59 protein-coding genes, 1 other RNA gene and 1 riboswitch (2 of these 61 only partly in view) are annotated in these 56078 nt (G+C 59.2%); of the genes, 22 read left to right on the top strand and 38 right to left on the bottom strand.

Features of this window, described 5'->3' with window-relative positions; all coding sequences use genetic code 11:
* The 12 genes from murG to rsmI form a co-directional block, all read right to left on the bottom strand.
* Positions 1-988 carry the 5' portion of an undecaprenyldiphospho-muramoylpentapeptide beta-N-acetylglucosaminyltransferase gene (gene murG, locus BW43_RS16485; RefSeq protein WP_032886322.1) on the bottom strand. 83 nt of this gene lie to the left of the window's left edge, so the window shows 988 of its 1071 coding nt (coding positions 1-988); the start codon lies at positions 986-988; its stop codon lies beyond the left edge, outside the window.
* A complete protein-coding gene (ftsW, locus tag BW43_RS16490) occupies positions 978-2201 on the bottom strand; it encodes a putative lipid II flippase FtsW (RefSeq protein WP_032886321.1) in 1224 nt (407 codons plus the stop codon). Before ftsW ends, murG begins: the two co-directional genes overlap by 11 nt.
* Positions 2198-3544 carry a UDP-N-acetylmuramoyl-L-alanine--D-glutamate ligase gene (murD, locus tag BW43_RS16495; RefSeq protein WP_032886320.1) on the bottom strand — a complete coding sequence of 449 codons (1347 nt, stop codon included), beginning with the start codon at positions 3542-3544 and terminating at the stop codon, positions 2198-2200. The genes ftsW and murD overlap by 4 nt, the downstream gene beginning before the upstream one ends.
* 6 nt (positions 3545-3550) lie before the next feature.
* Positions 3551-4633, bottom strand: a complete 1083-nt coding sequence (mraY, locus tag BW43_RS16500; protein ID WP_032886319.1) for a phospho-N-acetylmuramoyl-pentapeptide-transferase — start codon at positions 4631-4633, stop codon at positions 3551-3553.
* Complete coding sequence (murF, locus tag BW43_RS16505) at positions 4633-6003, bottom strand: UDP-N-acetylmuramoyl-tripeptide--D-alanyl-D-alanine ligase (RefSeq protein WP_032886318.1); 1371 nt, start codon at positions 6001-6003, stop codon at positions 4633-4635. The genes mraY and murF overlap by 1 nt, the downstream gene beginning before the upstream one ends.
* The gene (gene murE / locus BW43_RS16510) at positions 5996-7459 is read right to left on the bottom strand and encodes a UDP-N-acetylmuramoyl-L-alanyl-D-glutamate--2,6-diaminopimelate ligase (RefSeq protein ID WP_032886317.1); all 1464 of its coding nucleotides are present in this window, start codon (positions 7457-7459) and stop codon (positions 5996-5998) included. Before murE ends, murF begins: the two co-directional genes overlap by 8 nt.
* Complete coding sequence (locus tag BW43_RS16515; RefSeq protein WP_163033163.1) at positions 7459-9201, bottom strand: penicillin-binding protein 2; 1743 nt, start codon at positions 9199-9201, stop codon at positions 7459-7461. Before BW43_RS16515 ends, murE begins: the two co-directional genes overlap by 1 nt.
* On the bottom strand, positions 9201-9494 hold the full coding sequence (gene ftsL, locus BW43_RS16520) for a cell division protein FtsL (RefSeq protein ID WP_003216203.1): 294 nt from the start codon (positions 9492-9494) through the stop codon (positions 9201-9203). The genes BW43_RS16515 and ftsL overlap by 1 nt, the downstream gene beginning before the upstream one ends.
* Positions 9491-10438 carry a 16S rRNA (cytosine(1402)-N(4))-methyltransferase RsmH gene (rsmH, locus tag BW43_RS16525; RefSeq protein WP_032886315.1) on the bottom strand — a complete coding sequence of 316 codons (948 nt, stop codon included), beginning with the start codon at positions 10436-10438 and terminating at the stop codon, positions 9491-9493. The genes ftsL and rsmH overlap by 4 nt, the downstream gene beginning before the upstream one ends.
* A complete protein-coding gene (gene mraZ / locus BW43_RS16530; protein ID WP_003171868.1) occupies positions 10435-10890 on the bottom strand; it encodes a division/cell wall cluster transcriptional repressor MraZ in 456 nt (151 codons plus the stop codon). The genes rsmH and mraZ overlap by 4 nt, the downstream gene beginning before the upstream one ends.
* 354 nt (positions 10891-11244) lie before the next feature.
* An RNA gene (rnpB, locus tag BW43_RS27960) (RNase P RNA component class A) lies at positions 11245-11598 on the bottom strand.
* Between the two features lie 95 nt (positions 11599-11693).
* On the bottom strand, positions 11694-12599 hold the full coding sequence (gene rsmI, locus BW43_RS16535) for a 16S rRNA (cytidine(1402)-2'-O)-methyltransferase (protein ID WP_177326427.1): 906 nt from the start codon (positions 12597-12599) through the stop codon (positions 11694-11696).
* A 187-nt stretch (positions 12600-12786) separates the two neighbouring features.
* Between rsmI and BW43_RS16540 the strand changes: the two genes are divergently transcribed.
* The 4 genes from BW43_RS16540 to BW43_RS16555 all read left to right on the top strand — a co-directional run bounded on the left by BW43_RS16540 (position 12787) and on the right by BW43_RS16555 (position 16233).
* On the top strand, positions 12787-14598 hold the full coding sequence (locus tag BW43_RS16540) for a penicillin-binding protein activator (protein ID WP_032886314.1): 1812 nt from the start codon (positions 12787-12789) through the stop codon (positions 14596-14598).
* Positions 14598-14969 carry a YraN family protein gene (locus BW43_RS16545; protein ID WP_032886313.1) on the top strand — a complete coding sequence of 124 codons (372 nt, stop codon included), beginning with the start codon at positions 14598-14600 and terminating at the stop codon, positions 14967-14969. The genes BW43_RS16540 and BW43_RS16545 overlap by 1 nt, the downstream gene beginning before the upstream one ends.
* Positions 14970-15061: 92 nt before the next feature.
* A complete protein-coding gene (locus tag BW43_RS16550) occupies positions 15062-15655 on the top strand; it encodes a phosphoheptose isomerase (RefSeq protein ID WP_032886312.1) in 594 nt (197 codons plus the stop codon).
* Positions 15652-16233, top strand: coding sequence for a BON domain-containing protein (locus tag BW43_RS16555; protein ID WP_032886311.1), 582 nt, complete (start codon positions 15652-15654; stop codon positions 16231-16233). Before BW43_RS16550 ends, BW43_RS16555 begins: the two co-directional genes overlap by 4 nt.
* A gap of 68 nt (positions 16234-16301) precedes the next feature.
* Here BW43_RS16555 and BW43_RS16560 read toward each other — a convergent pair whose 3' ends face one another.
* From BW43_RS16560 to BW43_RS16590, 7 genes are all read right to left on the bottom strand, one after another.
* Positions 16302-17075 (bottom strand): OmpA family lipoprotein, encoded by a 774-nt coding sequence (locus tag BW43_RS16560; protein WP_032886310.1) that lies wholly within the window; start codon positions 17073-17075, stop codon positions 16302-16304.
* A gap of 235 nt (positions 17076-17310) precedes the next feature.
* On the bottom strand, positions 17311-17955 hold the full coding sequence (locus BW43_RS16565) for an MBL fold metallo-hydrolase (RefSeq protein ID WP_032886309.1): 645 nt from the start codon (positions 17953-17955) through the stop codon (positions 17311-17313).
* Between the two features lie 162 nt (positions 17956-18117).
* A complete protein-coding gene (locus BW43_RS16570; RefSeq protein ID WP_032886308.1) occupies positions 18118-20847 on the bottom strand; it encodes a LuxR C-terminal-related transcriptional regulator in 2730 nt (909 codons plus the stop codon).
* Between the two features lie 242 nt (positions 20848-21089).
* Complete coding sequence (locus BW43_RS16575; RefSeq protein ID WP_032886307.1) at positions 21090-22454, bottom strand: DUF1329 domain-containing protein; 1365 nt, start codon at positions 22452-22454, stop codon at positions 21090-21092.
* A 30-nt stretch (positions 22455-22484) separates the two neighbouring features.
* A complete protein-coding gene (locus BW43_RS16580; RefSeq protein WP_032886306.1) occupies positions 22485-24347 on the bottom strand; it encodes a DUF1302 domain-containing protein in 1863 nt (620 codons plus the stop codon).
* Between the two features lie 330 nt (positions 24348-24677).
* Positions 24678-26360: a fatty acid--CoA ligase gene (locus tag BW43_RS16585; protein ID WP_032886305.1), complete on the bottom strand. Its 1683-nt coding sequence runs from the start codon at positions 26358-26360 to the stop codon at positions 24678-24680.
* 261 nt (positions 26361-26621) lie between these two features.
* Positions 26622-27254, bottom strand: coding sequence for a LysE family translocator (locus BW43_RS16590; protein WP_016978297.1), 633 nt, complete (start codon positions 27252-27254; stop codon positions 26622-26624).
* 84 nt (positions 27255-27338) lie between these two features.
* On the opposite strand from BW43_RS16590, the gene BW43_RS16595 reads away from it, so the two are divergent.
* The 3 genes from BW43_RS16595 (at position 27339) to BW43_RS16605 (ending at position 30178) form a co-directional block, all read left to right on the top strand.
* Positions 27339-28304, top strand: a complete 966-nt coding sequence (locus BW43_RS16595) for a 2-hydroxyacid dehydrogenase (protein ID WP_032886304.1) — start codon at positions 27339-27341, stop codon at positions 28302-28304.
* Between the two features lie 30 nt (positions 28305-28334).
* Positions 28335-29333, top strand: a complete 999-nt coding sequence (locus BW43_RS16600) for a class I SAM-dependent methyltransferase (protein WP_032886303.1) — start codon at positions 28335-28337, stop codon at positions 29331-29333.
* A gap of 51 nt (positions 29334-29384) precedes the next feature.
* A riboswitch (yybP-ykoY riboswitch) is annotated at positions 29385-29504 on the top strand.
* Between the two features lie 89 nt (positions 29505-29593).
* Entirely contained in the window at positions 29594-30178 is a 585-nt protein-coding gene (locus BW43_RS16605) for a TMEM165/GDT1 family protein (protein ID WP_005784895.1), read from the top strand.
* Between the two features lie 135 nt (positions 30179-30313).
* Here BW43_RS16605 and BW43_RS16610 read toward each other — a convergent pair whose 3' ends face one another.
* The 4 genes from BW43_RS16610 to BW43_RS28305 form a co-directional block, all read right to left on the bottom strand.
* A complete protein-coding gene (locus tag BW43_RS16610; RefSeq protein WP_032886302.1) occupies positions 30314-31132 on the bottom strand; it encodes a M48 family metallopeptidase in 819 nt (272 codons plus the stop codon).
* Positions 31133-31273: 141 nt separating this feature from the next.
* Entirely contained in the window at positions 31274-31894 is a 621-nt protein-coding gene (locus tag BW43_RS16615) for an SOS response-associated peptidase (RefSeq protein ID WP_032886301.1), read from the bottom strand.
* A 36-nt stretch (positions 31895-31930) separates the two neighbouring features.
* Positions 31931-32191, bottom strand: a complete 261-nt coding sequence (locus BW43_RS16620) for a putative signal transducing protein (protein WP_032886300.1) — start codon at positions 32189-32191, stop codon at positions 31931-31933.
* Between the two features lie 11 nt (positions 32192-32202).
* Positions 32203-32385 carry a CPXCG motif-containing cysteine-rich protein gene (locus tag BW43_RS28305; protein ID WP_081797681.1) on the bottom strand — a complete coding sequence of 61 codons (183 nt, stop codon included), beginning with the start codon at positions 32383-32385 and terminating at the stop codon, positions 32203-32205.
* A 132-nt stretch (positions 32386-32517) separates the two neighbouring features.
* On the opposite strand from BW43_RS28305, the gene BW43_RS16625 reads away from it, so the two are divergent.
* Positions 32518-33681 (top strand): 1-acyl-sn-glycerol-3-phosphate acyltransferase, encoded by a 1164-nt coding sequence (locus BW43_RS16625; RefSeq protein WP_177326426.1) that lies wholly within the window; start codon positions 32518-32520, stop codon positions 33679-33681.
* Positions 33682-33801: 120 nt separating this feature from the next.
* Here BW43_RS16625 and BW43_RS16630 read toward each other — a convergent pair whose 3' ends face one another.
* On the bottom strand, positions 33802-34059 hold the full coding sequence (locus BW43_RS16630) for a hypothetical protein (RefSeq protein WP_032886483.1): 258 nt from the start codon (positions 34057-34059) through the stop codon (positions 33802-33804).
* A gap of 183 nt (positions 34060-34242) precedes the next feature.
* Between BW43_RS16630 and BW43_RS16635 the strand changes: the two genes are divergently transcribed.
* On the top strand, positions 34243-34452 hold the full coding sequence (locus tag BW43_RS16635; RefSeq protein WP_032886298.1) for a hypothetical protein: 210 nt from the start codon (positions 34243-34245) through the stop codon (positions 34450-34452).
* 56 nt (positions 34453-34508) lie between these two features.
* On the opposite strand, the gene BW43_RS16640 is transcribed toward BW43_RS16635, so the two are convergent.
* Entirely contained in the window at positions 34509-35096 is a 588-nt protein-coding gene (locus BW43_RS16640) for a YajG family lipoprotein (RefSeq protein WP_032886297.1), read from the bottom strand.
* Positions 35097-35290: 194 nt separating this feature from the next.
* Between BW43_RS16640 and BW43_RS16645 the strand changes: the two genes are divergently transcribed.
* Both BW43_RS16645 and mqo read left to right on the top strand, forming a co-directional pair.
* Complete coding sequence (locus BW43_RS16645) at positions 35291-35524, top strand: hypothetical protein (protein ID WP_032886296.1); 234 nt, start codon at positions 35291-35293, stop codon at positions 35522-35524.
* 728 nt (positions 35525-36252) lie between these two features.
* Entirely contained in the window at positions 36253-37761 is a 1509-nt protein-coding gene (gene mqo / locus BW43_RS16650) for a malate dehydrogenase (quinone) (RefSeq protein ID WP_032886295.1), read from the top strand.
* Positions 37762-37816: 55 nt separating this feature from the next.
* Here the strand turns inward: mqo and BW43_RS16655 are convergent, their stop codons facing one another.
* The 3 genes from BW43_RS16655 to BW43_RS16665 all read right to left on the bottom strand — a co-directional run bounded on the left by BW43_RS16655 (position 37817) and on the right by BW43_RS16665 (position 39333).
* Positions 37817-38104, bottom strand: coding sequence for a PA4642 family protein (locus BW43_RS16655; RefSeq protein WP_032886294.1), 288 nt, complete (start codon positions 38102-38104; stop codon positions 37817-37819).
* Between the two features lie 125 nt (positions 38105-38229).
* Positions 38230-38715: a hypothetical protein gene (locus BW43_RS16660; RefSeq protein ID WP_032886293.1), complete on the bottom strand. Its 486-nt coding sequence runs from the start codon at positions 38713-38715 to the stop codon at positions 38230-38232.
* Between the two features lie 60 nt (positions 38716-38775).
* Positions 38776-39333, bottom strand: a complete 558-nt coding sequence (locus BW43_RS16665) for a hypoxanthine-guanine phosphoribosyltransferase (protein ID WP_032886291.1) — start codon at positions 39331-39333, stop codon at positions 38776-38778.
* A gap of 164 nt (positions 39334-39497) precedes the next feature.
* Here BW43_RS16665 and upp point away from each other — a divergent pair, with 164 nt between their 5' ends.
* Both upp and BW43_RS16675 read left to right on the top strand, forming a co-directional pair.
* Entirely contained in the window at positions 39498-40136 is a 639-nt protein-coding gene (upp, locus tag BW43_RS16670) for a uracil phosphoribosyltransferase (protein ID WP_004372055.1), read from the top strand.
* A gap of 2 nt (positions 40137-40138) precedes the next feature.
* Positions 40139-41413 (top strand): uracil-xanthine permease family protein, encoded by a 1275-nt coding sequence (locus tag BW43_RS16675; RefSeq protein WP_032886290.1) that lies wholly within the window; start codon positions 40139-40141, stop codon positions 41411-41413.
* A 124-nt stretch (positions 41414-41537) separates the two neighbouring features.
* Here BW43_RS16675 and hisC read toward each other — a convergent pair whose 3' ends face one another.
* The 10 genes from hisC to BW43_RS16725 all read right to left on the bottom strand — a co-directional run bounded on the left by hisC (position 41538) and on the right by BW43_RS16725 (position 49594).
* Positions 41538-42590, bottom strand: coding sequence for a histidinol-phosphate transaminase (hisC, locus tag BW43_RS16680; protein WP_032886289.1), 1053 nt, complete (start codon positions 42588-42590; stop codon positions 41538-41540).
* 3 nt (positions 42591-42593) lie between these two features.
* On the bottom strand, positions 42594-43913 hold the full coding sequence (gene hisD, locus BW43_RS16685) for a histidinol dehydrogenase (RefSeq protein ID WP_032886288.1): 1320 nt from the start codon (positions 43911-43913) through the stop codon (positions 42594-42596).
* Positions 43914-44041: 128 nt separating this feature from the next.
* Positions 44042-44677, bottom strand: coding sequence for an ATP phosphoribosyltransferase (hisG, locus tag BW43_RS16690; protein WP_003171824.1), 636 nt, complete (start codon positions 44675-44677; stop codon positions 44042-44044).
* A 239-nt stretch (positions 44678-44916) separates the two neighbouring features.
* Positions 44917-46182 (bottom strand): UDP-N-acetylglucosamine 1-carboxyvinyltransferase, encoded by a 1266-nt coding sequence (gene murA, locus BW43_RS16695; protein WP_010213103.1) that lies wholly within the window; start codon positions 46180-46182, stop codon positions 44917-44919.
* A gap of 23 nt (positions 46183-46205) precedes the next feature.
* Positions 46206-46445, bottom strand: coding sequence for a BolA family protein (locus tag BW43_RS16700; protein WP_032886286.1), 240 nt, complete (start codon positions 46443-46445; stop codon positions 46206-46208).
* A gap of 114 nt (positions 46446-46559) precedes the next feature.
* Entirely contained in the window at positions 46560-46865 is a 306-nt protein-coding gene (locus tag BW43_RS16705; protein WP_032886285.1) for a lipid asymmetry maintenance protein MlaB, read from the bottom strand.
* Entirely contained in the window at positions 46862-47509 is a 648-nt protein-coding gene (locus BW43_RS16710; RefSeq protein ID WP_032886283.1) for a phospholipid-binding protein MlaC, read from the bottom strand. Before BW43_RS16710 ends, BW43_RS16705 begins: the two co-directional genes overlap by 4 nt.
* An 11-nt stretch (positions 47510-47520) precedes the next feature.
* Positions 47521-47988 carry an outer membrane lipid asymmetry maintenance protein MlaD gene (gene mlaD, locus BW43_RS16715; RefSeq protein WP_003171814.1) on the bottom strand — a complete coding sequence of 156 codons (468 nt, stop codon included), beginning with the start codon at positions 47986-47988 and terminating at the stop codon, positions 47521-47523.
* Positions 47988-48785: a lipid asymmetry maintenance ABC transporter permease subunit MlaE gene (gene mlaE, locus BW43_RS16720; RefSeq protein ID WP_010213107.1), complete on the bottom strand. Its 798-nt coding sequence runs from the start codon at positions 48783-48785 to the stop codon at positions 47988-47990. The genes mlaD and mlaE overlap by 1 nt, the downstream gene beginning before the upstream one ends.
* Complete coding sequence (locus BW43_RS16725; RefSeq protein ID WP_003171811.1) at positions 48785-49594, bottom strand: ATP-binding cassette domain-containing protein; 810 nt, start codon at positions 49592-49594, stop codon at positions 48785-48787. The genes mlaE and BW43_RS16725 overlap by 1 nt, the downstream gene beginning before the upstream one ends.
* Before the next feature lie 311 nt (positions 49595-49905).
* On the opposite strand from BW43_RS16725, the gene BW43_RS16730 reads away from it, so the two are divergent.
* From BW43_RS16730 to rapZ, 9 genes are all read left to right on the top strand, one after another.
* Complete coding sequence (locus tag BW43_RS16730; protein WP_032886281.1) at positions 49906-50880, top strand: KpsF/GutQ family sugar-phosphate isomerase; 975 nt, start codon at positions 49906-49908, stop codon at positions 50878-50880.
* Positions 50881-51405 carry an HAD family hydrolase gene (locus BW43_RS16735; RefSeq protein WP_032886280.1) on the top strand — a complete coding sequence of 175 codons (525 nt, stop codon included), beginning with the start codon at positions 50881-50883 and terminating at the stop codon, positions 51403-51405.
* Between the two features lie 8 nt (positions 51406-51413).
* Positions 51414-51986: an LPS export ABC transporter periplasmic protein LptC gene (gene lptC / locus BW43_RS16740; protein WP_032886279.1), complete on the top strand. Its 573-nt coding sequence runs from the start codon at positions 51414-51416 to the stop codon at positions 51984-51986.
* A complete protein-coding gene (gene lptA / locus BW43_RS16745; RefSeq protein ID WP_032886278.1) occupies positions 51973-52506 on the top strand; it encodes a lipopolysaccharide transport periplasmic protein LptA in 534 nt (177 codons plus the stop codon). Before lptC ends, lptA begins: the two co-directional genes overlap by 14 nt.
* A complete protein-coding gene (lptB, locus tag BW43_RS16750) occupies positions 52506-53231 on the top strand; it encodes an LPS export ABC transporter ATP-binding protein (protein ID WP_004372092.1) in 726 nt (241 codons plus the stop codon). Before lptA ends, lptB begins: the two co-directional genes overlap by 1 nt.
* A gap of 197 nt (positions 53232-53428) precedes the next feature.
* On the top strand, positions 53429-54922 hold the full coding sequence (locus BW43_RS16755; protein WP_032886277.1) for an RNA polymerase factor sigma-54: 1494 nt from the start codon (positions 53429-53431) through the stop codon (positions 54920-54922).
* Between the two features lie 75 nt (positions 54923-54997).
* Positions 54998-55303 (top strand): ribosome hibernation-promoting factor, HPF/YfiA family, encoded by a 306-nt coding sequence (gene hpf / locus BW43_RS16760; protein ID WP_017138237.1) that lies wholly within the window; start codon positions 54998-55000, stop codon positions 55301-55303.
* 12 nt (positions 55304-55315) lie between these two features.
* Positions 55316-55780 (top strand): PTS IIA-like nitrogen regulatory protein PtsN, encoded by a 465-nt coding sequence (gene ptsN, locus BW43_RS16765; RefSeq protein WP_032886276.1) that lies wholly within the window; start codon positions 55316-55318, stop codon positions 55778-55780.
* A gap of 2 nt (positions 55781-55782) precedes the next feature.
* A protein-coding gene (gene rapZ / locus BW43_RS16770) for an RNase adapter RapZ (protein WP_032886275.1) crosses the window boundary here: on the top strand, positions 55783-56078 show its start. The gene runs 562 nt beyond the window's last position; the window shows 296 of its 858 coding nt (coding positions 1-296); its start codon is at positions 55783-55785; its stop codon lies beyond the right edge, outside the window.

Below are 56078 nucleotides of genomic sequence, written 5' to 3'. Positions count from 1 at the left end.
TGTTGTTGAGTCGTTCCGGTTGCATCAAAACCTCGGTCAGGCGTGCGGCCAAATCGGCGGCGCCAGTCGTTCTTTGCGGCAGCAGGAAGGCAGCGCCCTCCCCGGCCAAATATTCGGCGTTGCGGGTCTGGTGATCGTCGATGGCGTGGGGCAAAGGCACCAGCAAGGACGGCAGACCGGCGGCGGCCAGTTCACTGACGGTCAGCGCACCAGCGCGACAGACCACCAGGTCGGCCCAGCCATAGGCATGGGCCATGTCTTTGATGAAAGGCTGTACGTTCGCCTCGACACCGGCTTCGCGATAACGCGTGGCGGTGATTTCATCGTGGTTCTTGCCGGCCTGATGGAAGATCTCCGGGCGCAATTCCACAGGGAGTTGCGCCACCGCTTCCGGTAGCAATTTGTTCAATGGCTCAGCGCCCAAGCTTCCGCCCAGGATCAGCAGGTGCGCCTTGCGACCCGCGAGCGCTTCGCGGGCGATGTCCATAAACAGCTCGGTGCGCACCGGGTTGCCGGTGGTACGGCGCTTATCCGACACACTGAAAGTGTTGGGAAACGCTTCACACACCCGCGCAGCCAACGGCACCAGCAAGCGGTTGGCGGTGCCGGCCACAGCGTTCTGCTCGTGCACGATCACCGGCACACCGGCGAGCTTGGCCGCGACGCCGCCAGGGCCGGTTACATAACCACCAAAACCGAGCACACACACTGGCTGCAATTCACGGATGACCTTGCGCGCCTGCCACACCGCCTTGAGCAAGACGAAAGGTGCCTTGAGCAAGGACAACTTGCCTTTGCCGCGCAGGCCTGTGACGTTGATCAGATGCAACGGCAAGCCGGCACTCGGTACCAATTCGTTTTCGATACCGCGCGGCGTGCCCAACCAATGCACGGTGTAGCCACGGTTCTGGAACTCGCGCGCACACGCCAGGGCTGGGAATACGTGGCCCCCAGTGCCGCCAGCCATGATCAGCACATTAGCGCCCATGGGTCGGCTCCTCGGCGAAGTCGCTTTCGCTGAACTCCATCTCTTCGCTGCCCAAGTGGGTTCGACTCTCCCACTCAATGCGCAGCAACAAGCCCAGACAGGCGCAGCAAATCACCAGCGAACTGCCGCCGTAACTGAGGAACGGCAAGGTCAGCCCCTTGGTCGGCAGCAGGCCGACGTTCACACCGATATTGATCAAGAACTGGCCGATCCACAGGAACGACAAGCCGTACGCCACATAGGCGGCGAAATACTGTTTGGCCTTCTCGGCCCACAAGCCGATGTACATGCCGCGTACGCACACGAACACAAACAGCGCGACGGTGCACAGCGAACCAACCACGCCCAACTCTTCGGCGAGTACCGAGAACACGAAGTCGGTGTGGGCTTCCGGAAGGTAGAACTGCTTTTGCACGCTATTGCCCAGGCCAACGCCCAGCCACTCACCACGACCAAAGGCGATCAACGCCTGGGTCAATTGATATCCGGAGCCAAACTGGTCGGACCACGGGTCGGTAAAGGTAATCAGACGCGCCATCCGGTAGGGTTGCGCCTGCACCAGGATGGTCACGGCCGCCACTGCCAGCACCACCATCAAACTGAAGCGGAACAGGCCCACGCCGCCGAGGAACAGCATCGCCGCGGCCGCGCCCATCATCACGACGGTGGCGCCGAAGTCGGGCTCCATCAGCAAGAGGCCGGCCATGGGCAGAAGCACGATGAATGGCTTGAAGAAGCCCATCCAGCTTTCGCGCACTTCCTTCTGACGACGCACCAGGTAACCGGCGAGATAGATCACCACGAACACCTTGGCGATTTCCGACGGTTGCACGTTGAACGCGCCGAAACCAATCCAGCGCATCGAGCCGTTCACCTCGCGGCCGATACCCGGCACGATCACCATGACCAGCAAGCCAAACGCGCCGATCAGCATCAGCCAACCGAGACGCTGCCAGGTGGCGATGGGGATCATCATGGTGACGATGCACGCACCCAGACCGATGATCAGGTACACCAAGTGACGGATCATCATGTAAAGGGTGTTGCCCGACTGCACGGCAGCCACTTCGGAAGACGCCGAGGTGATCATCACCAGGCCCAGGCCCAGTAGCGCGAGGCAACCGGCGAGCATTGGGAAATCAAGGTCGATGCCACGCCCGGTGATAATCGGCGACGGGTACGGCTTAATGATGTTTCTGAAATCAATGCTCATGCCAAGCCCTCCACGGCGCGGGCGAACAACTGGCCGCGCTCTTCGTAGTTCTTGAACATGTCGAAACTGGCGCACGCCGGCGACAGCAGTACCGCATCGCCTGGTTGGGCCAGGGCTTTGCATTGGGCAATGGCGTCGTCCAAGGAGGTGGCACGCACCTGTGGCACGGCGTCACCAAGCGCGGCGGCGATCAAGTCGGAGTCGCGGCCCATCAAGACCACGGCGCGGCAATGCGCAGCCACCGGTGCCTTGAGATCTTTGAAATCGGCGCCCTTGCCATCGCCACCGGCGATCAGCACCAGCTTGCCGTCGATATCGGCGCCAAGCCCTTCGATCGCAGCCAGTGCGGCGCCGACGTTGGTGGCTTTGGAGTCGTTGTAATAGCTGACGCCATCGAGATCACGCACCCACTGGCAGCGGTGCTCAAGACCGGCAAAGGTGCGCAGGCTGGAGAGCATCGCGTCGAATGGCAGGCCAACGGCATGGCCAAGCGCCAATGCCGCCAGGGCGTTGGACTGATTATGGGCACCACGAATTTTCAGCTCGCGCACTGGCATCAGGTTCTGAAATTCGAAGGCCAGGTATTTCTCGCCGTTCTCTTCGCGGATACCGAAGGCCTTGAAGTCGGGCTTGCCCAAACCGAAGGTCCAGCAGGGCATGCCCTCGCCCATCAGCGGACGGCTAAGGGCATCCTGGCGGTTGACCACAAATTGCTTGGCGCCGCGGAAGATCCGGTGCTTGGCCAGATGATATGCCGGCAGGCCGCTGTAGCGGTCCATGTGGTCTTCGCTGACGTTCAGAACAGTGGCGACTTCGGCGCCGAGGTCATGGGTGGTTTCCAGCTGGAAACTAGACAGTTCCATCACGTACAGCTCGATGTCGTCGCTGAGCAGGTCCAGCGCCGGGGTGCCGAGGTTACCGCCCACGGCGACGCGCTTGCCGGCCGCCATCGCCATCTCACCGACCAGGGTGGTCACGGTGCTTTTCGCGTTGGAGCCGCTGATGGCTACGATCGGCGCCTTCGCATTACGCGCGAACAGGTCGATATCGCCGGACAGCTTAACGCCACGGGCCGCAGCCGCTTGCAGGGCCGGTGTTGCCAGTGCCAGGCCGGGACTCACGTAGAGCTCATCGGCGCGGCACAGAAACTCGACATCCAACTCGCCACAACGCACTTCCACGTGCGGGTAGTCACGGCGCAGCGTGACCAGCTCCGGTGGATTTTCCCGCGTATCGGCCACGGCAAACGACGTGCCCCGGTTCGCCAGGAAGCGAACCAGGGACATGCCGCTCTTGCCGAGGCCGACAACGATGCGGAAGTGGTCTGAAGCGATCAGGGACACTCGTTTCTACCTCAGTTTCAGGGTGGCAAGGCCAACCAGTACGAGAATCACAGTGATGATCCAAAAACGGACGATCACGCGTGGCTCGGGCCAGCCCTTGAGTTCAAAGTGGTGGTGAATCGGCGCCATGCGGAACACGCGGCGCCCGGTCAACTTGAAGGACGCCACCTGGATGACCACCGACAGGGTTTCCATCACGAACACACCGCCCATGATGAACAACACGATTTCCTGGCGAACAATCACCGCGATGGTGCCCAGGGCTGCGCCCAGCGCCAGTGCGCCGACGTCGCCCATGAAGACTTGTGCCGGGTAGGTGTTGAACCACAAGAAGCCCAGACCGGCACCGATCAAGGCGCCGCAGAACACAATCAGTTCACCCGCGCCCGGTACATAAGGGATCAGCAGGTACTCAGCGAATTTCACGTTACCTGACAGGTAGCAGAAGATGCCAAGCGCGCCGCCCACCATCACCGTCGGCATGATCGCCAGGCCGTCGAGGCCGTCGGTCAGGTTCACCGCGTTGCTGGAGCCGACGATCACGAAGTAGGTCAGCACCACGAAGCCGATACCCAATGGAATGCTGGCGTCCTTGAGCATCGGGATGATCAGGGTGGTTTCCACTGCGCTTGGCGCCGTGGTGTACAGGAAGATCGCTGCGCCCAGGCCGAACACCGACTGCCAGAAATACTTCCAGCGGCTTGGCAGCCCCTTGGAGTTTTTCTCGATCACTTTGCGGTAGTCATCGACCCAGCCGATGGCGCCGAACAGCAGGGTCACCAGCAGCACCACCCAGACGTAGCGGTTGTGCAGGTCGGCCCACAGCAAGGTGCTGATGCCGATGGACGACAGGATCAACGCGCCGCCCATTGTCGGGGTGCCGGACTTGGACAGGTGCGACTGCGGGCCGTCATTACGAACCGATTGACCAATTTGCAGGTTCTGCAGGGTGCGGATCATCCACGGCCCCAAAAACAGCGACAAAGACAGCGCGGTCAGCACACCCAGGATCCCGCGCAGGGTCAGGTACTGAAAGACCGCGAAGCCTTTGTGGAACTGTTGCAGATACTCAGCCAGCAGCAGCAGCATTAATGTTTCTCCGTACTTGAGCCACACAAGGCCGCGACGACGTTTTCCATCACCGCGCTGCGCGATCCCTTGATCAAAATGGTTGTGTGTTTGTCTTGTTCTGCTGTGCCCAGCGCCTGAATCAACTCGGCCTGGGTTGCGAAATGTCGCGCACCTTGGCCAAAGGCAGCCACGGCATGGGCCATGTTCGTACCAACGGCGTAGAGGGCGTCGACTTTGCCTGCGGCATACGCGCCGACTTCGCGGTGGCCTTGTTCAGCCCAGTCGCCCAATTCGCCGATGTCACCCAGTACCAGCACCTTGCGACCGTCAAAACCCTTTAGCAGGTCTACAGCGGCATTAATGGACGATGGGTTGGCGTTGTAGGTGTCATCAATCACACGCATGCCGTTGGTTGCCAACTGCGCCACGGTACGACCCTTGACCGGTTGCACCGCGCCCAGGCCCGTGGCGATACCGAACAGCGAAACGCCCAAGGCATGGGCCGCAGCGGCGGCGGCCAGGGCATTGGCGACGTTATGGTTGCCCAACAAATTCAGTTGCACGTGTTCGTCACCTTGCGGGGTGTGCAAGGTGAAGGACGGGCAGCCACGGGCATCGACGGTGATGTTGGATGCATGGAAATCAGCCGCTGCGTTAAGCACGGCAAATGTCAGGACCTTGCGACCGGCGGCGCGTACACGCCAGGTCTCGAAGGCCTTGTCGTCCAAATTCAAAACCGCGGTGCCAGATGCATCCAGGCCCTCAAGAATCTCGCCCTTGGCTTCGACGATTTTTTCCGGTCCACCGAACTCGCCAACGTGGGCAGTACCGGCGTTGTTGATAATTGCTACGTGGGGCTTGGTCAGCGCCACGGTGTAGGCGATTTCGCCGATACGCGAAGCCCCCAGTTCGATCACTGCCGCCGTGTGTTCCGGGGCGAGTTCAAGCAGGGTCAGCGGAGCGCCAAAGTCATTATTAAGGTTGCCACGGGTCGCAAGCACCGGGCCGCGCGTACGCAGTACACCAGCAAGCAGTTCCTTGACCGTTGTCTTGCCGCTGGAGCCGGTAACGGCTGCGACAGGCTTATTAAAAGCAGCACGGTTCAGCGCGCCCAATTGACCGAGAGCCAAGCGGGTATCGGCGACGAGCAGTTGCGGCAAGGTGGAGTCGGCGACTTCGCGCTGAACCAAGGCACCCACGGCACCTTTGGCGGCCACTTCATTCAGGTAGTCGTGACCGTCAAAGCGCGGTCCGGCCAAGGCGACAAACAGTTGCCCAGGCTTGATCGCGCGACTGTCGATACTCACGCCATCGAAGCAGCAATCGCTCGACAGCATACGAGCGGACAGAGCCTGGCTCAGCTCGCTGAATTTCATCGCTTTAAGCATGGGCAATCTCCCAGGCGGTCAAGGCGTGATCGGCCTCGACCAGATCGGAGAAGGCATGACGCTCGCCATTGATTTCCTGGTAGTCCTCGTGCCCCTTGCCGGCCAGTACTACTACGTCATCAGCGCTGGCACTGGCGATCAACTGGGCGATGGCGGCACCACGACCGGCAACGAAAGTAGCCTTGGACGCGTCTTTAAAGCCTGCGCGGATATCGTCGAAGATCTGGCTCGGGTTTTCGCTGCGCGGGTTGTCATCGGTGACGAGTACGCCGTCGGCCAGGCGCTCGACAATCTCGGCCATCAGCGGACGCTTGCCGCGATCGCGATCACCGCCGCAACCGAACAGGCACAGCAACTTCCCTTTGGCGTGAGGACGCAAGGCTTCGAGGACTTTTTCAAGGGCATCCGGGGTGTGGGCGTAATCAACCACCACCAGCGGCTGGGTGCCGCCACCCAGGCGCTGCATGCGACCGGCCGGACCTTCCAGCTTCGGCAGCACTTTGAGGATTTCGTCCAGGGCGTAATCCAGGCCAAGCAGCGCGCCGATAGCGGCGAGGACGTTGCTGAGGTTGAACCGCCCGAGCAAGGTGCTGCGCAGGTGATGTTCGCCTTGGGGCGTTACCAACGTGGCGCGAACGCCTTCGTCATTAAATTGGGCTTCGCGGCAATACAGGTACGCGCTGGAGTCCAGCAGGCTGTAGCTGATCAAACGCGATTCGCTGTCCTGCGCGGCCAACTGGCGACCGAACTCGTCGTCCAGGTTCACAACCCGGCACTTCAGGTCATTCCAGGCGAACAGCTTGGCCTTGGCGGACGCATACGCCTCCATCGTCCCGTGGTAGTCCAGGTGGTCGCGGGACAGGTTGGTCATCACCGCCACATCAAAGGCCAGGGCGGTTACGCGGCCCTGGTCCAGACCGTGGGAAGAGACTTCCATGGCAACCGCCTTGGCACCGGCCTTTTTCAGGTCGGCCAGGGTCGCTTGCACAGCAATAGGATTGGGCGTGGTGTGCAGGCCGCTTTGAAGCGCGCCATAAAAACCGGTGCCAAGGGTGCCAACGATGCCGCAGTGCTGGCCCAGCAGGTCAAGCGCTTGGGCAACCAGTTGGGTCACACTGGTCTTGCCGTTGGTACCGGTCACACCCACCAGATTGAGATGGCGGCTCGGGTCGCCATAGAAGCGCCCGGCGATGTCCGACAATTGCTTGGCCAAGCCTTTGACAGGGATCAGCGGCACGTCGGTGATCGGCAGCACGGTGGCGCCTTCCACTTCATAAGCCACGGCTGCGGCGCCGCGCTGCAAGGCGTCGGCGATATGCGCACGACCATCGACCTTGCCGCCTGGCACCGCCAGGAACAGGTCACCGGCGCGCACGTTACGGCTGTCGAGGGTCAACTCGCGAATCAGCAGATCGCGACCAGCGTGGGCAAAAATCTTATTCAGGCTAAGAGACATCAGCCGCGCCCTCCATTGGCTTTGACTGCAGCAACCGGTGGTCCGGCATTCGCTTGTTGAGTCGGCGGCAAGTTGTCCGGCGTGATGTTCATCAAGCGCAGGGTGCCGGACATCACTTTGCTGAACACTGGCGCCGAGACCAGACCACCGAAGTAACCGGCTTTGCTCGGCTCGTCGATCACTACAACAATGGCGTAACGTGGATCGCTCATCGGGCCAAAGCCGGCGAACAGCGAACGGTAGGAGTTTTCGGCATAGCCCTTGGTACCCACCGACGTTTTACGCGCGGTACCGGACTTGCCTGCCACGTGATACGCCGGCACCTGGGCACGGAATACACCGCGCGGCGCTTCGATCACTTGTTGCAGCATGCCTTGCATAGTCTTGGCGACGTTTTCCGGGATCACCTGGGTGGCTTTCGGCGCTTCGTCGACGTGAATCAGGCTCAGCGGCACCATGCGACCGTTGTTGGCCAGCACGGAGAACGCGTGCGCCAGCTGGATTGCGGTTACCGACAGGCCGTAACCGTAGGAAAGCGTGGCGGTCTCGGCCTTTTTCCAGTCGCGGTAGTTCGGCAGGTTGCCGACACGCTCACCGGGAAAATCCAGACCGGTGGGTTGGCCCAAGCCGATTTTCTGCGCCAGGTGGTAGATGGTTTCACCGCCGATATCGAAGGCGACCTTACTCATGCCCACGTTACTGGAGTTGATCAGGATGCCTGTCAAATCCAACACCGGACCTTCGGTGCGCGATACGTCACGAATAGTGTATTTGCCCAGTTGCAAAGTACCTGGGTACACCTCGACCTTGTCGCTGGGTTTCCAGCGCCCGGTTTCCAGGGCGGCACTCATGGAGATGGCTTTCATGGTCGAACCCGGCTCGAACACGTCGATCATGGCGCGGTTGCGCATCATCGCCGGCTGCAGGTTGCGACGGTTATTCGGGTTGTAGGTCGGCTGGTTGACCATAGCCAGGATCTCGCCGGTCTTCACGTCCATGATCACGAGGCTGCCGGCCTTGGCGCCGTTCTCGATGATCGCGTTACGCAGCTCGCGGTTGGCTAGGTATTGCAGACGCAGGTCAATCGACAACGCCAAGGGCTTACCGGCCTTGGCGTTTTTGGTGACTTGGACATCCTTGATCAGTCTGCCGCGCCGATCCTTGATGACTTGTCGTTTACCGGGAACACCAGCCAGCCATTCGTCGTAGGCCAACTCCACGCCTTCGCGGCCGTGGTCATCGATGTCGGTAAAGCCGACCATGTGGGCGGTGGTTTCACCGGCCGGATAGAAACGACGGAATTCCTCGATGCCGTAGACACCGGGGACTTTAAGGTCGAGCACTTGCTGGCCCTGCTCGGGGGTGAGGCCACGAACAAGGTAGATGAATTCTTTATTGGCTTGAGCCTCAAGGCGCTCGGCCAAGGCTTTTGGATCCTGGCCCAGTGCGGCAGCCAGTTGTGGCCACCTGTCCTTGGCAACCTGCAACTCCTTGGCGTTGGCCCACAGGGTAGTTACCGGCGTACTGACGGCCAGAGGCTCGCCGTTACGATCGGTAATCAGGCCGCGGTGCGCAGGAATCGGGATATGACGAAGGCTACGGGCGTCGCCCTGGCCGATCAGGAAGTCACGGTCGACTACCTGCAAGTCGATGATCCGCCAGGCAATCGCCCCCACCATCAATGCCAGCAACCCGAGCATCAGTCGGAAGCGCCATGGATAAAGTGCGCCCTCGAGCTTCATCATGGCGCCACCATGCGGACTTCGGCCGCGCCCGGAATGTGCATTTTCAGTTGTTCGGTGGCCAGAACTTCGATACGGCTATGGGCCGTCCAGGTACTTTGCTCAAGAATCAACCGACCCCATTCCGCCTGCGCTTTGTCGCGCACACTCAATTCCCCGTACAGGGTGTTAAGCAGTTGACGGTTGTAGTGGGCGCTGTAGGACACCGCAATCGCGGACACCAGCACGCCGACAAACAGCAGCAACATAAAGAAGCTGCCGCCCGGCAGGGGCTTGGCAAAAAGCTTGCTCACCGCAGCTTCTCCGCGACGCGCATGACGGCGCTACGGGAGCGTGGGTTGGCCTTGAGTTCGGCCTCGGAAGCAAACTGCGCTTTGCCATGGATTTTGATTTTCGGCACAAAGGCTTCGAAACGCACCGGCAGGTTGCGCGGCAGGTTGTCGGACTCACCCTTGACCAACCGACGCATGAACAATTTGACGATGCGGTCTTCAAGGGAGTGGAAACTGATCACCACTAGACGACCGCCCACTTCCAAAGCGTCCAGCGCGGCTTCAAGACCAGCTTCCAGATCGCCCAGTTCGTTGTTGACGTGAATGCGCAGGCCTTGGAACGCACGGGTCGCAGGATTCTTGCCCTTTTCCCATGCAGGGTTGGCGACTTTGAGTACTTCGGCCAGGTCGGCTGTGCGTTCGAACGGCTGAATTTCACGGCGCTCCACCACGGCACGTGCCATGCGACCAGCGAAACGCTCTTCACCGTATTCCTTGAATACGCGGGTAATTTCTTCATGGGGAGCGGTGGCGATGAACTGTGCCGCACTGATGCCACGGGTAGGATCCATGCGCATATCGAGAGGGCCATCGTTCATGAAGCTGAAGCCGCGCTCCGGATCATCGAGCTGTGGCGAAGACACGCCTAAGTCGAGCAAAACCCCGGCCACCTTGCCCGCCATACCACGCTCGGCGACTTCAGCACCCAGCTCGGCAAAGCTGCGCTGCACAACGACAAAGCGGCCGTCTTCGGCCGCTAGCGCTTGCCCGGTGGCAATCGCTTGGGGGTCTTTGTCGAACCCGAGGAGCTTGCCGTCGGGACCGAGCTGGCTGAGTATCAACCGGCTGTGCCCGCCCCTGCCAAAGGTGCCATCCAAATAGCAGCCATCCGCGCGTACGGCGAGAGCCTCAACGGCTTCGTCAAGCAGTACGGTGATGTGGTTAAAGCCGCTATCAATAGTCACAGGATCAAATCACGCAGTTCATCAGGCATAGCGCCCGGTTGTTGAATAGCAGCCAGGTCAGCTGCAGAAACAGCATCCCAGGCATCTTCGTCCCACAATTGGAACTTGTTCAGTTGGCCAACCAGCATTGCGCGCTTGTCCAGCTTGGCGTACTCGCGAAGACGCGGGGGCACCAGGAAACGACCACTGCCATCGAGCTCAAGGTCGACGGCATTACCGATCAGCAAACGCTGCAGGCGGCGGTTTTCTTCACGCAATGAAGGCAGGGCGCGCAATTTGGTTTCAATCAACTCCCACTCATCGAGCGGGTAAACACATAAACAAGGATCAACAGCATCGATAGTGATGATTAATTGCCCGGAACTTCGCGAAATCAGCTCGTCACGATACCGGCTCGGCATGGCGAGACGGCCTTTTGCATCGAGACTGATAGCGTTAGCTCCGCGAAACACAGATGCGTTTCTCCAAATTTTAGCGTTTTACGTTCAAAAAACCCACTTTGTGCCACTTTCCGCCACTTGCGCACACTATAGGAATGCGCCCACCACACCGTCAAGGCGCGGATTCAAGGAAAAGCCTTACAGAACGGAGATTTAGGAGCGTAAAAGCAGGAGAAACCAGAGTTCGGCGGTATTTTTGACCCAATAAGGGCAAATAGCTCAAAGAGCTACGACTTAAAGTTAAAGTAATTTATTAAGAGTAAGATTTTTTTGGTATTACGAAGATGCATCTGCCAATGATTTGGCAGGGAAGGATTCTTGCGTTATTACCGGTTTTCTGCCCGAGACTCGGGCAGAAGGAAAAAGGTGGAGAGTCGATCTGTAAGCCGGGTTCTGTCTTGAACAGTCATTCGTCTACGATGGCCATCACTGGACATCTTTAGCAACCTACCCGGTCCCAGCGCGGGCCACGCCTTGGGACCCTATTTGGTCTTGCTCCAAGTGGGGTTTACCTAGCCACGAACTGTTGCCAGTCGTGCGGTGCGCTCTTACCGCACCTTTTCACCCTTACCGGTACCGAAGTACTTAGGCGGTTATTTTCTGTGGCACTTTCCGTAGGCTCACGCCTCCCAGGCATTACCTGGCACTTCGCCCTATGGAGCCCGGACTTTCCTCCCCCCCCTAATTTTCATAGAAGGCAGCGACTGTCCAATCGACTCTCCGCCGCGCAGGTTAACGGCATGGCGGCCTCAGGACAAGTAATAATAGTCACCAAGGCCATCACGTTCAGACGGAATACCGGTTTAACCCCGGAACTATTCAGCTTTCTGTTTATCCAGCGCAATTTGATACAACACATTCTTGCGCAGACCGGTAATTTCTGCAGCCAGGGCCGCGGCGCGCTTGAGGGGCATCTCCTTGAGGAGCAGGTCAAGAATACGCATGGCCTCGCTGCCGACCGCATCTTCGGCCTCCGGCGCCGTCCAGCCCGCCACCAGCACCACACACTCGCCACGCTGTTGATTGCTGTCGCCCTCGACAAATGCACGCAACTCCTCCAGCGGCAGCCCCTTGAGGGTTTCGAATGTTTTAGTCAGTTCTCGCGCCAACAATGCCAGGCGCTCGCCGCCAAACACCAATTCCATATCTTGCAGACATTCAAGGATGCGGTGCGGCGCTTCGTAGAAGATCAAAGTACGCGGCTCTTCCTTTACCGCCTCAAGACGCGCACGACGCCCCACTGCTTTGGCCGGCAAAAAACCTTCGAAAATAAACCGATCTGAAGGCAGCCCCGCAGCCGACAATGCAGCAATCAGCGCGCACGCACCCGGAACAGGCACTACATTGATACCAGCGGCCCGCGCCTGGCGAACCAAGTGGTAACCCGGATCAGAAATCAGCGGCGTTCCCGCGTCGGAGATCAGCGCCACATCGTCACCGGCCAGCAGGCGCACGATAAAGCGGCTGCCTTCTTCGCGCTCGTTGTGCTCGTGACAGGCGGCTAATGGCGTGCTGATACCAAAATGCTGCATCAACCGCTGGGAGTGCCGCGTGTCTTCTGCCGCGATCAATTTAACCTCGCGCAACACTTTCAGCGCCCGGGCACTGATGTCGTCCAGGTTGCCAATGGGCGTCGCCACGACAAAAAGCGAGCCTGCAGTGGAATTCAAAGGACCTGGAGCAGTCAAAACGCACACCTCGATGGTTGGCAAAAGCCGCATTGTAGCGCGTAGATGCTTTGAAAATATGCCATCACGGTCGATGCCGTTTCCGCCGCCGATTGCCTACAACAGCCCAATACCAACATTTGCACGACCTAAATCGACGGTTTCACACCAGTAACATCGCGCCTGGGCCAGTGCTTGGGTACAATTCCACGCTAATTTGATCGGTATCAGGAACACTTACATGATCGCTTGCCTGCGGCTGCTCTCTGCCCTCTGCCTCGCTGCCTTACTGGCGGCTTGCGCCAGCTCGCCCTCGTCCAGCCTTGGCGAACTTCCACGGACCCCGGATGCCAGTATCGAGCAACTGCTCGAACAGGCAACCACCGCCAAGACGCCAGAAAAGGCCGCATTGCTGCGCCTGAGTGCGGCAGACATGGCTTATAAACAAAACGACCCTGGCCGCTCGTCGCAAATTCTTGCCCAAGTGCCCCTGGACGCCCTCAAGCCGGCAGCACAAGTGTTCGCCAGCACCCTGGCCGCCGAGCTGGCCATGGCACGCAACCAGCCGAAGGCTGCGCTGACTGCCTTGAACCACGCTAGCCTGCAAAGTCTGAAGGACCTGCCGACTGAACAGCAGATCCGCACAGGTACCGTGCATGCTCGTGCTTATGAGGCTGATGGCCAAACCCTCAACGCAGCCCGCGAGCGTGTCGCCATGGCGCCACTGCTCACTGGCGATGCAGCCCAAAGCAATCACGAAGCCATCTGGACTTTGATTGCCGCACTACCTGCCGAACAACTGCAAGCCAGTGGCAACCCGACCCTGGACGGCTGGATCACCTTGGCCCAGGCGGTCAAGAGCGCCGGCACGCTGGAGCAACAACAAGCCGCTATCGACACCTGGCGCGCGCAGAACCCCGGCCACCCGGCTGCCGTGCAGTTGCCAACACCGCTGACCAAGCTCAAGGAACTCGCAAGCCAGCCCTTGAGCAAGATTGCCCTGCTACTGCCCCAAGAGGGCCCCCTGGCTTCCGTGGGCAAGGCACTGCGCGAAGGCTTCATGGCCGCTCACTACCAGGCTGAACAAGCCGGGCAGAAGCCCCCGGTGATCGAGTTCTATGACAGCTCGCGCCTGACTTCCATCGACGACTTCTACGCCAAGGCCCAGGCTGCCGGCGTGCAATTAGTCGTCGGCCCACTGGAGAAGCCGCTGGTCAAGCAGCTCAGTGCGCGCCCGCAACTGCCGATCACCACCCTGGCACTGAACTACAGCGAAACCGATCAAGGTCCAGCGCAATTGTTCCAGTTCGGCCTGGCCGCTGAAGACGAAGCTCGCGAAGTCTCGCGCCGTGCCCGTGCCGACGGCCTGCATCGCGCTGCCGCGATGGTGCCCCGTGGCGAATGGGGTGAGCGCGTCTACAAAGCGTTCCGCCAGGATTGGGAAGCCAACGGCGGCACCGTCATGGGGGTCGAGTATGTCGACCAGCCGGTCGCCCTGGCCCAGCAGATTGCCGATCTGTTCCAACTGCGTAAAAGCGAAGGCCGCGCCAAGAGCCTGCAAAGCACCGTTGGTACTGACGTAGCGGCACAACCGTCGCGTCGCCAGGACATCGAATTCATCTTCCTGGCCGTCACTCCGCAACTGGCCCAGCAGATCAAGCCGACCCTGAACTTCCAGTACGCCGGTGATGTACCGGTCTACGCAACGTCCCACGTTTTCAGCGCCAGCGGTGACCGCAACCAGTACCTGGACATGACCAATGTGATGTTCTGCGAAACGCCTTGGCTGCTCAACACCACTGACCCGCTGCGCAACCAGGTTGCGGCGCAATGGCCACAAGCCAACGGTAGCCTGGGCCGCCTGTATGCAATGGGTGTCGACGCCTACCGCCTCGCGCCACGCCTGGGCCAGCTCAAGGCCCTGCCGGACACACGGGTTGACGGCCTTTCGGGCAACCTGGGTATCAGCGCCAACCAGCGCGTTGATCGCCAGATGCCATGGGCGAAGTTCGTCGGTGGCGAGATCCAACGCCTGCCGGACACCCCGCGCTGATGCCCGAGAGGTCCAGTGCGCAAAGCGGCAAGGATGCCGAACTTCAAGCTCTGCAACACTTGCAAAAACAAGGCCTGCGCCTGCTGGCGCAGAACTGGTTGTGTAAACGCGGCGAGCTTGATCTGGTCATGCTTGACGGCGATACAGTAGTATTCGTCGAAGTCCGCTACAGAAAACACGCACAATGGGGTGGCGCGCTCGCAAGTATCGACGGGCGCAAGCGTCAGAAGCTGATACTCGCCGCGCAGTTTTTCCTGCAAAAAGAGCATCGCTGGGCCAACTCCCCCTGCCGTTTCGACGTGGTTGCCATAGAAAGCACACCGTCAGGCAAGGCTGATCTGAACTGGCTCAAAGATGCCTTCGACAGCTGATTCGCCGGACATCTTCACCACACACTTTTGCTCTTTGCTTTGCGGGCTGCACATTCCTGTGCCAAATAGCCGCGCTAATTAAGGTCACACAGATGGACATGCAATCCCGAATTCGCCAGCTTTTCCAGGCCAGCATCGACACCAAGCAACAGGCGATGGACGTACTTGCACCGCACATCGAGCAAGCCAGTCAGGTCATGGTTAATGCCTTGCTCACCGAACGCAAAATGCTTTCGTGCGGCAACGGCGGTTCGGCCGGCGATGCCCAGCATTTCTCGTCCGAATTGCTCAACCGCTTCGAGCGGGAGCGTCCGAGCCTGCCGGCTATCGCCTTGACCACCGATTCGTCGACGATCACCTCGATAGCCAATGACTACAGCTACAACGAAATCTTCTCCAAGCAGATCCGCGCCTTGGGCCAACCAGGCGATGTACTGCTGGCGATTTCCACCAGCGGCAACTCGGCGAATATTATTCAAGCGATCCAGGCCGCACATGATCGCGAAATGATTGTCGTAGCATTGACCGGACGCGATGGCGGCGGCATGGCCTCGCTGTTACTGCCCGAAGATGTTGAAATTCGCGTCCCGGCCAATGTCACCGCACGTATTCAGGAAGTCCACCTGCTGGCGATCCACTGCCTGTGCGATCTGATCGACAGCCAACTGTTTGGGAGTGAAGAATGACCGTTAACCGCCTCGGCCTCTTGGCCATTACGCTGTGCCTCGGCATCAGCGGCTGCAGCACGGCGATCACTGCGACACGTGACACCCCTATTCAGGATGACAAGGGCACCCGCACCTTCGGCAGCAAGATTGACGACTCGTTGATCGAAACAAAGGTCGAAGTAAACGTCGCCAAAGCCGCAACGGACTTGGGCAACGGTGCGTCGCGTATCGTCGTAACCAGCTTCAACGGCGTGGTGCTGCTCGCAGGCCAAACGCCGCGCGCCGACCTCAAGGCCCAGGCCGAGCAGGCCGCTGCGTCGGTTCAGCGGGTCAAGAAGGTCCACAACGAATTGCAGGTCATGGATCCGATCACCCTGCTTGCCATCAGTAATGACGCGCTGCTGACCACCAAGATCAAAGCGCAGATGCTCACCGACAATGCGATCCCCGGCTCGCGCATCAAGGTCGTGACGGACAACGGCATCGTTTACCTGATGGGCCTGCTGACCCAGGCAGAAGCCACCCGTGCGTCCAACCTGGTACAGGGCGTATCCGGCGTGCAGAAAATCGTGAAGGTGTTCGAATACATCGACTGATGTAATCGACAGCCAAAAAAAAGGGCGCCGTGCATTGACTGCACGGCGCCCTTTTTATTAGCCGTTGTTTACTGGTACTGCGAGTACGGGTTGCCTTGGAACTGGTTGTTCTGCTGTGGCGCCTGTTGCTGGGTGCCCGGCTGGCCGTACTGCTGGCCAGGGATTGGGCCCAGGTTAACTTCCACGCGACGGTTCTGAGCGCGACCGTTGACGTCGGCGTTGCTGGCAATCGGGTTATCCGGACCGGCACCACGGGCACTCAGGTTTGCACCGTTGACGCCTTGGGAGGTCAAGTAGTTGGCCACGCTCTGCGCACGACGCTGGGACAGGTCCATGTTCAGTTGGCGGCTACCGGTACTGTCGGTGTAGCCAACAATCTGGATGGTGTTTTGGTTGAACTGTTTGAGGGAGTTGGCCAGGTTGTTCAGCGGCTGATAGAAGCTGCTGGAGATCGCATCCGAGTTGGTCGCGAAGGTGATGTTGCCCGGCATGATCAGCTTGATCTGGTCACCCTGGCGCTGAACTTCAACTCCAGTGTTGGCCATGCTCTCGCGCAGTTTCTTTTCCTGTTGGTCGGCGTAGTAGCCATAACCCGCGGCACCAGCACCCGCCACCACCGCACCGATCAGCGCACCCTTGCCACGGTTGTTATGGTCAATGGCAGCACCGGCCAACGCACCGGCAAGAGCACCGAGACCACCGTACTTGGCGGTTTTGCTCATACCGCTGGATTCATTATTCGCCTGTCCCTGGCTGCTGCCGTCATAAGGATTAGGTGAAGCGCAGCCGGACAAAAGGGCTACGGCGGTGGCGACTACAAGCAGACGACGCGGAGTGAACATGAAGAGAGCTCCTACTTTTTGCATTCTGTGGTGCAGAGGACATTGGCAATGGACCTTTGCCGAGTTTGGAACACGACAAATGGCAAAAATTCCGTGAACACTCGCGCAGCTGTAACGAAACGTTAGCCCGCATTACCGCTGTAGAAAACGTAGCAGACCCAGCCTGAACGCGACCTGCGTTTTTACTACAACAGATTACCCCTCATGAAACATGCATCAGCCCGCTTTCACCGCCTCAAGCCCGCACAAATGGATTCTCGCGCATCTCATCGCCCAGTCGCGTGTCCGGTCCGTGGCCGGTGACCACCGTGGCACTCTCGTCCAGCGTATAAAGCCGCTGTTTGACCGAGCGCACAATCGTGGCCTGGTCCCCACCCCATAGATCTGTACGCCCCACGCCACGACGGAAAAGCGTATCGCCGGCGATCAGCAGCTTGGCGTCGGCAAACCAGAAACTCATCGAGCCCGGCGTGTGACCCGGAGTATGCAAGGCAACGCCACAGCCGCAGGCTAACTCTTCATCATCTTCCAGCCAACGGTCTGGCGACGGCACGGGGGTATAAGGCACGCGAAACATCTGGCACTGCATTTCCAGGTTGTCCCACAGAAACTGGTCTTCCTTATGCAGGTGCAAGGTGGCGCCAGTTTTCTCTTTCAACTGACCCGATGCCAGGAAGTGATCGAGGTGGGCGTGGGTATGGATGATGCTCACCACCTTGAGGCCCAGCGCGTCCAGGCGGGCCAGGATCAATTCATGGTTGCCGCCCGGGTCGACCACAATGGCTTTTTTAGTAATGGGATCGCCGATGATGGTGCAGTTGCACTGCAGGGGACCGACAGGGAAGGTTTCGCGTATGAGGGGTGGCTGTGCGGTTTCCATGAACGGGCCTCTGGTGCAAATTAACTGGGGGGGTTGGGCAGTATCGCCACGATAATTGCACTATTAAAACAGACTGGGACCGCTTCGCGGCCCAACGCAAGCAAGCTCGCTCGCCACAAGAAGCTTACTCACACAAAAACTCTCACCGCAAACGGTCAAGCGCTAACCAATCAACCTCAACTCCTGTGCCCGCGCCACCGCCTGGGTGCGTCGCTCCACGCCGAGCTTGCTGTTGATATGGCTGGCGTGAGTCTTGACAGTGTGCAGGGAGATAAACAGTCGGTTGCTGATCTCCTGGTTGGAGCAACCTTGGGCGATGAGTTGCAGCACTGCCAGTTCCCGGGCGCTCAGACTTTCATGACTAGGTGACGCGTGCACTGCAGCAACGGTAGGCAGAAGTGCCAGAAGGCTCTGATTCAGCAAGCCATGGGGATCCTTGCCGAGTTGCTCGCGCATCCAGTCCGGGTGATTTTCCAGCAGCCTCTGGAAAGGTTGCAACGCCCCTCCGGCGCCAGCCTCAAGCGCTCGGGACAGTACCGGCCGCGCCTTGGCTTCCTGACCGCATTCCAGCAGCAACTGCGTCTGCTGGGCGAATGCCATCAGTGCAATCATCTGCCGCCCACAGCTATGAGCGTGTTGCGCCAGTTCGTCGAGCCGTTGCAAAGCAGCGTCGGGTTGATGACGAATGGCATCAAGGGCGGCTTGTTGCAGCCCGATATGTTGCGGCAAATGCGGGTGGAATTCCGGCGCAGCGGCAGCATGCTCGCCGTTGTAAGTCTGCCCCAGCCGCGTCAACCAGGCATCGGCCAGATCGGTGCGGCCTTGGGCCAGCCACAGCTCGCATTTGATCAGGGTGATCATCGCCAGATAGTAGATCGGCGGCACGTCCCAGATATGCATCAAGCGTTCGGCTTCGGCGAGTTCGGCGAAGGCTTTGGAAAAGTCATTGCGCCGCCCTTCGAAGCTGGCGATCACGCAATGGCCGATCAGTACGCTGATGTCGCGACAGGCGCGCGCCTCGGCCAGACCCGCCCGCAGGTGAGCGATACCGGCGTCAGGTTGATTACGCATTAACAGCAAATAGCCTTCGTACAACGACAGTCGCGCACGCACCGCATACAGCCTCTGCGGCGCCAGACCGTGCAAACGTTGCAGGCCCTGACGCACTTCATCAAGGGCACGCAGGATCTCACCGCGGGCCTGCAATACCCGCGCGCGGTCGTAATGGGCCAGGGCTTCGAACAAAGGGTTGCCGACGCGCTGCGCCAGTTCCAGGGATTCGCGGTTCAGGCCACGGGCGCGCCACAAATCGCCATCGGCGATGGCCAAGTTGGACAGCGTCGACAGACACACCAGGCGCTGGCCGTAACGCCGTTGCGGCAGGCTTTCCAACGCCTCACTGCAATAGCGCTGAGTCAATTCACGATCACCTCGGCCCCGAGCGATAATCCCGCTCAGCGCCAGCCATTGGGCCAGCATTGAGCGCTGTGCAGTGGCCGAGGGCGCCGGCAGGAAGCGACTGAGGTACGCGGACAATTCCTCCGCCGCATCCAACTGGCAGGCCAGCCCCAATGCCCAGCTGTACAACACGATCAAGCGCGGTGTGCTGATCAGCAGGCTGTCGGGCAAGTCCATTTTCCAGCGCAGCAACATGCCGACATTCTGCTCGGCCAGCAGTTGCTCTTCGGACAGGTTCTGCACAAGGTTGGCCGCCACGTCGAGGTGCCCGGCGCGTAAAGCCTGCTCCACCGCCTCATCGATCAAACCCTGGGCGTTGAACCAACGACACGCGCGCAGGTGCAGGCTGGCGGCTGGCAATACATTGCTGCTCGCACGGCGGGTGCGCAGCAGGTCGGAGAATAAATGATGATAGCGGTACCAGTGGCCCTGCTCGTCCAAGGGCACCAGGAACACTTGGTGCGCTTGCAGATAACGCAGGATTTCGGCGCTGTCATGAGCTTCGCGCACGGCGTCACACAGTTCGCTGCAGAAACGGTCCTGGGGCGCAGTGTCGAACAGGAACGCCTGCACTTCGGGTGGCAAGCAATCGATCACCTCCTCCAGCAGGTAGTCGCGGATCAGCCCTTCTCCACCGTGCAGGCTTTGCGGCAATGCGTCTTCGTTGCCGGCTTCGGAAGCCGCCAGCAACCAGAAACGCAAACCGGCTACCCAGCCTTCGCTGCGGCGGATCAGGTTGTCGAGGGCCTCACCACTCAGGGAACTGCTGTGGCGATCCAATAGCGCCTGAGATTCGGCATGGGTCAGGCGCAGGTCTTGCTCGTGCAACTCCAGCAAGTGCCGTGACAGACGCAAGCGTGCCAGATGCCAGTCAGGGCGCTGGCGACTGGTGACCAATACCAGCAGGCCATCCGGCAAATGGTTGAGGAAAAACTGAAGACAACGGTCCAGCACCGGCCCCTGGGCCAGATGATAGTCATCCAGTACCAGTAACAATGGCGCGCGCGTGGACAGGTGAACCGCGAGCTCATCAAGCAGGCCATCGAGCCATTCTTCAAAGGCAAAGGGCTGGTGACGCTGGCGCATTTTCAGCAAGCCCAGGGATTGAGCGCCGAGTGCGGGGAAGTAGTGTTGCAACCCCTCGAGCAGACGCTCAAGGAAGCGCCCCGGGTCGTTGTCCCGAGGGCTCAGCCCAAGCCATAGACTTTGCCAGTGGGCCGGCAGGCTCTGGCAGAACTCCACCGCCAGCGAACTCTTACCGAACCCCGCCGGGGCGCTGACCAGCAGCAACCGTCCTTCGAGACCAGCGCTCAGCCGTTCACACAGGCGGGGGCGCAGCACATAGCCGTCAGGCAGCGGAGGCCTGTAGAAGCGACCTTCCAGAGTCGGGATTACCGCACTGGCAGGCCCTTGGATTCGGGACAGATCAGTCATCGCCGGGCTCTTGTAGAAGGCTGTTGTCGGCATTGCAGATGTCCGCAGACTAGCGGTAAAAGCAGCAGCTTTGTAGATCTTTGCAACATTTGCCTGAAAAAGAACTGAGACAAAAAATATCGCCACAAACAAAAAGTGGGAGGGGGCTTGCTCCCGATAGTGGCGGATCAGTCAATACGCGTGCTGACTGTCACACCGCTATCGGGGGCAAGCCCCCTCCCACATTGAGTTACTCGTGCCGCTTAGCGAACACCGTCCTGGCGCAGGGCCGCTGGGGTGAAGTCGCTGGTCGTGGCGGTGAAGCCGAAATCATAGGCCTGCTTCTCTTCGTTCTTCATGCCCAAAGCCAGGTAGCGGCCGGACTGCAGGTCGTAGAGGGTTTCCAGGGCATACCACGGCACCTGTTTGTCGTAGTAGTTCTCGGCATGGGCCTCGGCGACGCGCCACAGTTGGCCGCGACCGTCGTAGTGATCGATCACTGCCGCTTGCCAGGTGTCTTCGTCGATGAAGAAGTCACGCTTGGCATAGATGTGGCGCTGACCTTCTTTCAAAGTGGCGACCACATGCCAGACACGGCGCAGCTCGTAGCGCGTCAGGTCCTGGTTGATGTGGCCGGCCTTGATGATGTCGGCGTACTTGAGTTTCGGATCGTCGATCTTGTAGCTGTTGGAGGCGATGTAGATTTCCTTCTTACCTTCCAGTTTCCAGTCGTAGCGATCCGGCGCACCGTTGTACATGTCGAGGTTATCGGAGGTACGCAGGCCGTCGGCGGCGGTACCCGGACCGTCATAGGACACTTGCGGCGCCCGGCGCACACGGCGCTGGCCGGCGTTGTAGACCCACGCCGAACGCGGCTCCTTCACTTGGTCCAGGGTTTCGTGCACCAGCAGCACACCACCGGCCAGACGTGCCGGCGCGGTCACTTGCTGCTTGAAGTAGAACAGCACGTTGCCCGGGTTTTTCGGATCGAAGTCCTTCATCTTGTCGCGGAACACGAACTGGTCGCGGAAGTACACCAGGCTGTAGGAACCGTTGGTTTGCGGCGTGGCCTGGGTCACCAGGCGGGTCACGCTGCCACCGCGATAACGAGTGATGTGGTTCCAGATAACTTCCACGCCGCTTTTCGGGATCGGGAACGGTACGGCGGTTTCAAAGTTTTCCAGGCCGTTGCCGCCCGACACCAGGTTGGTGGTGGTGGCGTTCTTCTTGATGGCGGCGAACACATCCGCCGGCACGGTAGCGCCGCGATGGGTCGGGTAGACCGGCATCTTGAAGGTTTCCGGGTAACGCTTGAACATCGCGTACTGCCCCGGCGCCAGCTTGTCTTTGTACTGCTCGACGTTCTGCGCGGTGATGGTGAATTGCGGTTGTTCACTGGCGTATGGGTTGGCCAGGAAGCCTTTGGCATCCACAGCACCCGCGTTGGTAGGCAGTGGCGACCACTTAGGGATAGTGCCCGCCGCGTTACCGGCCATTTCAGCGCCCATCGGGGTCAGGCTCGTACCCAGCTTGGCGGCTTCATCCGCCGACACTGCCGCCATGACGTTGCTCGCCAGGATCGACAGTCCAAGCACACCGACGTGCAACAGACTTTTGGTTATTTTCATGTTCTGGTTCTTCCTGAAAATACAGTGTGCTTAGAAGTTCGCGCCGAGGCTGAGGGCGACAAAGTCGCGATCATTCACCGTCGTGAACTTGCCACCAAAGAAGTTGGTGTAAGCCAGGCTGGCGGTGTAGGTGTTCTGGTACTCGGCGTCCAGCCCCAGGCTGACGGCTTTGCGACCCTCTTCGAAGTTAGCGCCAGGGCCAGGAGCATAGCCCTTGACGTCATGGGACCAGGCCACGTTTGGCTTAAGGTTTACACCCGCGAAGACGTCCGGGTATTCCCAGATAGCCCGACCGCGATAGCCCCAGGAAGTGGCAGTGGTGAAGCCATCGTTGTTGCAGTTGGTGCTCAAGCCGTTGGCGTTGGCAAGCCCAGCACCTTGCGCGGTGGAGGTATTCAGCGCGTTACAGGCATTGTTCGGAAGTGTGCCCGGGCCAAAGACAGGGTCACGGCCGTAGCGCACGTCCGACTTGCTTTCCAGACCACCCACATGGGTGACACCTACTTCACCAACCAGGGTCAAACGGCTGGCGCCCATGACTTGGTCGAAGAAGTGGGTAAACGTAGTTTGGAACTGACTGACCTCTTTACGACGATAGCCATGCAAATCCTGACCTGGCGATCCGTTGAGCAAGGAGGCATTACCCAAAACCGGGCCGCCAAGCGGCTTCACGCCAGCAAACAGAATGTCAGTGGAGTTCAACTGCACCGGCGCGTTCGGGCGATAGCTCAACTCACCGCTCCAGGCCGTCCCGGTAGGCAAGGTGGTGGAAAAGCTTAAGCCATACAGACGGATATCTTCTGGGTACTCGATGAAGTAGTTGGAGTTACCCGCGACTACCAGCGGCGCTAATTGCCCCACTTGCGCAGCACTGGCAAACGCCGCCCGAGAAGCGCCTTGCGCACTGAAAATCGGCGCCCGGCTGTGATAGTTCATGAAGTACGCACCGAACTCAGTGTCGAGCGGCTCGAAGTTGTAGTGCATCGCGGCGCCCCACTGACCACTGTCACGTGCGTCACGATCAGGACCGCGTTTTACCAAGACACCTTCATTGTTGATATCAACTCCTCGGGCTGCCAACGCAGGCAAGAATTGCGCCGGGACAGCGGAGCGTTTATTCAGCACCCTCAAATTGTCTTTGCAGCCATCAGACACGATGTCCGGCTGTGAGAAGAACGTCCCGCAGTTATCCGTGACGGTCTGATCCCATTCCAACTGATAAAAGGCTTCCGCCGACAAGTTATCGGTCAGCGTTTGCGACACATAGAACATGTTGACCGGAATCAGGCCTTCCTTGATTTCGGCGCCCGGACGACGGAACGCAGACACGTCGATCGGGTTGATGGAGTTGATGCCGCCGCCGATGAAGGTACTTTCGCCCCAACTCACCACCTGCTTACCGAACCGCACGCTACCCGGCTGATCTGCAATCGCGTAGTTGTGGTAGATGAACGCATCAAGAATCTGACCACCAGAAGACTTGGCGCCTTCTTTGCGGTTGTTGTCGCTGATGTCCTTGAACTCACGGCTCTCGTCCTTGAGTTCGAAGTCATACCAGTACTTGCCGCGCACGAATACACCGGTGTCGCCGTATTTCAACTCCAGGTCATGAATACCCTTGAAGATCTTCGAGAACGTTTCACCGCGCTTGAAGTTCAAGTGTCCATCATCGGAGGTCTGGGACAGGCCTTTACCACCGTTGTTGGCGCCGATCAGATCCTGGTTGGGCTTAGCTGTCGACCAACTCGCCCCCACCGAAAGCGACGAGTCAAAACTCCCTTCGATTTCACCGATATTGAAACTGACGCCGAATGCGGGCCCGGCGAGCGTAGAGGCGAGACTGACGGCCAGGGGCAGTCTTGCCCGGCGCCAGAACTGGTTTACTGAGGTCATCGACGCTACTCCATGTGCATTATTGTTATGGCAGTGAGTTCTTTCTGTGATGCTTGTAACGGCCGGAATACAACGATTCCAATGCCGCCTGGCAACTGAACCTCCATGGCCCGAAGCGACGCATCCTTGAAAAACTCTGGGTGGGACTATAGCCAGCAGGGGGTACCGCTTGATCCCTCTAAAGTGTGATTTGCATCACCAACCCGTCTGCCACAGCCCTTTCGCCATGTCGGCGAAGGCCGACGCGGCAAGGATGGCTGAAAATTGGCAAATCACAAGTGAGGGCGCGAGATAGAGCATCGCCGTGCCACGAGGGCACGGCAAATCAGCTCAGAGGGTGGACAGGAAGGTACTGTTGTTGGCCTGCCACTCGACGATGTCAATACGGATACGTTTTTTGTCGAGCTTACCGACACTGGTCTTGGGAATTTCGGTAACAACGGCGATCTGGCTCGGAATCGCCCACTTGCTCAAATGGCCCAGTTCGACAAAAGGCTTGAGGTGCTCCTTGAGCTCGCGGGCCCCTATCACATGGCCATCATGCACCACCAGCAGCGCAAACGGACGCTCGCCCCACTGCGGATCGGCGATGCCCACCACCGCTACTTCGCGTACCGCCGGGTGACGGCTGACCAGGTCTTCAAGGGCCAGGGAGGAGATCCACTCGCCGCCGGTCTTGATCACATCCTTGATGCGGTCGCGGATATCGATCACGCCAAATGCATCCAGCGTGGCCACATCGCCGGTGTGCATCCAGCCGCCGGCCCATAGCTCCGCGCCCTTCTGCGGCTCGTTGAAATAGCCCTCGCTGAGCCACGGCGCACGCAGCACCAGCTCGCCCTGGGACTCGCCGTCGGCGGGCAGGAAGTTGCCCTCGCTGTCGATGATTGCCGCGTCCACCAACGGCCCTGGCACGCCGGCCTTGATGCGGTAGGTGATGCGCTCGTCTTCGCTGCCGGCAAGTAGTTCTTCGTTGAGGTGGGCGCAAGACACCAGCGGCCCGGTCTCGGACATGCCGTACGCAGCGGTCAGCTGAATCCCACGCGCCTTCGCCGCCTCATACAACGTGCGATTGAGGGCGCTGCCACCGATGACGATTTTCCAACCGCCAAAATCGACGCCTTGGGCGGCCTTGGCGTTGAGCACCATTTGCAGGATGGTCGGCACGCAGTGGGAGAAAGTGACCTTCTCCTTGCGCCACAGCTCCACCAGGTATTCGGGGTCGTAGCGGCCGGGGTAGACCTGTTTCAAGCCGAGCATGGTCGCCACATACGGCAGCCCCCAGGCGTGCACATGAAACATCGGCGTGATCGGCATGTACACGTCGTTGGTGCCCAGCAGGCGCACGCTGTCGATGCAGCCCATGATGGTCGACACCCCGATGGTGTGCAGTACCAATTGGCGGTGGGTGAAGTACACGCCTTTGGGGTTACCGGTGGTGCCGGTGGTGTAGAACGTGGTCGCGACGGAATGCTCGTCGAAATCCTGAAAGTCGTACTTGGTGCTGGCGGCAGCCAACAGGGTTTCGTACTCGCCTACCAGGTTAGGCAGCTCGGCCGTTTTTGATTCACCGTCAGTGAGCAGCAGCGTCTTGTCGACGGTGGTAAGTTGCCCGGCGATGGCTTGGTACAAGCCCACGAACTCACTGTTGACCAGCACAAAGCGGTCTTCGGCGTGGTTCATGGTGTAGAGAATCTGTTCCGGCGACAGGCGCACGTTGATGGTGTGGATCACCGCGCCGATCATCGGGATAGCAAACATGCATTCCAGGTAACGATGGCTGTCCCAGTCCATCACTGCCACGGTATCACCGGCCTTTACCCCGGCTTCGGTCAGCACGTTGGCCAAGCGCGCGACCCGCTCGATCAGGGTCGGGTAGGTGTAACGCAGCTTGTCGCGGTAGACGATTTCCCGGGTCTTTTCGTAGCGGGCGCCGGACATCAACAGGCGCTTGATCAACAGCGGATATTGGTACGCACCTTCGGCGGGGGGAATAACACGGGTCTGCAACATACGAATCCCTTTTATGACTGCACGGTCTTGGCTGAACGATCTGCACTGTAGAGCGCTTATGTTTCAGCTAAATCAGCCAAAGGAATGATTTGCAGCCCCCAGTGAATGCTAGCTTTGCGCCATTATCCAGGGACACTAGAGGTCAAATGTGGGAGGGGGCTTGCTCCCGATAGCGGTGTTTCAGTCGACACATGTATTGACTGATCCACCGCCATCGGGAGCAAGCCCCCACATTCGATTGTGCTCACTTGAGACCCGCGTTTACTTCATGCTCGTGAACGCCAGTTTCACGCCGATTGCAATCAACACCGCCCCCATGGTCCGATCAAACCAGTGCCCCATCCGCGCAAAGCCTGCGCGCACGCGCTGCTGGCTGAACAACATCGCCACCAGGCAAAACCACAGCGCCGTCGCCACCGCCAGATACACACCGTAACCGGCCTGGATCGCCAGCGGCGTGTGCGGGTTGATCACTACGGTGAACAGCGACAGGAAGAACAGCGTGGCCTTGGGATTCAAGCCATTGGTCACGAAACCGGCGGTAAACGCGCCGCGCGGGGTGCGCTCGCCCGCTTCACGGTGCAACTCGCCCTCGGCGACAGGCTTGGCCGGTTGCGCGCGCAGGGCCTTGAAGCCGATGTACAGCAGGTAGGCCGCCGCCGCCCATTTCAGGGCGTTGAACAACACGATGGACTGGGAAACGATCAGGCCGATACCGAGCAACGAATAGCCCACGTGCAGAAAAATCGCCGAGCCCACACCCAGCGCGGTCCAAGTCCCGGCGCGACGGCCGTGGGTAACACTTTCGCGAACCACCACCGCGAAATCCGGGCCGGGGCTGGCCACCGCCAACAGGTGAATCAGGGCTACGGTCAAAAACTCGGCGGCGTACATATTCACTCCATTAAGTAACGGATTATTTCATCTGATAGGCTCGGCAGATTACGCCTTCGAACCCTGTCGCAAAAGGTACAGTTGATGACGAACAATCGCCGCGCCGTCTTCCTTGATCACCCGTCCCTGGACCTTGGGGACCTCGACCTCAGCGGTCTGAGAGACTGCTTCAGCGACCTGCAGCTGTACTCTGATACCACGCCGCTGAATGTGATTGCGCGCCTGCAAGGCGTCCAAGTAGTTATCAGCAACAAGATTGCCCTGAACACCGAAACCCTGGCGGCCTGCCCGGACCTCAAGCTGATCCTGGTATCGGCCACCGGCACCAACAACGTTGACCTCGACGCCGCCCGCGCCCACGGCATCACGGTGAGCAATTGCCAGGGCTACGGCACGCCTTCAGTGGCGCAGCATACGATCATGCTGCTGCTCAACCTGGTGACGCGTGTAAAGGACTATCAGCGCGATGTGAGCGCAGGCAAATGGCAAGAAGCCAAGCAGTTCTGCCTGCTGGACTACCCCATCGTCGAGCTTGAAGGCAAAACCCTCGGTTTGCTCGGCCATGGTGAATTGGGCAGCGCCGTGGCGCGGCTGGCCGAGGCTTTTGGCATGCGCGTAATTCTTGGGGCCATTCCCGGGCGCCCTGCACGTGCCGACCGCGTGCCCCTGGATGAACTGCTGGCCCAAGTGGACGCACTCACCCTCCACTGCCCACTCAACGAGCACACTCGCGACTTTATCGGCGCCCGCGAACTCGCACTGCTCAAGCCAGGCGCGTTTGTGGTCAACACCGCGCGCGGTGGCTTGATCAACGAACAGGCCCTGGCGGATGCCTTGCGCAGCGGTCACTTGGGCGGCGCGGCCACCGATGTGCTGAGCGTGGAGCCACCGGTCAACGGCAACCCGTTGCTGGCCGATGACATTCCCCGGCTGATCGTCACACCGCACAATGCCTGGGGCAGTCGCGAAGCGCGGCAGCGGATCGTCGGCCAACTGACGGAAAACGCCCTGGGCTTTTTCAGCGGCGCCCCGCTGCGCGTCGTCAGTTGATAAACTGCGCCCCTTTTCAAGGAGCAGACCATGGATCCGCGCAGTGAAGTACTGCTTCGTCAGGCCGAACTTTTTCAAGGCAACCTGCTGTTGGTGGGCTTGCCCGCCGACGACCTGCTGGGTCGCCTGCCCAACGCCCATGGGTGGTGCTGGCATGCAGGTGACCAAGCGGCGCTCGACGCACGCTTCCCGGACCGCAGCCAATTTGGCGTGAATGTGCCAGAGCGTGAGTTCGACGCCGCGGTGATTTTCCTGCCCAAGTCCAAGGACCTCACTGACTACCTGCTCAACGCCGTGGCCGCACGCCTGCCCGGCGCCGAGCTGTTTTTGGTCGGCGAGAAAAAAAGCGGTATCGAAAGTGCCGCCAAGCAGATGATCCCCTTCGGCAAGCCGCGCAAGCTCGACAACGCCCGGCATTGCCAGCTGTGGCAAATCACCGTTGCCAACGCGCCGCAAGCAGTGGAACTGGAGAGCCTGGCGCAAGTCTTCGAAGTGCCACTGGCCGAAGGTCCGCTCAAAGTAGTGAGCCTGCCGGGCGTGTTCAGCCATGGCCGCCTGGATCGTGGCACCGAGTTGTTGCTGGCGCATTTGGACAAATTGCCGAGTGGCCATCTGTTGGACTTTGGTTGCGGCGCCGGCGTGCTGGGGGCTGCGGTGAAACGTCGCTACCCGCACAACAGCGTGACGATGCTGGACGTGGACGCCTTCGCCGCTGCCAGCAGCCGCTTGACCCTCGCTGCCAATGGGCTGGAAGCCGAGGTGCTCACCGGTGATGGCATCGATGCTGCACCGATGGGTCTGAATGCGATCTTGAGCAACCCGCCGTTCCATGTCGGTGTGCACACCGATTATTTCGCCACCGAGAACCTGCTGCGAAAAGCAGCGAAACACTTGGCAAAAGGCGGCGAACTTCGCTTGGTAGCTAACAGTTTCCTGAAATACCAACCGCTGATTGAAGAGCATTTGGGCGTGTGTGCGATCAAGGCCGAGGGCAATGGTTTTCGCATCTACCGTGCCAAACGCGGCTGATGGCTATTTGAAAAAGAAGGCTTGCCGAATGGATTTTGCCTAGGCAGAATCCGCTCCGTCCTAGGGGAGTAGTCTCCCACGAGCGCCACGCTCGTCCGGCATACGTCAACATACTTGGTCAACAGACCATGGCGTATGCGACCCAGGAGTCCGCACAGACGGACCGGGGTTTGACAAGACCTATGACACGCACACCTTACCCGGGGCGGGAAGGCTGTACGTGTCATAGCCGTGTCGACCCGCCCCTGGAAACTTACCTGATGCTGGATTCATTACTCGTTCCTACCGCAATCGTTGCCTTGGCCGAAATCGGCGACAAGACGCAACTGCTCGCGCTCATTCTCGCTGCTCGCTTCCGCAAGCCTTGGCCAATCATCGCCGGCATCGTCGCCGCGACCCTGGCCAACCATGCGGCTGCAGGCGCAGTGGGGGCCTGGTTTGGCAGTTTCTTCTCGGATGCGGTGTTGCACTGGATCCTCGCAGCCAGCTTCTGCGCCACCGCGCTGTGGACCCTGGTGCCAGACAAACTCGACGATGACGAAGCCAGTACCACGCGCAAGTTCGGGCCGTTCCTGACCACGCTGATTGCATTCTTCCTGGCGGAAATCGGTGACAAGACTCAGATCGCCACGGTGATGCTGGCCGCGCAATATCCGGAGCTGTGGCTGGTGATTATCGGCACCACTCTGGGCATGTTGATTGCCAACGTACCGGTGGTTCTGGCGGGGAATTTCGCGGCGGAGAAACTGCCGCTGACGTTGATTCGTCGACTGGCGGCTACGGCGTTTTTTGTCCTGGCGATCGTGGCGGTGTACAAGGCCATGCAGAGCAGCGGCTGGATCTAAGGATCTAAGCCTGCAAACCCAATCCAATGTGGGAGGGGGCTTGCCCCCGATAGCAGTAGATCAGTCAATGCATCTGCTAACTGACCCAACACCATCGGGGGCAAGCCCCCTCCCACATTTGGATCTTCATCAGCCTTAGGACTTCTTGGCCTGTTGATACAACGGCATCACCTTAGGAATCGCCGCCTGCAAGGACGCGATTCGGCTGTCCGACGCCGGGTGAGTACTCATGAACTCCGGTGGCGAGCCTTCCGATGCCTTGGCCATCTTGTTCCACAGCGTGATGGCGGCGTTCGGGTTGTAGCCGGCGCGAGCCGACAGTTCCAGGCCGATCAGGTCCGCTTCGTTTTCATTGCTCCGGCTGTTGGGCAAGGTCATGCCGTAGTTGGCAACCGTGTCCGCCAATGCCAGGCTATCTTGACCCAAGCCGAACAACGCACCAGCACCCTGCTTGGCGATCTCGATACCGTACGCTTTGGACATTGCCTCACGACCGTGCTCGCGCAAGGCGTGGGCGATTTCATGGCCCATCACTGCTGCCAACTCGTCATCGGTAAGCTTGAGATTGTCGATCAGTGCGCTGTACACAAAGATCTTGCCGCCAGGCCCACAGTTGGCGTTCATCTCATCGCTTTTGATCAAATTCACTTCCCACTTCCACTGCGCTGCATCAGGACGGAAGGTGGGCGCCTGGGCGATCAAACGCTTGGCAATTGCCTGCACGCGCTTGGCGTTGGCGCTGGTCTTGTCCAACTGGCCTTTGGTACTGGCCTCACCCAGCGTCTGCTGGTAGGACTGGGCATACATCTGGTCGACTTCCTGACTCGACAGCATGCTGAACATGTATTGCTTGCGCTCAACCCCAACGGCGCCGCCGCTGGTGGTATTGACCGACTGACACCCAGCCAGCAGCATCGCCGCAGCCAATACACTTACCGCCAATGTTCTTTTCATCAACACTCTCTCCCTGAAAAAGACGCCCTGAAAAACGCCCTCAAAACATGGCGCGTATCGTAGGCGCTCATTTGTATGAGCGCCAGATACAACAGACGCGTAACCGCGGAATTTCGGATACATCCCACGGCACCTTCAGGTTTAGGCAGGAGTCAGGCACTCCGGCCCATTGAGCTTGGGATCGTTGACCATATTAGCCAGGACCCGCTCGCGCAGTGGGATGGGCTCACTGGCCAATAGACCTTGCAGCACATGCAACGGCGTCTCGGGATCGAGCCAGGCTGCCTGCCCTGCGGCATCAAGAATCAGCGGCCGGCGCTGGCTCTGGGCCGCCTGGGTCACTACCGCCGTGCTCAACCACACTTGTTCCTGCACAGGGTAGGCCTCCCAGATCGCCGCAAAAAACAACGTGGAGCCTTCCCCCGGCGTCAGCCAGTACGGGCGTTTGCGCTGGGTGCCGCGCCATTCATAAAAACCATTGGCGGGCAGCAGGCAGCGGCGCTGGCGAAAGGCCTCGCGGAACATCGGCTGCTCGGCGAGGGTTTCGGCGCGAGCATGGGCCGGGGTGCGGGAAAGGTCGGTCAGCCAGGGCGGCGTCAGGCCCCAACGGGCGCGGGCCAGGGTGTGATGGCCGTCGCTCAGGCGCTGGATCAGCACCGAATCATTCGGGGAGATGTTCCACTGGGCCTGCTGGTCAGCCGGAAAGCCTGGCAAGGCAGCAAAGGAGGGATTCCAGCGAAACAGGGCATAACGTCCACACATGGGGCAACACGACTCTTGGGTAAACCGGCCGACAGCCTAACAGACCAGCACGTCGGGGAAGCTGTCGGATTCATCCCCCGGCAGCGGTTGCGCCCCGATATAGGCAGTAATCAGCTCCCGGGCATCAGCCGCCCGGTCATTGTCTACTTCCAAACCCAAAAGTCCGAAGATCGGTAGCTCGCCGGTGCCGCCGAGCAAATGGCGCCCCACCAAATGTGCTTCGATGCCTTCGCTGGCGAGCATCTGTTGCAGCAGCTCGCCTTCCATCAGGTTTTCCGGTTCGTAGATTCGCTGCATGAGCTTGCCTGTTATTCGTTTTCACTGCGGGTTTCAAGCATCCACTCTTCACCATGGACCTGCAGGTCGAAAATAATCGGTCGGCAACACACCTGACAATCTTCTATGTAGGTCTGATCACCGCCGGATAAATCCACCGCTGTCTCTACCGTTTCACCACAATAAGGACAATCGTACGTCGTAGTTTCCAGCATCGCAGCCTCCAAGGTGACTTGTGCGTATAATCGCCGGTCTATTTACAGGGCTATTTCCGGCCGAGCCCATTACTCGGGCCGCACCCTGATATTTCCTCTACTTACCCTAGCCGTTTCTAACAAGAGAGCATGATGGGCGAATTCGATACCATCCGACCTTACAACGACAGCGAAGTCCCGGCAGTGCTGGACCGACTGTTCAGTGACAAGGCCTTTCTGGACATCCTGACCCACTTCCGCTTCCCGCGCTTTGCCGGCGCCTTGGGCTGGCTGCTCAAGCCGATGATTGCCCGCAAGCTGCGCCGTGAATTTGCCGGCGTCACCACCGTGGCTACGCTGCAGGACAAAGTCGAGTACTACGTCGACCATACCATTGACCGGGCGACCGATGGCGTTACCTACACAGGCGTCGAACAGCTCAAATCCGGTACCGCTTACCTGTTTCTGGCCAACCACCGCGACATCGTGATGGACCCGGCCTTCGTCAACTATGCCGTGTACCACGCCGGCCTGCCGACGCCACGCATCGCCATCGGCGACAACTTGCTGCAAAAGCCGTTTGTCAGCGACCTGATGCGCCTGAACAAGAGCTTTATCGTGCACCGCTCGATCACCGGGCGAAAGGAGAAGATGGCGGCGTTCAACCTGCTATCGGCCTACATCAATCATTCGATACGCAACGACTGCCAGTCGATCTGGATCGCCCAGGCCGAAGGCCGCGCCAAGGATGGGGATGACCGCACCGAGTCAGCCATCCTCAAGATGTTCCATGTCAGCCGCAAGGACGAGCCGTTTGCCGAGGTGATCCAGTCACTGAACCTGACGCCGGTATCCATCAGCTACGAGTACGACCCGTGCGATGCAGCCAAGGCCCGCGAGTTGTATATCCGCGCCACCACCGGGACCTACGTCAAGGCACAGGGTGAAGATGACGTGAGCATTGCCCTGGGCATCACCGGCTACAAAGGCCGCGTGCACATCAACTTCGCGCCGCCCATTAGCGAGCGCTTCGAAGACACCAAAGTGCTGGCCGTGGAAATGGATCGGCAAATTCTCGGCGGTTATCGGCTATTCCCGGTGCACTACCTGGCGTACGCCCAGTGGGCCGACGCCGACCCGCAATTGCAGGTGCCAAAGGCGGCCGAAGTGTTCCCGGCCGATGAGCTGGCGAAGGCGAAAGCTGAGTGGGAACGGCGCTTGAACGAATGCCCGGCGGAACACCGACCATTTCTGGTGGTGCAATATGCGACGCCGGTGCGTAATCAATATCGGGTCAAGGCCGGAATCCCGCTGTAAACACCGATCAGAAAATGTGGAAGGGGGCTTGCTCCCGATAGCGGTGAGTCAGCTAATGAATACTTGGCTGACACACCGCTATCGGGGGCAAGCCCCCTCTTACATTGGTTCTGCCGTGTTTTAGATTCGGGTGCTGAGCCAGGAAATAGCCAGCGCCAGCACCAGGCAGGCGAACCCGATGCGGTAAGCCACACGATTTGCCCGCTCGGTACGCGCGTCCAGGAACAGCATGGGCTGATCAATCGCGCGCGCTTCACTTTGCGCAGCCAGGTCAGCCATGGCGCGCTGCTCGCGCAGGCGGGTGATGGAGAGCAGCGCTGCACCGGAGCTGGCCACCAATAAAGCCACAACATTGATCAACAGTGCGGGCAGCGCCATCGCAAACCTCGGGTGAAACGGTGTCTGGGTATCGGTTCCGATATCAACCTGAACGGTAGTGGCGGCCAGCGCCAAACCGCTCCATCTTCCATGGACGGCTAATGTATCCAGTAATTTACGGCGTCACCTGAACGTCACCTTAACAAGCCACTCTGTTGCCCTTCGAACACTCAGGAGCTTGTCATGCTGCACGCGCACAACCAGGATCGGCTGTATCTAATTGCCCAAAGCGATGAGCAGGAGGCGCTGGTCGGCAGCCTGGCGTTCAACGTGCAGGACCGCCATTGGCTGGTCTATTGCGCCCTTGGCGGGCACCAGCATGCAGACTCGCCAGAGGCCGACCTGTTGACGGGTGTGAGCCTGCTGGACTTCTGTATCGACACCGCCGCGTGAAACTGCAGACGAAAAAAAACCGGGCACATGACTGAGCCCGGTTTTTATTTGGACGGTTACTGCGAGCTGAGCAATGAACCGATGCTTGGATCCTTGAACAGGCGAGTCAAGGCGTCGCTCAGGACGTCGCTGACCAGCTTGGTGTTGGTTTCCTGGTTCGGCGACATACCGAAACGCTGGTTCAACGATGCGCCGTAACGACCGCTATAGCGACGGGTGCCCGCGGTGACATCGGACTTGAAGGTTGCGCCGATGGCGGCTTCAGTCACATAGAGACCTTCTTTAGGCGACTGATACTTCAGCTCAGCCAAGGTGATGGTCAACTGAGGAGCGCCCGGCGCGTTGGCGCTCGGGGTAAAGCCCAGCAGGCGCACGGCGGCTTCGGCCTGAGCTTGCAACTTGGGCAGCACGTCCTGACCAGTCACCGAGATAAGCGCGGTCTCCGGGTACAAGCCCCCGCGAGAGCCCAACGTTGGCGAAGGACGACCATCCACTACACGCACCGACACTGGCTGACCATGACCCACTGGCGCCAACTGCGTGGTGAGCTTCGGTTGCGGGCTCAGTTGTTGCGGGCTGTTGGCGCAGCCAACCAAGGTCAAACTGGTCACAGTGATCAAACCGAACAACAGGCGTTGCAACATGCGCTTCTCTCCAGAAATCAGGTACCGACAGGCCGGCAGTATAACGGGGCGCCCCCGCAGGGAACTAGCGTCAGTTACAACCTATGACTCGTCGGCTCGACAGCGGTTCGCTGTCACCGATATGTAATAGCCGTTACATGGGCTCGTCATCCTCGCAAGGCATGCTTGGCCTCAATCTCAGGAGGTCTATCGCCATGCATTTTCTCTGGACGCTGTTTACGCGCAAACCTGCCCTTCGCCAGTTCGCCCGGCTTGATGCGCAAGGCCGCTGCCAGGCCTTTAAAGAGTGCAGCCAGCCGCCTTTGGGCGACGGCTGGGTAGAAATTGATGAAATCCGCCTGAGCTGGATGCACCACCCGCTGCCCGCCGGCGCCCGTGTCAGCCCACGCCCGGCGCGGTCGCCGCGGCACCAGCCGTTGGCCGCCTGACCGAAGACCTAATAAAAGTCATAAAACACGCCCATTTCCCTGACGTTCTTCGCTACAATCTCCCCCCGATTATAAGGACGTCTCCTGATCGGGCCTCGCAGCATCGTTAATGCCTCGGTATTAACTCCAAGAATCGCCCACAGAGAGCCGCCCACACAGATCGAGTGAAGCTGGCGCGCTTGCTGTTTCCTTTGCAAACCACCCGCCTTTACCGAATCTGCCAGAGCTGCCATTGCGCTCGGCCACTTGAGTTGTTTGCCCGTATTGCCGCGTGTCGGCAGATGTCTTGCGGGCCAAGTGCCAGGCTGAGGCAGCCCTTTTTTGAGGTTCACGTCTTCAAAAGAGCGTGAAAAAACGGGTTTTCACAACTTCACAAGAGTGTGGCGAGCAAATGAATAGTTTGGCGTTTGTAAAAGCACCATCAGCGTCTGGAACAGCCCAACCACACAGGACTGAGTACTCCTCAACAACCGGAGCTTGAGCCTGTCCGCTACGGATTGATTGCACGAATCGCACGCTTTGACCATAAGTCGAATTGCCACAGGCGCCCATGAATGCGTTCATAGGCAGATTAGGCCGGGCAGGAAGCGTGCGCCGAAGTTGCAAAGAATTGCGAAACGGACATGGCGATCCTGGCCATGGGTAACCTGGGGCAACACGTGAACCGCCCCGTCACTCCTGGCAGCCATGCCGTCAATTTGGTGCTGCAGATTTTGGAGACGCGTTAAATGGCGCATAACGAAGCAGTCGACGTAGTACTGGTAGGGGCCGGCATCATGAGTGCCACCCTGGCCGTATTGCTCAAAGAGCTCGACCCCGGCCTCAAGCTGGAAGTCGTTGAGCTGATGGATTCGGGTGCAGCGGAGAGTTCCAACCCATGGAACAACGCCGGTACCGGTCATGCCGGTCTGTGCGAGCTGAACTACACGCCGCAGGCCGCCGATGGTTCCATCGACATCAAGAAAGCCGTGCACATCAACACTCAGTTCGAGGTGTCGAAGCAGTTCTGGGCGTACCTGACCAAAAAGGGCACCTTTGGCTCGTCCAAGTCCTTTATCAGTCCGGTGCCGCACCTGAGCTTCGTACAGGGCGACAAAGGCGTGGACTTCCTCAAGAAGCGCTTTGAAACCCTCAGCCAGCACCACGCGTTTTCGGACATGCACTACACCGAAGACCGCAGCGAAATGGCCGAATGGATGCCGCTGATGATGCCGGGCCGCCCGCTCGACGAAAAAATCGCTGCCACTCGCGTAATGAATGGCACCGACGTCAACTTCGGCGCCCTGACCAATCAGCTGCTTAGCCATCTGACCAGCTCCCCGGATGCCCAGGTCAAGTACAGCAAGCGCGTGACCGGCCTCAAGCGCAACGGCGCCGGCTGGACCGTGAGCATCAAGGACGTCAACAGCGGTACCAGCCGTGAGGTGGACGCCAAGTTTGTATTCCTCGGCGCCGGTGGCGCGGCGCTGCCGCTGCTGCAAGCTTCGGGCATCGAAGAAAGTAAAGGCTTCGGCGGCTTCCCGGTCAGCGGCCAATGGCTGCGTTGCGACAACCCGGAAGTGGTCAAGCACCACCAGGCCAAGGTCTACAGCCAGGCCGCCGTCGGCTCGCCACCGATGTCGGTGCCGCACCTCGACACCCGTGTAGTGGATGGCAAGAAATCCCTGCTGTTCGGGCCATACGCCGGTTTCACCACCAAGTTCCTCAAGCACGGCTCGTTCCTAGACCTGCCGATGTCGATTCGTGCCAGCAACATCGGCCCGATGCTGGCCGTGGCCCGCGACAACATGGACCTGACCAAGTACCTGGTCAGCGAAGTGCGTCAGTCCATGGAACAACGCCTGGAATCCCTGCGTCGCTTCTACCCTGAGGCTAAAGCCGAAGACTGGCGTCTTGAAGTGGCCGGCCAACGGGTGCAGATCATCAAGAAAGACCCGAAAAAAGGCGGCGTGCTGCAATTCGGCACCGAGCTGGTAGCGGCCAAAGACGGCTCGCTGGCTGCGCTGCTGGGCGCGTCCCCAGGCGCCTCGGTGACGGTGTCGATCATGCTGGAACTGATTGAGCGCTGCTTCCCGGCCAAAGCCGCCGGTGAGTGGGCAGCCAAGCTGCACGAGATCTTCCCTGCCCGGGAAAAAGTGCTTGAGACTGATGCCGAGCTGTATCGCAAGATCAACACGCAGAACAACATCAGCCTGGAACTGGTTGAGCAAAGCAACGAGGCCGAAAGCTACGCTTGAGGCCTGGCTGCAATAAAAAAACGCCCCTCGGGGCGTTTTTTTGTGGCCGGGATAATCAGCCGCGAGCGTTTTTGATCAGCTCGATGTAATCGTCCGCGTTGCGCTGATCCTTGATCAGATCAACGAAGGTCTGCCCATGCCCATCCTTGCCATCCAGGTCCAGGCCGGCTTCCTTGAAAAAGCCCAGGAAGCGCTCAAAGTCGTCGATACGCAGGCCACGATAAGCCTTGATCAGTTTGTGCAGGGACGGTGAAGTCGCGTCGACCGGCTCGAAGTCCAGGAACAACTTGATCTGATCGTCGCCGATCTCATCGCCAATCACCTGTTTCTTATCTTTACGCATTACCGACTCCAGCCTGCAGACATTTACACGGGGTTTGAAGTCTACCTGCGAGCCGCGGGCTTCGAAAGCGCTGAAGAACCAATATGGGAGCAATCCCCCACCACATTTATTCTTCAATGTTAGCGCTACTTGGTACGTACAACGCCGGTATGCAGGTCCGCCCAGATATGGCCGTTGGCGTAACTGAGGAACTGAACATACACCGTGTCATTGCGCAGCAAATCGACGATCACCCGGTACTGGGCCACCGGATAAGACAGCGTCAGGGTCTTGCTCTTGTCGTCAAACACCGGCTTTTTCAGGCTTTTACTTTCGGCATCGAAGTTGAGCACCACTTGGCTGATGCTCGCACCTTTGTTCAGGGGCTTGCCCTTAAGCCGGAGCATCAGTGGCGAAGTCACCGGGATAGGTTGCTGGTTGGATTGGCGCTGGTTGCCCACCACCACCGCGTACTCCGTGACTTGCAGCAACTGCTGCTGGTCAGGGCTTTCAGTCCGCAGGGTGAGGTCATCGGGAGGCAGAAATTGACCATGCATAGGCGCCGGTGCGGCGGCCAGGGGCAAACTCAGGGTCAGCGCCAGGGCGGCGCAAGTGCGAATCAACAGGCTCATGGACAGCTCCAGACGCAGGGGCCAAGCACGATAGCATGACAACCCTGCGCCAGGCCTGGATCACATACCTTTGACGGCGTAGATCCCATTGGCGTTGCGCCAGTAGCCTTTGTAGTCCATGCCATAGCCGAAGATGTAGCGGTCGATGCACGGCAGGCCAACGTAATCAGCCTTAAGGTCCGGGCGAGCCTTGCGGTCGTGGTCTTTGTCGATCAGTACGGCGGTGTGCACTTTGCGCGCGCCGGCATGTTTGCAGAAATCGATGATCGCGCCGAGGGTGTGACCTTCGTCGAGGATGTCGTCGATGATCAGCACGTCGCGGTCAATGAACGAGACTTCCGGCTTGGCCTTCCAGAACAGATCGCCGCCAGTGGTTTCGTTGCGATAGCGAGTCGCGTGCAGGTAAGACGCTTCCAGCGGAAATTGCAGGTGAGTCAGCAATTTTCCGGCGAAGATCAGGCCGCCGTTCATCACGCAAAAGACCACCGGGTTGGTGTCGGCCATTTCGCGAGTGATGTGGGCGCCAACCTTGGCGATCGCAGCTTCGACTTGCGCTTCGGTGTACAGGCAATCAGCCTCACGCATGATTTGACGGATATGCTCAAGATCAGCGGACATGGCGCTCTCCAAGGGGGTGCTGTGGCAAGAAAAGCGGGCGAAGGTACGCTTCTCATGCGCTCCGAGCAAGCCTTAATGGACTAACGTACTAGATGCCTATAGGACAACACCCTCGGATAGATTAATCTAGGCCGGTTTTTTTGCCCGCCGCCGGAGCCTTTCCCATGCCCACTCGCGAGATCCGCCACCCGCTGATCCAGCACAAGCTCGGCCTTATGCGCCGCGCCGACATTAGCACGAAGAACTTCCGTGAGCTTGCTCAGGAAGTCGGAGCGTTGCTCACTTACGAAGCCACCAAGGATTTGCCCCTGGAAACCTACGAGATCCCCGGTTGGGCCGGTCCCGTCCAGGTGGAAAAAATCGCTGGTAAGAAAATAACCGTGGTGCCGATCCTGCGCGCAGGTATCGGCATGCTCGAAGGTGTACTCAGCCTGATTCCGGGTGCCAAAGTCAGCGCCGTGGGCGTGGCCCGCAACGAAGAAACCTTGCAGGCTCACACCTACCTGGAAAAACTCGTACCGGAAATCGACGAGCGCCTGGCCATGATCATTGACCCGATGCTCGCTACCGGCAGTTCCATGGTCGCCACCATCGACCTGCTGAAGAAAGCCGGCTGCAAGGACATCCGCGCCATGGTGCTGGTCGCCGCTCCCGAAGGCATCGCCGCCGTCGAGAAAGCCCACCCGGACGTGCAGATCTACACTGCTTCCATCGATGAGCGCCTGAATGAACACGGTTACATCATCCCTGGCCTGGGCGACGCGGGTGACAAGATCTTCGGCACCAAGCAGAAGGACGCGTGAGCATGCAGGATGAATTCAACGACCCGCTTTGGCGCCAGATCCTGTCTGGCGCACAAATGCTCTTCGTAGCATTTGGCGCGCTGGTGTTGATGCCGCTGATCACAGGTCTTGATCCAAACGTCGCACTGTTCACCGCCGGCCTGGGCACGTTGTTGTTCCAGGTGGTGACAGGGCGGCAGGTGCCGGTATTCCTGGCATCGAGCTTTGCCTTCATTACCCCGATCATTCTCGCCAAGCAGCAGTTCGGCCTGGCGGCGACCATGGGCGGGGTAATGGCGGCCGGTTTTGTTTACACCTTCCTAGGGGCAGCGGTAAAGATCAAAGGCACTGGTTTCATCGACCGACTACTACCGCCTGTGGTAATCGGGCCCGTGATTATTTCCATCGGCCTGGCCATGGCGCCGATCGCGGCCAACATGGCGATGGGTAAAGGCGACAACGGTGCCGAACTGATCCCGTACAAGACCGCCATGCTGATCTCGATGCCAGCGCTGCTTACCACGTTGATCGTGGCGGTGTTCGGCAAAGGTATCTTCCGCCTGGTGCCGATCATCTCCGGTGTGCTGGTGGGTTTTGCCATGTCGTTCTACTTTGGCGTTGTCGACACGGCCAAGATCGCCGCTGCGCCTTGGTTCGCCCTGCCCCACTTCACCGCGCCGGAATTCAACTGGCAGGCGATCCTGTTTATCGTCCCAGTGGCCCTGGCCCCTGCGATTGAACACATCGGCGGGGTGATTGCGGTGGGCAGCGTGACCGGTCGCGACTACCTGAAGAAGCCTGGCCTGCACCGCACCCTGCTGGGTGACGGGATCGCCACCACGGCAGCAGGCATGTTTGGCGGCCCGCCGAACACTACCTACGCCGAAGTAACCGGCGCGGTAATGCTGACCAAGAACTACAACCCGAAAATCATGACCTGGGCGGCGGTATTCGCCATCAGCCTGGCGTTTATCGGCAAGTTCGGCGCGCTACTGCAGAGCATTCCGGTGCCGGTAATGGGGGGGATCCTGTGCCTGCTGTTCGGCTCGATTGCCGCAGTGGGGATGAACACATTGATTCGCCACAAGATCGACCTGGGCGAGGCGCGCAATCTGGTGATTGTGTCGGTGACCCTGGTGTTCGGTATTGGCGGTGTGCTGGTGGGGACCGGAACTGGTCCAGATGACTTCGGCCTGAAGGGCATTGCTCTGTGCGCGGTGGTAGCGATTGGTTTGAACCTGCTGCTGCCGGGCAATGATGGCTGGAAGAACAAGAAGCCAGATGAGCCGTTAATCTAACTGCCAATACAAACCAATGTGGGAGAGGGCTTGCCTCCGATAGCAGTGTGCCAGTCAATACATTAACTGACTGATACGCCGCCATCGGGGGCAAGCCCCCTCCCACATTTGATTTCAGCGCCCGTTAAAGCTCGCCGAGGCCATCGATCAGCGCCTGGTTCTGCTCCGGCGTACCGATGCTGATCCGCAGGAACTGGGCAATCCGCTCCTGCTTAAAGTGCCGCACGATAATCCCTTGCTCACGCAGCTTGGCCGCCAGGCCGGCAGCGTCATGCCGTGGGTGGCGCGCAAAGATGAAGTTGGCCGCTGATGGCAGCACCTCAAAACCTTTGCCTTCCAATTGCGCGACTACTTTGTTACGGCTGTCGATCACCAACTGGCACGTCTTCTCGAAGTACTCACGGTCCTCAAACGCCGCTGCCGCACCGACAATCGCCAAACGATCCAGCGGGTAGGAGTTGAAGCTGTTCTTGACCCGCTCCAGCGCCTCGATCAGGTCCGGGTGACCCACAGCCAAGCCCACGCGCAAACCGGCCAGTGAGCGCGATTTGGAAAGGGTCTGGGTCACCAGCAGATTCGGGTAGCGATCCACCAGACTGATGGCGGTTTCGCCGCCGAAGTCGATATAGGCTTCATCGACCACCACCACCGAATCCGGGCTGGCCTTGAGGATCTGCTCTACTGCGTCCAGCGCCAGCACGCAGCCGGTCGGCGCATTCGGGTTGGGGAAGATGATCCCGCCGTTGGGCCTGGCGTAATCCGCAACACGGATCTGAAATTTCTCATCCAACGGCACCGGGTCGGACTGGATGCCGTAAAGACCGCAGTACACCGGATAGAAGCTGTAGCTGATATCCGGGAACAGCAGCGGCAGGTCGTGCTGGAACAGGCCGTGGAAGATGTGCGCGAGCACTTCATCAGAGCCGTTACCGAGAAACACTTTGCCGGCGTCGACCCCGTAATACTTGGCCACCGCCTGCTTGAGCAGGTCGCTGTTGGGGTCCGGGTACAAACGCAGGTTGTCGTTCAACTCGGCCTGCATCGCGGCCAGTGCTTTGGGCGACGGACCGTAGGGGTTCTCATTGGTGTTGAGCTTGACCAGCTTGGTCAGCTTTGGCTGTTCGCCGGGTACGTAAGGCACGAGGTCCCTGACGAAGGGGCTCCAGAATTTGCTCATGTGTTATTTCCCCTCTTCCAGGATTCGATACTCAGCACTACGGGCGTGTGCGCTCAACGACTCACCGCGGGCCAGCACCGAAGCGGTCTTGCCCAACTCGGAAGCACCTTGTGGCGAGCAGAAGATGATCGACGAGCGTTTCTGGAAGTCGTATACCCCCAGCGGTGATGAGAACCGCGCGGTGCCGGAGGTCGGCAACACATGGTTCGGGCCGGCGCAGTAGTCGCCCAGCGCTTCACTGGTGTGGCGCCCCATGAAGATCGCACCCGCATGGCGAATCGACGGCAGCCAGGCCTGTGGGTCAGCCACGGACAGCTCCAGGTGCTCCGGGGCGATACGGTTAGCCACTTCGATGGCCTGTTCCATGTCACGCACCAGGATCAGCGCGCCACGGCCGTTGATGGATTTCTCGATGATCTCTGCACGGTCCATGGTAGGCAGCAGCTTATCGATGCTGGCGGCGACCTTGTCGAGGAACTCGGCATCGGGGCTGACCAGAATCGCCTGGGCGTCTTCGTCGTGCTCGGCCTGGGAGAACAGGTCCATGGCGATCCAATCCGGATCGGTCTGGCCGTCGCACACTACGAGAATTTCCGAGGGACCGGCGATCATATCGATGCCAACCTGGCCAAAAACGTGGCGCTTGGCGGTGGCGACGTAGATGTTGCCAGGCCCCACCACTTTGTCGACCTTCGGCACGCTTTCGGTGCCGTAGGCCAGGGCCGCGACGGCTTGAGCACCGCCAATGGTGAACACACGGTCAACACCAGCGATGCAGGCCGCAGCCAGCACCAGTTCGTTGATTTCGCCGCGCGGGGTCGGTACCACCATAACCACTTCGGTCACGCCCGCCACCTTGGCCGGAATTGCGTTCATCAACACCGACGATGGATACGACGCTTTGCCACCCGGCACGTAGAGACCGGCACGATCCAGCGGCGTGACCTTTTGGCCCAGCACAGTGCCGTCGGCTTCGGTATAGCTCCAGGAGTCCTGTTTCTGCTTTTCGTGGTAGCTGCGCACACGCGCCGCCGCGACTTCCAGGGCTTCACGCTGAGGCGCAGTGATGCGCGTCAGTGCGAGCTCCAGGCGTTCGCGGGGAAGAATCAGATCGGACATGGACTTGACGTCCAGACCGTCGAACTGACGAGTGAAATCCACCAGCGCCGCATCACCACGCTCGCGCACGGCCTTGATGATGTCGAGCACCCGCTGGTTGACCGAGTCGTCGGACACGCTTTCCCAGCTCAGCAGATGATCCAGATGATGGGCGAAATCCGGGTCGGCAGCGTTGAGTCGGGCAATTGCAGTGGACGTGGTCATAGCGAGGGCCTCAATAGAATTGGCAAAAACTCAGGCGCCCTAAACTAGCAGTCGTTTCCGCTTGGGCACCTGAGAATTCTGGCTATGAGGCGGATAGACGGGCGCAGCCTTTCAGCTACGCGGGTAGGTCAACCGCGGTGTCGAGACTCCACTGCGGTGCGCAGGGTGTCGATCAACGCTTGGATACGGGCGTGCTGCATCTTCATCGACGCTTTGTTGACGATCAAGCGGGAGCTGATATCGGCGATGAAGTCCTGTGGTTCGAGACCGTTGGCACGCAGGGTGTTGCCGGTGTCGACCACATCGATGATCTTGTCGGCCAGGCCGATCAGCGGCGCCAGCTCCATCGAGCCGTAGAGCTTGATGATGTCGACCTGGCGGCCTTGCTCGGCGTAGTAGCGCTTGGCAACGTTGACGAACTTGGTTGCCACGCGCAGGCGGCCTTTAGGCTCGACGTCACCGACACGGCCGGCGGTCATCAGCTTGCACAGGGCAATACGCAGGTCCAGCGGCTCATACAGGCCCTGGCCACCGTATTCCATCAACACGTCTTTACCGGCGACGCCGAGGTCGGCCGCGCCATGCTCAACGTAGGTCGGCACGTCGGTAGCCCGCACGATCAGCAGGCGAACGTCGTCCTGGGTCGTAGGGATGATCAGCTTGCGGCTCTTGTCCGGATTCTCGGTCGGCACGATGCCCGCTTCAGCCAGAAGCGGCAAAGTGTCGTCAAGGATGCGGCCCTTGGACAGTGCGATGGTCAACATGGGAAACGTCAGTCCTTCATCAGGCTATTGCTGTCCGGTCGCAAACGGCGCCAGACGCAGATCGAGGCCATGACAGCCTCGATTTGAAACAAATTCAGCATACTGCGAGCTGACACCGTCTGTAGTGAGTGGGCTTGCCCCACGCTGAATTGCGTAGCGACCCAAAAAACGGGACCGCTACGCAGTCCGGCGCGGGGCAAGCCCGCTCACCACAGTGACGGTGTTTTCAGCTCCGGGAACTAGCCCGGTACGCGGCGGATTTTAGCGCCGAGCATCTGCAGTTTCTCTTCGATGCACTCGTAACCACGGTCGATGTGGTAGATGCGGTCGATCAGAGTGTCGCCTTCGGCGATCAGCGCCGAGATCACCAGACTGGCCGAAGCACGCAGGTCGGTAGCCATGACTGGCGCGCCCTTGAGCTTCTCGGTGCCGGTAACGATGGCGGTGTTGCCTTCAACCTGAATCTTCGCGCCCATGCGGTGCAGTTCATACACGTGCATGAAGCGGTTTTCGAAGATGGTCTCGATCACGGCACCAGTGCCTTCGGCAATCGCGTTCAGGGAGATGAACTGCGCTTGCATGTCAGTCGGGAACGCCGGGTACGGAGCGGTCCGCACGTTGACGGCTTTCGGCCGCTTGCCGTGCATGTTCAACTCGATCCAGTCTTCGCCGGTGGTGATTTCGGCGCCGGCTTCGCGCAGTTTTTCCAGGACCGCTTCCAGGATGGTCGGATCGGTGTCCTTTACCTTGACGCGACCACCGGTAACGGCGGCAGCAACCAGGTAGGTACCGGTCTCGATGCGGTCAGGCATCACTTTATAGGTTGCAGTGTGCAGGCGCTCTACACCATCAATGGTAATGGTGTCGGTGCCGGCACCGGAAACCTTCGCGCCCATGGCGTTCAGGAAGTTGGCCAGGTCAACCACTTCCGGCTCGCGCGCGGCGTTTTGCAGGACGCTGCGGCCTTTGGCCAGGGCAGCGGCCATCATGATGTTCTCGGTACCAGTCACGCTGACGGTATCAAAGAAGAAGTTCGCACCACGCAGGCCGCCTTCCGGCGCCTTGGCTTTGATGTAGCCGCCTTCAACGTCAATGACTGCGCCCATGGCTTCCAGGCCACGGATGTGCAGGTCCACTGGACGCGAGCCGATAGCGCAGCCGCCAGGCAGGGCGACTTCGGCTTCACCGAAACGGGCAACCATCGGGCCCAGCACCAAGATCGACGCACGCATGGTTTTCACCAGTTCGTACGGGGCGATCAGGGTCTTGATGGTGCGTGGGTCAATTTCGACGGCCAGCTTCTCATCAATCACAGGCTCGATGCCCATGCGACCGAACAGCTCGATCATGGTAGTGATGTCGTGCAGGTGCGGCAGGTTGGCCACGGTCACCGGGCCATCGCACAGCAGGGTCGCTGCCAGGATCGGCAAGGCGGAGTTTTTTGCACCGGAAATGCGAATCTCGCCATCAAGGCGAGCACCGCCGGTAATAATCAATTTATCCATAAGAATCTCGACGCCTAGGGGGCTCAGGTGCGCTCGGCCCAGGCCGCGCGGCTGAAAAATTTCATAGTGACCGCATGGATGCTGCCATCGGTGATCCACGGGTTCAAATGGGCATAGATCTGCTGCTGACGCTTGACTGGGCTCAATGCCGCCAGTTCATCGCTAATCACGTTCAGCTGGAAGTTGCAGCCTTCGCCTTCAACTTCTACGGTCGTATCCGGCAGCTTTCCTTCAAGAAAGCTCTTAACTTCTAGGGCCTGCATGCTCAACCTCTATCGGCGCCCAGTGCGCACGGGTCGCACATCATACAAAAAAGCCCCGCGCCTGCGAACCCCGCATAGCAGGACTCTGACGGGGGGCTTCTCCAATAATGTGTATTAAGGATGCGCCAACAGCTCGGTCAGACCGGAAACTTCGGCAATTTCGCGCATGTCTTCGGGCAACGCACGGATGCTAACCGGCTTCTTAGCCGCTTCGGCATCACGCATGAAGCACAGCAGCAACGACAACCCGACACTGCTGGACTTGGTTACCGCTGAGCAATCCAGGACCAGCTCCGGCGCAGCGCTCGACTTGATCAGCGCTTGGCCATGCTTGCGCAGAGCCGGGCCGGTTCGGTAATCCAGCACCCCGCTGATGAACAGCTGGCCAGAGTCGCCGAGACGAACAGCCGACTCGGTCATTGCGCCGGCTTCCCAGCAGCTTTATCGGTTTCTTCCTTGGCCTTGGCGACTTCACCGGCCCAACCATTGATGGTTTTGTCCAGGTCGTTGCCATTGCGCTGCATGGCGTCGGCAAACTGGTCACGGAACAGCTTGCCGATATTGATGCCGTTGATGATCACGTTGCGCAGTTTCCACTCGCCGTTGATCTTCTCCAAGGTGTACTGCACCGGGTACACGGCACCGTTATTACCTTTGACGCTCATGTTGACGCTGGTGCGATCGCCCGACTCATCACCGGCTGGAGCAACGGTAATACCTTGGTTGTTGTACTCAAGCAAAGCGTTGCCATAGAACTGGAACAGGCCGCGCTTGAAGTTTTCCTGGAACGTCTGCATCTGCGCAGGCGTGGCCTTGCGCGAATATTTGACCGTCATGATGCTGCGTGAGATGCCTTCAGCATCGACGACCGGGCCGACGATGCTGTTGAGCGCTTCATAGAACTTGGTTGGATCTTGCTTGTACTGTTCTTTATTGGCCGTCAGGTCAGCCAGCATCTTGCTGGTGGTGTCCTGCACCAGTTCGTGCGCAGAACCTGCCGCGTTGGCCATCAATGGCAGTGCTGCAAGCAGTACCAGCAGGCCACGTCGCAAGGTAGAGATCATGAACAGATTCCTCATTTGGCGTCTTTATTGACCGTATTGAGCAAAAATTTTCCGATCAGGTCCTCAAGTACCAGCGACGACTGAGTGTCGTGGATGGTCGAACCATCCTTGAGCAGGGCTGTTTCCCCGCCCACGCTGACACCGATGTACTTCTCGCCCAGCAGCCCCGCAGTGAGGATAGATGCAGTAGAGTCGGTAGGCAGATTATCCACCTTCTTGTCCAGTTGCATCGTCACTCGCCCGGTGAAGCTGTCGCGATCCAGATCGATTGCCGTGACCTTGCCAATGGTTACACCGGCCATGGTCACTTTAGCTCTGACAGTCAAACCGGCGATATTGTCGAAGTATGCGTAAAGTTTATAAGTATCGGCGGTTGGGCTGGCCGAAAGACCGCTGACTCGCAGAGCCAGCAACAGTAAAGCCAGGATGCCAGCCAGCAAGAAAAGGCCGACACCGATTTCCACAGTGCGGTTTTGCATCAGAAGTCTCCAAACATCAAGGCGGTCAAAATGAAGTCAAGGCCAAGTACTGCCAGCGAGGCGTACACAACGGTCTTGGTGGTGGCACGACTGATCCCTTCTGAGGTGGGCTCACAGTCATAGCCTTGGAATACGGCGATCCAGGTCACTACAAAGGCGAAGACGATGCTCTTTATAATGCCATTGAGCACGTCACCACTGAAGGTCACGCTGTTTTGCATGTTGGCCCAGTAGGAGCCGTCGTAGACGCCAAGCCAGTCCACCGCTACCCACGAACCGCCCCAGATACCGACCACGCTGAAGATCATCGCCAGCAATGGCAGGGAAATGAAGCCGGCCCACAGGCGCGGGGCAACAATGTATTTGAGCGGGTCCACACCGATCATTTCGAGGCTGGACAGCTGCTCGGTAGACTTCATGTTGCCAATTTCGGCAGTCAACGCGGAACCTGCGCGCCCGGCGAACAGCAACGCGGTCACCACCGGTCCCAGTTCACGTAGCAGCGTCAGGGCAACCATCTGCCCCACTGCCTGCTCCGAACCGTAGCTGGACAGGATATTGAAGCCCTGCAACGCCAGCACCATGCCGATGAACACCCCGGAGACCACAATGATCACCAGGGACATCACACCCACAGAATGCAGCTGCTTGATCAACAGGCCAAAGCCACCGCCAATACCGCCGCGGCCGAGCAAGGCGTGGAACAGGAAAATCGTCGAGCGGCCGAGCACTTCGACGATGTCGATGCCGGAGCGACCGAAAAGGCGAACTTTCTCGATAAGAGATGTTTTGCGCATCAACGCTTCCCCAGAAGATCTGAGCGGTAATCCGCTGCCGGAAAGTGGAAAGGCACAGGGCCATCGGGGTCGCCGGTCATGAATTGGCGAATGCGCGGGTTGTCGGCGTTCATCAGCTCTTCAGGCGTACCCTGCCCCAGCACCTGGCCATCACCGACCACATAGAGGTAATCGGCAATGCTCGCGGTTTCTGCAAGGTCGTGGGAGACCACGATACTGGTGATACCCAGGGCATCGTTGAGCAGACGGATCAGTCGTACCAGCACCCCCATGGCGATCGGATCCTGACCGACGAAGGGCTCGTCGTACATGAGAATCTGTGGATCGAGGGCAATGGCTCGCGCCAGGGCCACACGGCGCTTCATGCCGCCGGACAGTTCGTCGGGCATCAGATCAATTGCGCCACGGAGGCCGACGGCCTGCAATTTCAGCAACACAATGTCGCGAATCATTTCGTCGGACAGCTGGGTATGCACCCGCAGCGGAAACGCTACGTTCTCGAACACATCGAGGTCGGTGAACAGCGCACCGCTCTGGAACAGCACGCCCATATGCTTGCGCGCATCGAACAGATCACTGCGCGACAGCGTAGGCAGGTTTTGGCCATTGACCCACACTTCGCCGGCGCTGGGACGCAATTGCATGCCCATCAACCGCAACAGCGTGGTCTTGCCGCAACCGGACGGCCCCATGATGCCCGTGACCTTGCCACGGGGAATGCGAATATCGACGTTATTGAAGATGCTGCGCGTCCCGCGCTTGAAGGTCAGTCCCTTCAGCTCGACCGCGTAGGCGTTATCGGCACTCATCTAAACTCCTTGGGATGCAGCCTCTCACTCAGACACCACGCATGCGACAAACGTTTGCAACGGCGACGCATATAGATAGCCACATGGGCTGGGCGGACCGAACTGGCGGCGAACTATATCACTGCTCGTACAAGGCGCCCAAGGCCGGAACAGCGCTAGTTCAGTTTGGGGACAGGGAAAAAACGTTGCCGACTGTGTGACTGAGGATCGATCTCAGTCCCCTGCTGAATAAAGCCTGACGAACTTGCGTGAGGGAATTGATCATTACCGCTATAATCGCCGACTTTTCGTCAGGCTATACGATTTCAGACATGAGCCAATCCAGCGACCTTATCCAATCCGCACAACGCACCATCCGCCTCGAAGTCGAAGCCGTAGAAGGCTTACTGGCCCATATCGACGCAGATTTCGTACGCGCCTGCGAGATGATTCTGGCCAGCAAGGGCCGCGTTGTCGTGGTCGGCATGGGCAAATCGGGCCACGTCGGCAACAAGATCGCCGCCACCCTGGCGAGCACCGGGACCACGGCGTTTTTCGTGCATCCGGCGGAGGCGAGCCACGGCGACATGGGCATGATCACCAAAGATGACATCATCCTGGCGCTGTCCAACTCCGGTACCACCAACGAAATCGTGACCCTGCTGCCGCTGATCAAGCGCCTTGGCATCCAGATGATCAGCGTCACCGGCAACCCGGAGTCGACGCTAGCCAAGGCTGCCGATGTTAACCTGAACGTTCACGTCGCCCACGAAGCCTGCCCGCTGAATCTGGCACCGACCTCCTCCACTACCGCTGCCTTGGTTATGGGCGACGCCCTGGCCGTTGCGCTGCTTGAAGCTCGCGGGTTCACCGCTGAAGACTTCGCGTTCTCCCACCCGGGTGGCGCGCTGGGCCGCCGCCTACTGCTGAAAGTGGAAAACGTTATGCATTCAGGCGATGAATTGCCCCACGTCCAGCGCGGCACTTTACTGAAGGACGCGCTGATGGAAATGACTCGCAAGGGCCTGGGCATGACCGTGATCCTTGAAGCTGATGGCCGCCTGGCTGGGGTATTCACCGACGGCGACCTGCGCCGCACCCTGGACCGCACCATCGATATCCACACTGCGACCATCGATGCAGTGATGACGCCACACGGCAAGACCGCACGCCCTGAGATGCTGGCAGCTGAAGCATTGAAGATCATGGAAGACCACAAGATCGGCGCCCTGGTGGTTGTCGATAGCGACGACCACCCGGTTGGCGCCCTGAACATGCACGACTTGCTGCGTGCGGGAGTGATGTAAATGACCAGCGACCTGTTGCAACGCGGCAAAAACATCAGACTGGCGATTTTCGACGTTGACGGCGTGCTGACCGATGGCCGCCTGTACTTCCTCGAAGACGGCAGCGAATTTAAGACGTTCAACACCCTCGATGGCCAAGGCATCAAGATGCTGATGGCTGCAGGCGTGCAAACCGCGATTATCAGCGGCCGAAAAACGCCCGTTGTGGAACGCCGCGCACAAAACCTGGGGATTCCTCACCTGTATCAGGGCCGCGAGGATAAACTGGTAGTTCTGGACGAGCTTCTTGGCCAACTCAACCTAAGCTATGAGCAGGTCGCCTACTTAGGCGATGATCTGCCCGACCTGCCGGTCATTCGTCGAGTAGGGCTTGGCATGGCCGTCGCCAATGCGGCGGCGTTTGTTCGCGAGCACGCCCATGGCATCACCTGCGCCCGTGGTGGCGAAGGTGCAGCCCGCGAGTTCTGCGAACTGATCCTGCGAGCCCAAGGCAGCCTTGAAGCGGCCCACGCCGCCTACCTATAGAGCGTTTTATGCTGAGTAAAAAGATTCGCAACTTCCTGTTATTCGGGGTCATTGCCGCGCTGTTCCTCGCGGTGGGCTACTGGAATATCAGTCCGGGGCGCTTCCTCGACCAGCCTGTTGCGCAGGTCGACGAGGGGGCCATCGACTATTACGCCACCAATGCCTATAGCGTGCAGTTCCTGCCCGACGGCAAGCTGCAGTACGAAATGACGTCGGACAAAGTCGAGCACTTGAAGGCCACCGAAGTCACTCTGCTGACTAATCCGGACCTGAACCTGTACCGCGGCACCGAATTTCCGTGGCATGTCACCAGCAAGCGTGGTGAGGTGAACCCCGACGGCACCGAGGTAGAACTGATTGACTCGGTACGTGTTGCGCGCACGGATGCCAAAGCCCGTGACACGGTGATTACCAGCAGTCGCATGACCGTATTCCCGCAGAAGCAATATGCGCAGACCGAGCAAGACGTTAGAATCGACGGCGCTGGCGGTGTATCGACTGGCAAGGGAATGAAAGCGTATTTGAAAGAAAGCAGGATACACCTGCTATCGAACGTAAGAGGACAGTATGAGGCTCGTTAAAACTCTCCCTATTTTGCTCGGTTTGGGCGCAGCACTGGGAAGCGTGAGCGCCTGGGCTCTGCCGAACGATAGCCAGCAACCGATCCACATCTCGGCTGATGATGCGCAACTGGATGACAAGCAAGGTGTTGCCACCTATACCGGCGGCGTAATCATCACCCAAGGGTCGATGAAGATCACCGGTAATACCGTGACACTGACGCGTACCCAAGCCGGTGACATCGACGTCGTGACCTCAGTGGGCAACCTGGCTTACTTCGAACAGAAGCAGTCCGCTGCCGACACTGGCCCGATGAAGGGCTACGGCAAGACCATTCAGTATCACGCCCAGCAGAATCGCATTGTGCTGATCGACCAGGCCAAGGTGCTCAGCCCCGATGGCAACTCCACGGAAGGTGAAAAGATCACCTATGACACCGTGAAACAGATCGCTAACGCCGGTCGTGCCAATGGCAGCAAGGTCACCGCACCGCGCCCACGCATCGACATGGTTATCCAGCCGAAGAAGAAGACCGAGTAATGGCAACCCTGAAAGCCCAGCATCTGGCCAAGGCCTATAAAAGCCGTCAGGTCGTGCGCGACGTCAGCCTGTCGATCGACAGCGGCCAGATCGTCGGCTTGCTCGGCCCCAACGGCGCAGGCAAGACCACATGCTTCTACATGATTGTTGGCCTGGTCCAGGCGGATCAGGGTCGCGTACTGATCGACGACCTGGATGTCAGCCACCAGCCAATGCACGGTCGTGCACGCGCGGGTATCGGCTATCTTCCTCAAGAAGCATCGATCTTCCGCAAACTGTCAGTTGCCGACAACATTATGGCCATCCTTGAAACTCGCAAGGAACTGGACCGTGACGGCCGCCGACAGGAGCTGGAAAGCCTGCTGCAGGAATTCCATATCAACCACATTCGCGACAACCTTGGCATGAGCCTGTCCGGTGGTGAGCGGCGTCGCGTGGAAATCGCCCGCGCCCTGGCCACTGCCCCCAAGTTCATTCTGCTGGACGAACCGTTTGCCGGCGTCGACCCTATCTCGGTTGGCGACATCAAGCAGATCATCCATCACCTCAAGGCCAAGGGCATCGGCGTACTGATCACCGATCACAACGTGCGTGAGACCCTCGATATCTGCGAAACCGCGTATATCGTCAACGATGGTCAACTGATCGCAGAAGGCGACTCCGCCACCATCCTGGCCAACGAACTGGTCAAGGAAGTGTACCTGGGTCACGAGTTTCGCCTGTAAAGCCGCCTGCACAAACAAGGCGGTGGCAGGTCGTTTGCCTGATGCGCGGGAGTCAATGAAAACCTCCGGTTTTTTATTGTTACCGCGCTCTAGGCAAAGCCCTCGATATCAGGCATATAATTTGCTTATGTTTGGCGCTCACGCGCCCTGTCGTGGATGGCGCGTTGCGCCGGCGAATAAGGTGTTAAGCCCCTGCCATGAAACCATCGCTAGTCCTAAGAATGGGCCAGCAGCTGACGATGACACCGCAGCTGCAACAGGCCATCCGCCTGCTCCAATTGTCGACCCTGGACCTGCAACAGGAAATCCAGGAGGCCCTGGAGTCTAATCCGATGCTCGAACGCCAGGAAGAAGGCGACGACTTCGATAATGCAGACCCGTTGGCCGACAACATCGAGCAAAAGCCCAACGCAGACGTGCAGGAACCGTCCTACCAAGAGACCGCCCCTACGGTGGATAACCTTGAGGAAGGCGATTGGAACGAACGCATTCCCAACGAGCTTCCCGTAGACACTGCTTGGGAAGACGTCTACCAGACCAGCGCCAGCAGCCTTCCCAGCAACGACGATGATGAGTGGGACTTCACTACCCGCACGTCCGCCGGCGAAAGTCTGCAGAGCCATTTGTTGTGGCAGCTGAACCTCGCGCCGATGTCGGACACCGATCGCCTGATCGCCGTCACCCTGATCGATTGCATCAATAACCAAGGCTATCTGGACGAGACACTCGAAGAGATTCTTGAGGCCTTCGACCCCGAACTAGATATCGAACTGGACGAAATCGAAGCCGTCCTGCACCGCATCCAGCAATTTGAGCCCGCGGGTATTGGTGCGCGCACCCTTAGCGAATGCCTGCAGCTGCAACTGCGCCAGCTGCCCGCCAAGACCCCATGGCTCGCCGAGGCCCAGCGCCTGGTCACCGACTACATCGACCTGCTCGGCAGCCGCGATTACAGCCAACTGATGCGTCGCATGAAGCTCAAGGAAGACGATCTGCGCCAGGTCATCGAGCTGGTGCAAAGCCTCAACCCGCGTCCCGGCTCGCAGATCGAGTCCAGCGAGGCCGAATACGTAGTTCCTGACGTGATCGTGCGCAAGGACAACGAGCGCTGGCTGGTGGAACTTAACCAGGAGTCAGTGCCACGCCTGCGAGTCAACCCGCAATATGCAGGTTTCGTGCGACGCGCCGACACCAGTGCCGACAACACCTTCATGCGCAACCAGTTGCAGGAGGCGCGCTGGTTCATCAAGAGCCTGCAAAGCCGTAACGAAACCCTGATGAAAGTCGCCACGCAGATCGTCGAGCATCAGCGCGGCTTCCTGGAATACGGCGATGAAGCGATGAAGCCTTTGGTTCTGCACGATATCGCCGAAGCGGTAGGCATGCACGAGTCGACGATTTCCCGCGTTACCACGCAAAAATTCATGCATACCCCACGGGGTATTTATGAGTTGAAATACTTTTTCTCCAGCCATGTCAGCACCTCAGAAGGCGGCGAATGCTCCTCCACGGCAATCCGCGCAATCATCAAAAAACTGGTTGCCGCGGAAAATCAGAAAAAGCCGTTGAGTGACAGCAAGATCGCTGGTTTACTGGAGGCACAAGGCATTCAGGTCGCCCGTCGAACCGTCGCCAAGTACCGCGAATCCCTTGGGATCGCGCCTTCCAGCGAGCGTAAGCGTTTGATGTGACGGGCGGGCCACAGCGTTCCAGTGGCGGGTATTCCTACCCGCCGCTTTATGCACTGGCAACGAAGGAGAAGCTGTATGCAAGTCAACATCAGTGGACACCATGTAGAAGTCACCCCTCCCCTGCGCGAATATGTCGAGCAGAAGCTGAAAAGGCTTGAGGGTCATTTTGACAAGATCACCAATGTGCAAGTGATCATGAAGGTCGACAAGCTTCAGCAGAAAATCGAAGCGACCCTACAGATTCCCGGTGGCGAAGTAGTCGCCAACGCCGAGCATGAAGACATGTATGCATCAATCGATGCCTTGACTGACAAGCTCGACCGCCAACTTAAAAAGCATAAGGAAAAGCAGCAGAGCCTTCTTCAGGGCACAGGCCGCTAACACTCCCCACCCATGATTCGACTTGAAACCATCCTGACCCCCGGCCGCTCCCTCGTGAACGTGCCGGGCGGCAGCAAGAAGAAAGCCCTCGAACAAATTGCCAACCTGATCAGCAGCCAAGTGCCTGAACTGGAGATGCAAGATGTCTTCGAGGCTCTGATTGCCCGTGAAAAACTGGGTTCCACCGGTTTTGGCAACGGCATCGCCATTCCTCATTGTCGCCTCAAAGGCTGTGAGACACCTGTCAGCGCGCTGCTGCACTTGGACGCGCCTATCGATTTCGATGCCATTGATGGCGCCCCGGTCGACCTGCTGTTTGTTCTGCTGGTCCCACAGGCCGCCACCGATGCGCACCTGGAACTGCTTCGGCAGATCGCCAGCATGCTCGACCGCAAAGAAGTACGCGACAAACTGCGCAGTGCCGGCAGCAACGAGGCGCTGTACCAAGTTGTCCTGGATGAGCAAAACGGGCAGTAATCATGCGTTTGATCATCGTCAGCGGCCGCTCCGGCTCGGGTAAAAGTACCGCCCTCAACGTTCTTGAGGACAACGGCTTCTATTGCATCGATAACCTGCCGGCCGGCCTACTGCCGGAGTTGGCGGAACGCGCTCTGATCCACACCGAGCTGGCGCAACCTCTGGTTGCCGTTTCGATCGACGCCCGCAACCTGCCCAGCCACCTCTCTCGGTTCCCGGAACTGTTGGAAGAAGTGCGCGCCAAGCATATTCATTGTGATGTGCTGTACCTGGACGCCGATGAAGAGACGCTGCTCAA

Origin of the sequence: Pseudomonas sp. RIT357 (genome assembly GCF_000632245.1) — a bacterium.
Classification (GTDB): domain Bacteria; phylum Pseudomonadota; class Gammaproteobacteria; order Pseudomonadales; family Pseudomonadaceae; genus Aquipseudomonas; species Aquipseudomonas sivasensis.
This window is presented reverse-complemented; position numbering and strand designations above follow the sequence as displayed.

Coding starts and splice junctions, on each gene's coding strand:
- BW43_RS16660 (WP_032886293.1), bottom strand. CDS start 38,715: ATGAGCCTGTTGATTCGCACTTGCGCCGCCCTGGCGCTGACCCTGAGT.
- BW43_RS16710 (WP_032886283.1), bottom strand. CDS start 47,509: ATGATCTCTACCTTGCGACGTGGCCTGCTGGTACTGCTTGCAGCACTG.
- BW43_RS16560 (WP_032886310.1), bottom strand. CDS start 17,075: ATGTTCACTCCGCGTCGTCTGCTTGTAGTCGCCACCGCCGTAGCCCTT.
- mqo (WP_032886295.1), top strand. CDS start 36,253: ATGGCGCATAACGAAGCAGTCGACGTAGTACTGGTAGGGGCCGGCATC.
- BW43_RS16580 (WP_032886306.1), bottom strand. CDS start 24,347: ATGACCTCAGTAAACCAGTTCTGGCGCCGGGCAAGACTGCCCCTGGCC.
- BW43_RS16725 (WP_003171811.1), bottom strand. CDS start 49,594: ATGAGTGCCGATAACGCCTACGCGGTCGAGCTGAAGGGACTGACCTTC.
- mlaE (WP_010213107.1), bottom strand. CDS start 48,785: ATGCGCAAAACATCTCTTATCGAGAAAGTTCGCCTTTTCGGTCGCTCC.
- BW43_RS16630 (WP_032886483.1), bottom strand. CDS start 34,059: ATGGCGCTGCCCGCACTGTTGATCAATGTTGTGGCTTTATTGGTGGCC.
- BW43_RS16655 (WP_032886294.1), bottom strand. CDS start 38,104: ATGCGTAAAGATAAGAAACAGGTGATTGGCGATGAGATCGGCGACGAT.
- upp (WP_004372055.1), top strand. CDS start 39,498: ATGCCCACTCGCGAGATCCGCCACCCGCTGATCCAGCACAAGCTCGGC.
- BW43_RS16575 (WP_032886307.1), bottom strand. CDS start 22,454: ATGAAAATAACCAAAAGTCTGTTGCACGTCGGTGTGCTTGGACTGTCG.
- BW43_RS16565 (WP_032886309.1), bottom strand. CDS start 17,955: ATGGAAACCGCACAGCCACCCCTCATACGCGAAACCTTCCCTGTCGGT.
- BW43_RS16610 (WP_032886302.1), bottom strand. CDS start 31,132: ATGAAAAGAACATTGGCGGTAAGTGTATTGGCTGCGGCGATGCTGCTG.
- mlaD (WP_003171814.1), bottom strand. CDS start 47,988: ATGCAAAACCGCACTGTGGAAATCGGTGTCGGCCTTTTCTTGCTGGCT.
- BW43_RS16615 (WP_032886301.1), bottom strand. CDS start 31,894: ATGTGTGGACGTTATGCCCTGTTTCGCTGGAATCCCTCCTTTGCTGCC.
- BW43_RS16640 (WP_032886297.1), bottom strand. CDS start 35,096: ATGTTGCAACGCCTGTTGTTCGGTTTGATCACTGTGACCAGTTTGACC.
- BW43_RS16550 (WP_032886312.1), top strand. CDS start 15,062: ATGGACATGCAATCCCGAATTCGCCAGCTTTTCCAGGCCAGCATCGAC.
- BW43_RS16625 (WP_177326426.1), top strand. CDS start 32,518: ATGGGCGAATTCGATACCATCCGACCTTACAACGACAGCGAAGTCCCG.
- BW43_RS16645 (WP_032886296.1), top strand. CDS start 35,291: ATGCATTTTCTCTGGACGCTGTTTACGCGCAAACCTGCCCTTCGCCAG.
- BW43_RS16545 (WP_032886313.1), top strand. CDS start 14,598: ATGCCCGAGAGGTCCAGTGCGCAAAGCGGCAAGGATGCCGAACTTCAA.
- BW43_RS16515 (WP_163033163.1), bottom strand. CDS start 9,201: ATGAAGCTCGAGGGCGCACTTTATCCATGGCGCTTCCGACTGATGCTC.
- lptB (WP_004372092.1), top strand. CDS start 52,506: ATGGCAACCCTGAAAGCCCAGCATCTGGCCAAGGCCTATAAAAGCCGT.
- BW43_RS16675 (WP_032886290.1), top strand. CDS start 40,139: ATGCAGGATGAATTCAACGACCCGCTTTGGCGCCAGATCCTGTCTGGC.
- BW43_RS16620 (WP_032886300.1), bottom strand. CDS start 32,191: ATGCAGCGAATCTACGAACCGGAAAACCTGATGGAAGGCGAGCTGCTG.
- BW43_RS16540 (WP_032886314.1), top strand. CDS start 12,787: ATGATCGCTTGCCTGCGGCTGCTCTCTGCCCTCTGCCTCGCTGCCTTA.
- BW43_RS16705 (WP_032886285.1), bottom strand. CDS start 46,865: ATGACCGAGTCGGCTGTTCGTCTCGGCGACTCTGGCCAGCTGTTCATC.
- BW43_RS16635 (WP_032886298.1), top strand. CDS start 34,243: ATGCTGCACGCGCACAACCAGGATCGGCTGTATCTAATTGCCCAAAGC.
- hisG (WP_003171824.1), bottom strand. CDS start 44,677: ATGTTGACCATCGCACTGTCCAAGGGCCGCATCCTTGACGACACTTTG.
- BW43_RS16595 (WP_032886304.1), top strand. CDS start 27,339: ATGACGAACAATCGCCGCGCCGTCTTCCTTGATCACCCGTCCCTGGAC.
- BW43_RS16590 (WP_016978297.1), bottom strand. CDS start 27,254: ATGTACGCCGCCGAGTTTTTGACCGTAGCCCTGATTCACCTGTTGGCG.
- BW43_RS16665 (WP_032886291.1), bottom strand. CDS start 39,333: ATGTCCGCTGATCTTGAGCATATCCGTCAAATCATGCGTGAGGCTGAT.
- rsmI (WP_177326427.1), bottom strand. CDS start 12,599: ATGCGGCTTTTGCCAACCATCGAGGTGTGCGTTTTGACTGCTCCAGGT.
- BW43_RS16755 (WP_032886277.1), top strand. CDS start 53,429: ATGAAACCATCGCTAGTCCTAAGAATGGGCCAGCAGCTGACGATGACA.
- hpf (WP_017138237.1), top strand. CDS start 54,998: ATGCAAGTCAACATCAGTGGACACCATGTAGAAGTCACCCCTCCCCTG.
- hisC (WP_032886289.1), bottom strand. CDS start 42,590: ATGAGCAAATTCTGGAGCCCCTTCGTCAGGGACCTCGTGCCTTACGTA.
- BW43_RS16570 (WP_032886308.1), bottom strand. CDS start 20,847: ATGACTGATCTGTCCCGAATCCAAGGGCCTGCCAGTGCGGTAATCCCG.
- BW43_RS16585 (WP_032886305.1), bottom strand. CDS start 26,360: ATGTTGCAGACCCGTGTTATTCCCCCCGCCGAAGGTGCGTACCAATAT.
- BW43_RS16605 (WP_005784895.1), top strand. CDS start 29,594: ATGCTGGATTCATTACTCGTTCCTACCGCAATCGTTGCCTTGGCCGAA.
- BW43_RS16700 (WP_032886286.1), bottom strand. CDS start 46,445: ATGCAGGCCCTAGAAGTTAAGAGCTTTCTTGAAGGAAAGCTGCCGGAT.
- BW43_RS16735 (WP_032886280.1), top strand. CDS start 50,881: ATGACCAGCGACCTGTTGCAACGCGGCAAAAACATCAGACTGGCGATT.
- ftsW (WP_032886321.1), bottom strand. CDS start 2,201: ATGAGCATTGATTTCAGAAACATCATTAAGCCGTACCCGTCGCCGATT.
- BW43_RS28305 (WP_081797681.1), bottom strand. CDS start 32,385: ATGCTGGAAACTACGACGTACGATTGTCCTTATTGTGGTGAAACGGTA.
- murF (WP_032886318.1), bottom strand. CDS start 6,003: ATGCTTAAAGCGATGAAATTCAGCGAGCTGAGCCAGGCTCTGTCCGCT.
- lptA (WP_032886278.1), top strand. CDS start 51,973: ATGAGGCTCGTTAAAACTCTCCCTATTTTGCTCGGTTTGGGCGCAGCA.
- BW43_RS16600 (WP_032886303.1), top strand. CDS start 28,335: ATGGATCCGCGCAGTGAAGTACTGCTTCGTCAGGCCGAACTTTTTCAA.
- ptsN (WP_032886276.1), top strand. CDS start 55,316: ATGATTCGACTTGAAACCATCCTGACCCCCGGCCGCTCCCTCGTGAAC.
- BW43_RS16555 (WP_032886311.1), top strand. CDS start 15,652: ATGACCGTTAACCGCCTCGGCCTCTTGGCCATTACGCTGTGCCTCGGC.
- murE (WP_032886317.1), bottom strand. CDS start 7,459: ATGTCTCTTAGCCTGAATAAGATTTTTGCCCACGCTGGTCGCGATCTG.
- murA (WP_010213103.1), bottom strand. CDS start 46,182: ATGGATAAATTGATTATTACCGGCGGTGCTCGCCTTGATGGCGAGATT.
- hisD (WP_032886288.1), bottom strand. CDS start 43,913: ATGACCACGTCCACTGCAATTGCCCGACTCAACGCTGCCGACCCGGAT.
- mraY (WP_032886319.1), bottom strand. CDS start 4,633: ATGCTGCTGCTGCTGGCTGAGTATCTGCAACAGTTCCACAAAGGCTTC.
- lptC (WP_032886279.1), top strand. CDS start 51,414: ATGCTGAGTAAAAAGATTCGCAACTTCCTGTTATTCGGGGTCATTGCC.
- BW43_RS16730 (WP_032886281.1), top strand. CDS start 49,906: ATGAGCCAATCCAGCGACCTTATCCAATCCGCACAACGCACCATCCGC.